The sequence below is a fragment of the Actinoplanes couchii genome (genome assembly GCF_016862075.1).
Classification (GTDB): domain Bacteria; phylum Actinomycetota; class Actinomycetes; order Mycobacteriales; family Micromonosporaceae; genus Actinoplanes; species Actinoplanes couchii.
In genome coordinates, this window is sequence record NZ_BOMG01000102.1 from 109,442 (window position 1) to 164,500 (window position 55,059).

Below are 55,059 nucleotides of genomic sequence, written 5' to 3' on the forward strand. Positions count from 1 at the left end.
CCGCCCGCTGACGCGATCGCCGACGGCGGCGACAGACTGGTCACCAGAACCGTCCAGAGCGGAAACAGCACACTGGCTACGAGCAGCGTCAATATGACGGCTTTGAGGGCCCGGCCGGGAACGGTGGGCGGCTCCTCCCAGACAGGTCTCATGATTTGCTGTAGATCCCTCGTTCGCCGAGTGCGTGGGCCATCCGGTTGGCGGCCAGGATCAGGACCAGCCCGATGGCGGCTTTGAACAGTCCGGCGGCGGCGCCGAAACCGAAGTTCCCGGTGGCGATGGAGAAGTAGTAGACGTAGGTGTCGAGCACTTCGGCGGCCTGCCGCCCGACCGCGTCGCGCTGCAGGATGAACTGTTCGAAGCCGACCGACAGCGCGTCGCCGAGCCGCAGAATGAGCAGCAGCACGATCACCGGCCGCAGCCCGGGAAGGGTGATGTGCCACAGCCGCCGCCAGCGTCCGGCGCCGTCGACGGCGGCCGCCTCGTACAGATGGGGGTCGACGGCGGCCAATGCGGCGAGGAACACGATGGTGCCCCAGCCGACGTCCTTCCAGACCGCTTCGGCGGTGACCAGGATCAGGAACGTGTCCGGGTTGGTCATGATGTTCCACGGTTCCAGCCCGGCGTCGCGCAACGTCTGCGCGAACAGTCCCGCGCCGCCGAGCATCTGCACGAAGAACGTGATGACCAGGACCCAGCTGAAGAAGTGCGGCAGGTACACCACGGTCTGGATGAATCCGCGCAGCCGGCGGGACAGCAGATGGTGCAGCATGACGGCGAGCGCGATCGGCAGCGGGAAGAAGAACACCAGCTGGAAGACCGTGATGGTCAGCGTGTTGCGCAGCGCGTCCCAGAACGCCGGGTCCTCGAAGAGCAGCTGGAACTGACCGAAGCCGATCCAGTCGCTGCTCAGGAAAGCGGTGAGCGGATTCGTACCGGCGTAGGGGTTGTAGTCCTGGAACGCGATGACGTTGCCGAGGATCGGGACGTAACTGAAGACCAGCAACAGCACGACGCCGGGTACGAGCATGACGAGCAGTTGCCAGTCGCGGCGCAGCCGGTCGCGCAGTCTCACAGGGATCGCGCCATCAGTGCCCGCGCCTCTTCACCGCCGTTGTCGCGCCATTCCTTGACGAGCCCGTCCACGTCGGAGAGGGGCCGCCGGCCGCGCAGCACGTCGGTGAACTTCTCCTCGGCGGGCACCCGGTTGGCGGCGAACCGGGCGGGCATCTCCAGTTTCAGCCCCTCCCACGGGTCCTTCTCCAGGTGTTTGACGGTTTCGTTGGAGTAGGTGAGGACGTCGCGCACGTAGTTCGGGGTGTTCGGGAACGGGCCGATCGCCGGGTTCCGGCCGCTGATGAAGAAGTACTGGTTGGCGATCTCCTTGAAGGCCAGATCGGTTTTCACCGGGCCGTCCGGGCCGGCGGTGTGGTGTTTCCCGGCGACCCCGAAATCGCGGAGCTGGGCCTCCTGGGTGCCGAGCGGGGCGGAGCACCAGTCGACGACGCGCAGCAGTTCCTCGACCCGATCCTTGGGCAGCCCGGCTTTGACGAACGTGTAGCTGATCGGCTCGCCGGCGCCCCAGACCAGAGGAGCACCGGAATCCGCGGCGAACACCGGCACCGGCTGGAGGTTCGATTTCGGGTTCTCGGCCTGCGCGGCCTGCCAGAATCCCATGCCGGCCTGGGCGAAGACGATCGCGCCGTCCCGGGCGAACAGCTGGTCCTGGTCGGCGCCTTTGCTGGCGACCAGATCGGGGTGCACCAGCCCGTCGGCATAGATCTTCGCCATCACTTCGAGGGCCTGCCGGTATTCGGCGGTCTCGTACTTGAATTCCGGGGTGCCGTCGGCGCGGACCCGCCAGCCGCCTTTCGCGCCGGGCACCCGGTGGTACATCTGCACCATCGGGAAGATCTCGCTGAAGGCCCACACCTTGCGGGCCGGATCGGTGACCTCTTTCGCCGCGGCGAGCAGTTGTTCGAGGCTGCCGGGAACGGCGATGCCGCGCTGGTCGAGCAGATCCTTGCGGGTGAACAGGGCGTAGGGGAACGGCGAGTCGGTCGGGTTGGGAATCGCCAGCAGCCGCTCGTTCCAGACCGCGTTGCGCCAGGCGGCGGCCGGGAAGGACCCGATCATCCGGTACGGCTGGACCAGGTCGCCGTGCAGATGGTCGGTGAGGTCGGTGAACAGGACCTTGGCCGCCTCGGCGAACCGCGGGATCTTGTCGATCTCCCAGCCGGGCACGCAGAGCAGGTCGGGCACGTCGCGGGCGCCGAACACGGCGTTGAGCTTGTCGGCGTAGGTGCCGCCGTCCTGCACGGTGAAGTCGACGGGCGTGCCGAGTTCGGCGTTGACGGCCCGCAGGTAGGCGGACTGTGCCGTGCCGGGCGGCGCCGGGCCCCAGACCGGGGTCATCGCGCTGATCGCCCGGCCGCTGGTGCCGGGCTTGGTGGTGATCGCGTCGGTGAGCGGGTTCGGGTACCGCAGGTAGCCGTCGGGGACCGGCCGGGTGCCGGTGATGTCCGGCTTGATGGTTCCGGTGCGGTCCCGCTGGGTGGGCAGCACGTCACCGAGGGCGCCGAGGTTCTGGGCGTTGCCGCTGCTGGTGGGCTTCTCACTGCATCCGGCCGCGGTGGCGATGACGCTCAGGCCGGCGATCTGCAGGAGGGACCGGCGCGTCGTACCTGTCATGGTCGTCTCCGACATCAGTTGGAAACTTTCGCTGGGTCGGCCGAAAGGTAGCATGGCCGGAGATCGAAAACCATCGTTGACGGAAGAGGCTCTCCCGATGACCTTCGCCAACCCGGTGATCCCGGGCATGCACCCCGACCCGAGCGTCTGCCGGGTGGGCGACGACTACTACCTCGCCTGCTCCAGCTTCGAGTACTTCCCCGGCGTGCCGATCCTGCACAGCCGCGACCTGATCCACTGGGAGCAGATCGGCAACGCGCTGGACCGGCCGGCCCAGCTCGCCCTGCCGCCGTCCACCCCCTCGTCCGGCGGCGTCTACGCACCCACGCTGCGTCACCACGACGGCCGGTTCTGGCTGATCACCACCAACGTCGCCCCCGACGGCGGCACCATGATCTACACCGCTGACCGGGCGGAAGGTCCCTGGTCCGACCCGGTGCGAGTGCCGATCCAGGGCATCGACCCCGACCTCGTCTGGGACGAAGACGGTCACTGCTGGTGCACGTACGCAGGCGTCTGGCAGGTCCGCATCGACCCCCGGGAGGGACACGTCCTCAGTGCGCCCCGCAGACTCTGGTCGGGGGCCCCGGGCGCCCAGGCGCCGGAGGCGCCGCACCTCTACCGCATCGGCGACCGGTGGTACCTGCTGATCGCCGAGGGCGGCACCGAACGGGGCCACGCCGTGTCCATCGCCCGTGGCCCCAGCCCCGAGGGCCCGTTCGAGCCGTGCCCGGCCAACCCGATCCTCACCCACCGGGGCAGCAACCACCCGATCCAGAACACCGGCCACGCCGACCTGGTCCAGGCCCCCGACGGGCAGTGGTGGATGGTGCTGCTCGGCGTCCGGCCCGGCGGCGGCACCCCCGGCTGGCACGTGCTCGGCCGCGAAACTTTCCTGGTCCCGGTTTCCTGGCACGACGGATGGCCGGTCGTCGGCGATCTCCAGCTCGGCACCCCGGCACCGGCGATCGGCGACCGCGACGACTTCGACGCGCCCACGCTGGACCCGCGCTGGCTGTCGATCCGGTCCCGGCCGGACGAGAGCTGGTCCACCACCGACCGGCCGGGCTGGCTCACCCTGCACGCCCGCGACCAATTGCTCGACGACCCCGGCGTCACCTTCCTCGGCCGCCGCCAGCAGCACCACAGCTGCACGATCCGGACACTCGTCGACGGCCGCGGGGGACTGGCCGTGCGTCTCGACGAAAGTCACCACTACGCGGTGGAGACGACCGATGCGGGTGTACGGGTGATCGCCCGGCTCGGTTCGGTGCGGCACGAGACCCCGGTCCTGCCGGTTCCGGACGGCCCCGTCCAGCTGCGCATCGACATCGTCGCGGCGAAGGACGGCGACGGTCACCCCCGGCAGGAACCCGACACCATCCGCCTGGGCACCGAGACCGAGGTGCTCGCCGAACTCGACGGACGCTATCTGTCCACCGAGGTCGCCGGCGGCTTCACCGGCCGGGTCCTGGGCATGTACGCGTCCACCGGCGCGGCCCGCTTCGATTGGTTCGACTATGCGCCCGCGTGATCCCTATCCTGTCCCGGTGAGCGCTGACGACCCGGTCAAGCCGGTGACCATCTCGTACATCGCCGAGACGGCAGGTGTCTCGGTCCCGACCGTCTCCAAGGTCATCAACGGGCGCTCCGGGGTGGCCGCCGACACCCGGGCCCGGGTCGAGGCGCTGATCACCAGATATGGATACCGCAAGTCCAGCCCGGCCCAGCGCACCAACCTGATGGAGCTGGTCGTCGGCGAGCTGGAGCACATGTGGGGTGTCGAGATCATCCGCGGCGTGCAGCAGGTGGTCCGCGCGCACCGGGTCGGCATGGTGCTGACCGAGTTCGGCCCGGACCACAGCACCATCCGCTACTGGATCGACGACACCATCGCCCGCCGTCCCGACTGCATCGTCACGGTCGCCCAGCTGTCGACCGCCGAGCAGGACCAGCTGCGGGCCCGCGGCATCCCGTTCGTGGTGCTCGACCCGAGCAGCGAGCTGCCCGACGACGTGCCGTACGTGGGGGCCACCAACTGGAACGGCGGCCGCACCGCCGCCCGGCACCTGATCGGTCTCGGACACCGGGACATCGCCGTGATCAGCGGCCCGGACCACCTCTACTGCCAGGCCCGCCTCGACGGCCAGCGTTCCGCGTTGCAGGCGGCCGGCCTGCCGGTCGGTGAGCATCGGGCCGCGCTGACCACGATGGGCGGCTTCGAGGTGGCCCTCGAGCTGCTGAAAGACGCGGACCGGCCGACCGCGATCATCGCCGGGAACGACCTGCAGGCGGTCGGTGTCTACCAGGCCGCCCGCGCGCTCGGCCTGCGTGTGCCGGACGACGTGAGCGTGGTCGGTTTCGACGACCTGCCGATCGCGACGATGGTCGATCCGCTGCTCACCACGGTCCGGCAGCCGCTGACCGAGATGGCGATGGCCGCCACCGAACTCGCCCTGGCCCTCGGCCGCGGCGAGACCGCCTCGCAGACCGGCATCGAGCTGGCCACCCGGCTGGTGATCCGGGAGAGTACCGCGCCACCTGTTTCACACCGGCCCTGACCGGGCATTTCATCAGGCATGTTCCCTGCTGAGAACCTCCGCGACTGGCGGGGTGAGAACGTCATCGATCCGGACGGCGACAAGATCGGCGATCTGGAGGCCGTCTACGTCGACACGATGACCGACGAACCCGCCTTCGTCACCGTCCGGGTCGGATTCATCGGCCGCCACCGGCTGATCTTCGTGCCCCTGGTGGGCGCGACGGTCAGCCCGAAGGCGGTGCGGGTGCGCTACGCCAAGAAACTGACCGGCAGCGCACCGGGCATCGACATGGACGGTGAGCTGGCGGCCGCCGACGAACCCGAGGTCTTCGCCCACTACGGCCTGCCGTACGAGATCGGCCCGTCCCGCCGTCTGGCCCGCCGCTGACATCGGCGGCCGTCCGGTAGATCGGGGCCTCGGTTAGGCCCTGCATCACGTTGCCTTGTGTCCCGGCGCGGTGGGGCGAGATCATCACTCATGATCGATTTCTCGCCCGAGGAGGACGAGACCTCGCCGGCCGTGGCCACGCCGCGTTTTGTCGGCCGGGACCGGGAGCTGGCCGTTCTGCGCGGCGCCCTGGCCCGGCCCCCGGCGATTGTGCTGGTGGAGGGCGAGGCCGGGATCGGCAAGAGCCGGCTGCTGCGCGAGTGGTCGGCCACGCCGGACCGGCACACCGCCCTGGTGTCGGTGTGCCCACCGCTGCGCGAGTCGCTGACACTGGGCCCGATCGTCGACGCGTTCCAGGACATCGAGCACCCGCTGCCGGGCGAGGGACTCACCGAACTCGCCGGCGCGTTACGCCCCCTGTTCCCGGAGTGGTCGTCGAGCCTGCCACCCGCGCTGCCGCCCCTGGACGACGCGAAGGCGGCCCGGCACCGCCTGTTCCGGGCCCTGAACGAGCTGCTGCGGGCGCTACGGGTCGACGTCCTCGTGCTGGAGGACGCGCACTGGGCCGACGAGGTGACGTGTGAATTCCTGCTGTTCGTGATCTCCCGCCAGCAGTCGGGCGGGCCCAGCCTGGTGATCTCGTACCGGCCGGAGGAGGTGGCCGACGGATCGCTGCTGCTGCGGCTTACGTCCCGCCTGCCGGCCGGGGTGACCCAGCTGCGGATCGCCCTGGCGCCGATGCGACCGGCCGACACGGCGGCGCTGGTGTCCTCGATGCTGGACGGTGAGCCGATCTCGCAGGAGTTCACCACGTTCATGCACGGCCGGACCGGCGGTGTCCCCCTCGCGGTGGAGGAGTCGGTGCGCCTGATGTGCGACCGGGCCGACATCGTCTTCCGCGACGGGCAGTGGGTCCGGCTGAAACTGCGTGAGCTGCGGGTGCCGCCGACGGTGCGGGACTCCACCCGGGAGCGGGTCAGCCGCCTGTCGCCGTCGGCCCAGCAGGTGCTGCGGGCCGCGGCCACCCTTGCCGGGCGCTCCTCGACGGCGACGATCGCGGCGACCGCCAACCTGTCCCCGGCCGTGTGCCGGGCCGCCATCGCGGAGGCGGCCGGCGCCGGTGTCCTGGACGGCGACGAGCACGGCTGGTGGCGGTTCCGGCACGTGCTGGCCGCCACCGCCGTCTACGAGGCGATCCCGCTGACCGACCGCCGGCACTTCCACCTGCTGGCCGGCCGGGCCCTGGAGCAACTGCGGCCCCCGCCGGTGGCGCGCCTGGCCCACCACTTCCGGGAGGCCCGCGAGACGAATTCCTGGTTGCGGTACGCCGAACAGGGCGCTGAGCTTGCCATCGCCTCCGGTGACCACACCAAGGCGGTGGATCTGCTGGTCGACCTGCTGTCCCGGGCGGTCCTGCCGCCGGTGGACCGGGCGCGGGTCGCGGGCATCGCCGGGGTCGCCGCGCTGGGCCGCCGGGAACAGGTCGACGAGGTCTACCACCGGGTGATCCGTACCCTGCGTTCGGTGCTGGGCACCCCCGGCCTCTCCGCCCGGCAGCAGGCCGAGATCCGCAACCCGCTGGGCCGGCTCCTGATCACCGTCGGCGAGGCGCAGGCCGCGCTCAGCGAACTGGAGCAGGCGGTGGACAACCTCGACCACGACCCGGTCGAGGCGGCCCGGGCGATGACCTACCTCGGTTGGGCGTACGCGGGACCATGGCCGGCCTCGACCCATCGGCGCTGGCTGGACCGGGCCGCGGCACTGACCGCCCGGATCGACTCCCCGGAGCAGCGGCTGAACCTGGCCGGCAACCGGGCCGCGGCGCTGCTGATGCTGGGCGAACAGGAGGCCTGGGACGTCGTCGCCGGCCTGCCCGCCGACGGCAGCACCGCGGCGGAACGTCTGGACGTGGCCCGCATCCACGTCAACGTCGGCACCGGGGCGCTGATCTGGGGCCGTTACACCGACGCCGAGCACCATCTCGCCGTCGCGCTGCGCCTGGCCGAGGCCGAGCAGGCGTCCCGGCTGCAGCACAACGTCCGCCTCGAACAGGCCAACCTGGCGTGGAACACCGGCCGCTGGGACGGTCTCGCGGAGACCAGCGCGGCTCTCGCCGACGCCGACCGGGACCGGCCGGCCCACTACCTCGGCAGCATGCGCCTGGCCGCCCGGCTGGCCGCGGCGACCGGTCGGCGGCGGGCCGCGGAGGAGCAGTTCCGGCTGGTGCTGGAGGAGTCCGCCCGTCTCGGCGCCGCCGACGACACGATGGAGGCGGCGGCCGCGCTGGCCAGGCTGTGGCTGACCGACGGAGACGGCCGCCGGGCGCTGCGGATCACGGACGAGCCGATGGACACCGTACGGCGAAAGGGGGTCTGGATCTGGGCGACGGACCTCGTCCCGGCCCGCGTCGAAGCGCTGCTCGCCACCGGCGACCCGGCAGCCGCGAAAATTTTGACCGACCGGTTCGCCCGGGGACTGCGCGGCCGGACCGCACCCGCGCCGCGTGCCGCGCTCGCCCTGTGCCGTGCCCTGCTGCTCGGCGCGTCCGGCGACCACGCCCGGGCGGCGACCGCCTTCGACCGGACGGCGCGTGCCTGGAACGTGCTGCCGCGCCCGTACGACGCCCTGCGCGCCCGCGAACGCCAGGCCGAGGCGCTGGTGGCGCAGGGCCGGATCGAGGCGGGCCGCGAGCTGCTGGCCGTGCAGTACGAGCAGCTGTTCCGGCTCGGCGCCCGCGGTGACGCGGACCGTCTCGCCCAACTTTTGCGCGAGCACGGCGCCGAGGTCCCGCGACTGTGGCGCGGCGGCCGGCGCGGGTACGGCGACCAGCTGTCCCCTCGCGAACTCGACGTGGTCCAGCTGGTCGTGGCGGGCAAGACGAACCGGCAGATCAGCCGGATCCTGGCCAAGTCACCGGCCACCGTGGACCAGCAGCTGCGCGCGGCGATGCGCAAGCTGAAGGTGAGTTCCCGGACCGCGCTGGCGGTCAAGGCGGTGGAGGCCGGCGTGTTCGCCGATGAAGTTTGACGTATCCACCTGATAGCTAAGGGTCCTCGCCCGGCCCGAGCATGACTCCATGATTCATAGTCCACGGCCGATGCATGCCTGAGCAGCCCGCCGACGAGCCTCCGCCACCTCTCGAACCGCCGCGGGATCCGCACGAGGACGTCGACGAAGACGCCGTGCCCCCGCGCCACGACCCCTACCAACCCCTGTAGGCGGAAGAGACCCATGAGACTCACAGCCCTCGCGGCGACGATGGCCGCTGCCCTTGTCATTCTTCAACCACTACCGGCGTACGCGGCGGAGCCGGATCCCGGCAAGATCGCCCCCGCTCTGGCCGACCGTTTCCGGACGCAGCCGTCCGCCGACTTCTGGATCACCTTCCAGACCGGTGCCGACCTCACTCCGGCGCGGAAGATCACCGACTGGTCCGCTCGCGGCCGGTTCGTCCACGACGCGCTGACCGCGGCGGCGAAGACCTCGCTGGCCGCCGTCTCCCCGGAACTGGACCGGGCCGGCGTCAAGTACACCTCCTACCCGATCGCCAACGCCGTGCTCGTCAAGGGCGGCACCGAGAAGCTCGCCCTCGACGTGGCGTCGCGGTCCCAGGTCGCCGAGATCCACGCGACGCCGCAGGCCGCCCTGGTCGAGCCGGTGGACGAGAAGATCGCCGACTCCACCCGGGCCGCCAAGGCCGCCGACGCCGTCACCTGGGGCCTGGAGGCGATCCACGCCCCGCAGGCCTGGGCGATGGGCGCCACCGGCGCCGGCATCACCGTGTCCAACCTCGACTCGGGTGTGCAGTTCGACCACCCGGCGCTGGTGCGGCAGTACCGCGGCACGAAGGCCGACGGCACCGTCGACCACAACTACAACTGGATGGCCACCCGCGGCTCGTGCGCGACCGCCCCGTGCGACGACGACGGCCACGGCACGCACACGATGGGCACCATGGTCGGCGCGGACGTCGCCGACCACGTCGGTGTCGCACCGGACGCCCGGTGGATCGCCACCGACGGCTGCTGCTCGGACTCCGGCGTCGAGTCGCTGCTGCGGTCCGGCTGGTGGCTGCTCGCCCCGACCGACGTCCAGGGCAACAACCCCGACCCGGCCAAGCGCCCGCACGTCATCAACAACTCGTGGGGCCAGAACGCCGAGCACAACTTCAACGACTTCTTCCGGGCCATCGACGAGGCCTGGACCGCCGCGGGCATCTTCAGCACCTGATCGTCCGGCAATTCCTCGCCGTTCGCCGCCTGCGACACGGTCTCCTCGCCCGGCTCCGCCGAGAGCGCCTACTCGGTCGGCGCCTACGCCTCGGACGGCACCCTGGCGTCGTTCTCCCGCAAGGGCGAGGGCGAAAGCGGCAAGATCAAACCGGAGATCTCCGCCCCCGGTGTCGCCGTCCGCTCGTCCTATCCGAACAACGGCTACGCCGAACTGTCCGGTACGTCGATGGCCGCACCGCACGTGGCAGGCGCCGTCGCGGCGTTGTGGAGCTACGACCCGACCCTGATCGGGCAGATCGAGGAGACCCGCCGCCTGCTCGGCGAGTCGGCCACCGACGTCGACGACACCGAGTGCGGCGGCACCGCCGAGGTCAACAACATGTACGGCGAGGGCCGCCTCGACCTGGTCCGTCTGCTGGAACTCGCGCCCCGCAAGGGCGGCACCCTCACCGGTGCCGTCACCGCCGGCGGCGCCCCGGTCGCCGCCGCGGACGTGACGATCAGCGGGCCGTTCAGCCGCTCGATCGGCACCGACGAGAAGGGCCGGTTCACCACGAACCTGCCGGCCGGTGACTACCAGCTCAGCACCAAAGCGTTCGGCTACCTGACCGCGACCGCCGACGTCACGATCAGCATCGGTCAGGACACCGCCGTCGAACTGCCGCTCACCGCCGCCACCAGGCACGACGTCAGCGGCCGGGTGGTCGACGACAAGAAGCAGCCGGTCGCGAACGCCGACGTCACGGTCAAGGACACCCCGCTCAAGCCGGTACGCACCGGCGCCGACGGCACGTTCACCTTCACCGCGGTTCCCGAGGGTGCGTACAGCCTGGCTGTCGATCCGAATGCCTGTTTCTCGCCCACTACGGCCCCGCTGACCGTCGGGCCGGGCACCGGATCGCCGGAGATCGGAGTCGGGCTCGTCGTCGACAAGGGCGGCTACAGCTGCGCCGTCACCGAGGGCGAGCACCTGCGCGGCACCGAGCAGGTCTCCTTCCCCAGCGGGGTGTGGACCACGGTGAAGCTGCCGTTCCCGATCGCGCTCTACAACGGCAGCCACGACACCCTCGGCATCGGCCTGCGCGGTGTCATCGCCCCGGACGGCAGCACCGGACCCGGTTACGGCGGTGCGGGGGTGTTCCCGTTCTACACCCAGAGCCCGGTCCAGTTCGCCCCCGGCGGTGGTGTCTTCACGGCGGCCACCAAGGTCAACGGTGAGGACGCGTTCGTCGTCGAGTACCGCAGCGCCCGACTCTGGGCCTATCCGAGCCGGTCGGAGTACACCGCACCGGTCAACTACTCGGCCACGTTCACCCGGTCCGGCACGATCATCTTCGGGTACGGCGACGGCATCGGGACCGACGACAAGGTGACCGGCGGCGCGCACGGCATCACCGGCATCCAGGGCTGGGCCGGTGTCGACGGCATCCGGTTCTCCGACAGTGTCCCGGTGCTGCGGGACGGCATGGTCGTCACGTACGACATGCCGGACTTCGGCTACCTCGACACGACAGTGGTCGACCGGAACGACGGCCTGCCGGTCGTCGGCGCGAAAGTTTCCTTCAGCACCGCGAACGGGCTCGTCGAAGCCGTCACCACCGGCGGGACCGGCGTCGTGCACCGCCAGCTGCCGGTCGGTGACTACACCATGACGGTCGAGGCGCCGAACTACACGACCGGGACCTTCCCGTTCCAGCTGAAGCAGCTCTACGCGAAGGCCGCGATCGACGTACGCCTGACCACCGGCGCCGCCGGGCTGAAAGCCGACGGCCTCGATGCGCTGCTGGGCACCGGCCAGAACGGCACCGGCTCGCTCACGTTGACCAACACCGGATCGGCCCCGGTCACGTACCACCTGGGTGAGGCCGCCCGGCACCCCGAGTTCGACGCCACCGACGCCACCGCACGTACCGGCACGGGTGCGAAGAGCACGATCGACCTCGCCGCGTGGAAAGTTGGCGCGAGCGGCATGAAACAGTCGAACGTCGACGGCAAGACCAGCACGACCGCCGCCGCGGAAGCGCAGGCGCTCGCCAAGGTCGGCCCGACCGCCGGTGGTGACGTCATCACCCGGATCCCGATCCCCGGCACGATCGCGGAGAAGGAGCCGTCCGGCATCGGGTACGACGGCGACGTCTGGGTCCACGACTACGTCAAGCGCACCAACACCGCCTGGACGGTGACCGGCAAGAACACCGGGAAGACCTTCGACGCGTCGTGGAACCCCGACTACCGGGCGTTCGACATGGCCCTGGACACCAGGACCGGTGACATGTGCCAGATGGAGGACAGCCCGGCCAGCTACATCCACTGTTTCGACCGGACGACAGGCAAGGAGACCAGGCAGGTCAAGGGTGACTGGTCCACGCTGCAGCTGACCGGTCTCGCCTACAACCCGGCCCGGGACGTCTTCTACGTCGGCGGCCGCCGCAACGGCATGATCGGCACCGTCGCCGGCACCTCCCACGACAAGCCCGGCGCGTTGCTGTCGTTCTGCGCGCCGCCGCTGCCCGAGGTGATGGGCCTGGCCTACAACCAGGCGTCGGACACCATCTGGTACACCGACCTCACCTCGAACCGGCCGACCCGTCTGCTGCAGGTCGACCCGGTCGACTGTTCGCTGGTGAACGCCTGGTGGTTCCCGGGCCAGAAGGCCGGCCAGGGCGGCGGCCTGGAGACCGACGCCACCGGGGCGCTGTGGGCGGCCGACCAGATCGCCGACGACGTGGTGCTCGTCGACGTCGAGGACGACCTGCTCACCGACCTGCCGTGGCTGTCGCTCTCCTCGTCCGGCGGCACCCTCGCCCCCGGAAAGTCGACGACGGTCCAGGTCAAGATCTCGTCGCAGGGCGCGAAGCCCGGCGTCCAGGGCGCGAACATCGTGGTCCGGTCCGACTCCGGCCGCCAGTCCAAGAGCTACGTCCCGGTGACGCTCACGACCACGAAGTACCAGGTCGGCGTCAACGCCGGCGGCGCGAAACTCACCGACGGCTCCGGCTTCACCTGGTCCGCTGACCAGTTGGCCGGCAAGAAGACGTGGGGATTCGAGGGCAGAACCAAGGTCAACACCACCAGGAGCCCGATTTCCGGTACGACGGACGACGCGCTGTTCCAGTCCCAGCGCACCACCGACGACAAGCAGCTGTTCTACCGCTTCCCGGACGCGCCGGCCGGCACCTACGCGATCGACCTCGGTTTCGCCGAGATCGACCGGGCGACCAGGGGCAAGCGGGTGTTCGACGTGCTCGTGGACGGAACGCTCACTGATTACGCGTACGACCCGGCCGCCGTTGTGGGTTTGCATGCCGCCGACTGGCGCAAGACCGTCGTGCAGCACAAGGGTGGTCCGTTGACCGTCGAGTTGCGGGGTTCGAAAGGCTTGAAGGCCCCGAGCATCGCCGCGCTGCGGGTGACGCTCGACCCGCGTGCCGACGTGGCGGAGCCGGAACCGCAGCCCGAACAGCCGGATCCGGGTCCGGTGCCGGTGGCGCCCGCCGGTCGCTCGTACACGGCGAAGGTGACCGACGGTCTCTACCGCCAGGGCACTGTCGAGTCCGGCTGGCACGGCGACGACCTGTGCGGCGTGCTGTGGTTCGACGCCGGCTACCTGCAGCCGTTCTACGACGGCTCCTGGGACGGCGTGTGCGTGACCACGAACGGGACGCTGACCTTCGACCGCGCCAACACGCAGGGCAGTAACACGGCGCTGCCGTCGGCGTACCCGATCGACGCGATCTACCCGTTCTGGGACGACCTGATCGTCGACGACGAGGCCGGGATCTACTTCAGGACCACGCAGGTGGACAACGTGGCGGCGCAGGTAGTCGAGTGGCGGAACGTCGCCTTCTACAGTGACCGGACGGCGCGGGTCAGTTTCTCGGTCACGCTGATCGCCGACGGCCGGATCCAGATCGGATACGGCGACGGTGTCGGCGGCGCGAACCCCCTCACGCGGGGTTCGTCGGCGACGGTCGGGGTGGAGAGCCTGAACCGCAATGCCGCGGTCCAGCACTCCGTCGACCAGCCCGTACTCAAAGCCGGTCTGGGTCTGGAATTCCAGCTCCCGGCAGCGGGCACGATCGAGGGCACGGTCACCGACGTCAACGACGGCACACCGATCGAGGGCGCCGTCGTCACGCTGGGGGAGCGGGTCATCTCGACCGACGTGAAGGGCCGGTGGAAGGCCCAGGCGCTGGTGGGGGAGAACACCGTGCGGGTGGAGGCGCCGAACTATGTCGCCGCCGTTCTGCCGGTGCCGATCACGAAGAAGGACCAGGCCGAGGTACGGAACACCGCGCTGACCACGGGCATCGCCACCGTCAGCACGGGGAACCTCGACTGGCTCCTCGACCAAGGCCTTTTCGGCCAGGGCAAGAAGGCGACGGCCGAGGTGACCGTCACCAACAGTGGTTCCGCCCCCATGGACGTGCGGGTTAGCGAGGCCACCGACCTGCCGTGGCTGTCCCTGACGGGTGCGGCCGCGACCGGCACGGTCAAGCTGGCGGCCGGCACGTCCACCAAGGTCACGGTGACGGCTTCCAACGCCGGTATCAAGCCGGGTGTGCTGACCGGTGACCTGGTCGTGACGTCGACCGCGGGCAACGGCCAGACCCAGGTCAAGCCGGTCCGTCTGGCGACGTCGGCGTACTGGAAGGGGGTCGACGCCGGCGGCTCGGGCCACGTAGGCGCCGACTTCACCTGGTCGGCAGATCAGGTGCTGACCGGCTCACGGACCTGGGGTCATGTGGGCGGCACGGCACGCTCCACCAGGTCCGACATCGCCGGCACCACGGACGACGCCCTGTTCCGCACCCAGCGGACCGGAGAGACGTTCAAGTACGTGTTCAAGAAGGCCCCGGCAGGGACGTACCGGATCGGCCTGGACTTCGCAGAGTTCGACAAGGTCAAGCCCGGCAACCGAGCCTTCGACGTGCTGGCCAACGGCAAGGTCCTGCTCCACGACCACGACGTGCAGGCCAAGGCAGGCACCCTGACGGCAGACACGAACACGGCCACCGTCACCCACACCGGCGGCGACCTGACGATCGTCTTCACCCGGGAAAAGGGCGAGTCCGACCCGATCCTCAACGCCCTGAGGATCCAGGAGGACCCCCGCCTCTGACCACCGCGGAGACCCTGCCCCGGATCAGTCTGATCCGGGGCAGGCCCCGTTCTGGGAATCACTGAAAGCGGGTTTGCAATCCGACATAGGTCGGCCCCGGGACCATGTCGATCCACACGGTTTTGTACTGGCCCTCGATGCGCGCATAACACTGCTGGGGCAGTTTCTTGCCGATTTCCACCAGGGCGGCCTCGGGCAGTTCGTCACAGCGAGGCTCCTTGTCGGCCGAATAGCTACTCGCGACGGTTGCCAGAATGCCCGCGCGGGTGACCACGGTCTGCGTCGATTCGGCGGTCCACGAGAAGATGAGCCCACCCTTCGGTTCGGTGGTCACCTGATAGGGGACCGCCAGTTTCCCGTAGGTCACGGTGCAGGAAAACTGCGCGGCCTTCCCACCGGAGAACCCGGCGGGAAACTCACAGCGGCTGGTCGTCGGCGCGGCCACACCCGCCGCCTTCAGCACCCGCTCTTCGAGCTCATGCCGGATCTCCAGATCAGGCTGAGGATCGATGTACATGTTGGGCGGCTCCCACGTCGGCTCGGGCGCCTCAGGCGTAGCGGTCATCGCGGGAACCGGCTGCCCCAGCCCAGCCAGCGGATCCTGGCTGACGTGCTCGACGATCATCCACCCACCGCCACAGAGGACAACAACCCCGACGAGGACCCCCAAAAGCTTCCGATTCGTACGCTTCCGGCTGCCCGGCTGAGGTTCGGGTGCCACTCCATCGGGGGTCTCCAAGATCACCAGAACACAGTAACGACACCCTCGACAAACACGAATACGAGGCGCTGAACCTCACAATCACGCATACCCACGGGGGATAGTCGATCTTCTTAGATCACCGGGTCAGGCGGTGTACCGCCCAGTGGCCGTTCCAATCCGCAAGATCAGATACCCAAGGGGCAGGGTTCTTCCAGGCCTTCGCTGCCCACTTGTCAGCATTCCGAGCTGCGAAGTCGTCCAACACCTTGGGGTCGGTCGTGCCCCAGGCTCGGAACTGGGCGAGCCACTCCTCGGCCTGGGCTGGCGTGTTACCGGCGCTGATCAGCCATGGGACGAGCATTGCCAACTCCACCCAGGGCGCCGCCTTGACCGCCATCGCCCAGTCGACGATTCGCAGACCATCCGATCTCACGATGAGGTTGGCCGGGCCGAGGTCGGAGTGAACCAGCGCGTCGCCGACCATCGCCGGGTGCTCGAAGCCTAGCCGGCCTTGCGGGGTGAACAACGGCGCGTCGGGCGCCGGGGTATCACCAAGGGCGACCAGGGCTTCGCCGAGCAGGTCGAGGTCAGAGCTTCCTTGTGACAGGTCGGCGTGTGGGCCGGCGCAGTGTTCGAAGCCGACCACCAGCCACCCGGCCACCTCGAAGTGCCACTCGACCGCGGGTGAGTGAGACCCGCTGACAGCCTCACTCACCCCCAGCTCGAAGCGCAGAGACTGGACCCCGAAATCAGTGCTGGCCGCCTTGATGAACAACTTCCCGTTCGCTCCGGTGACGGTTGCGGCTATCTCCGCGTGATCGCCAGCGGCGGCCGGGATGGCGTGAGATCCATCGGTCCGGTCGGCTACCTCTTTCATGACGGCCTCGGGTAACGCGGTCCAGTCAGTGCGCATCGGTCAGGTTGGCCTTTCAGATTCCCGAGTTCGGCGGGCAGCAGGACTCCGCCTCGCGGCCCAGAATTCGGGGTCGACGTAGTAGCCGGTCGCCTTCAGCGCCTGACGGGTGTACTCGATCGAGGAACCGTTCGCCATCCCGTCCGTCAGGACCGGCACGTGGTGTACGAAGCATCCCGCGACCTGCTCGCCGGCGGCAGCATAGGGCTCGGTGTGTTGCAGTGAGGTATGCCAGGCGGCGTCGACCGGGCGGGTCGGGACGACGCGGTAGGGCCGGCCGTCCGGCAGGACCCGACCGTGGTCGGGGTCGTGCAGCGAGTCGGCATGCGCCTTCAGCATGAGCAGCATCTGCCCGAGGGCCCTCCGGGCGTAGTCCGTGGTGACCTCCTGTCGGGGGGGCGCTGGCACACCGACCGCGAGGATTACGGACCAGGACTGCACCAGCGCCGGCTGCCGATCACCGGGATTCCCCAGGTCGAGTACAACGGCCTCGAGATCACCGATGCCGAGACGTGGGTCGTGACGTACGAGATCGCCGGGATCGAGTTAGGTACGTCCGCCGGGAAGATCATTATGAGCGCCAGCGGCCCGGCGAAGCAGCGCGAGAAGCGTGCACGAAACGTAGCCGAAGACAGCGAGATCACGCTGACGGTGACTGAATCTTGGCGTGTGCGACTTGTAGGTCGTGGGCAGCGTTCGACTTGGTGCCGAGGTTTACGCGAAACCCGAGGATACGCTGCGTGATCGGGGTCAGGACTCCTGGATCAGCAGTCGGTTGATTTCTTCGGGGCTCAGTGCGGCGACCTCCACCATGACCGCAGTCGGGGCTCGGAGGCCGTCGAGCATGAAGGTGATCTGGCGGCGCCAGGCGTCGGAACCGGTGGCTGCCGTTGCTCGGGCCAGCGGGGCATGGGACGCCAGGAAGAACAGCAGGTCGGACGCCGTGAAATCGGGGCGCAGAGAACCGTCCTGGTGTGCGCGGGCGATGATGGCCTCGGTTGCCGCGTAGGAGTTGTCGCACACCGCCATCAAGCGGCTCGCGTCCGGGAAACGTCTGGTCAGGACGTCACCCAGAGCGGGATCCGTGGCCTGCAGCTCGCACACCTCGGTCAGGTAACCCGCGAACCCCGCCCACGCGTCTTCGCTGGCCAGGGCCCGAGCGGCCGCGGCGCTCAGGCGCGTTGCGGCCAGGTCCGCTATCACCTCGTCGATCAGGGCCTCGCGGGAACCGAACAGGTTGTACAGGGTTCCGTGGCTCACACCTGCCCGGCGGGCGATCTCCTTCAACGAGACCTGCAGACCGCGCTCCTGGAACAGGTCGGCGGCCGCCTCCCGTAGCTTGACGGCGTTGCGTTGGGCGTCCGCGCGCATGCCCCTCCATAACGTCGATCGGTAACTTGACCGGGCGGTCAACATGTCTGCTACCGTTGCCGGGTAACTTGACCGCCAGGTCAGAATAGCCGGAGGAGCGACCATGCCGGAAACCGCCGAGGAAGTGCCGCGCGCCGAGGAGCAGGAGATCCAGGAGATCCCGAGCCCGGTGATGATCATCCTCGAAGGGGCCGAGGACGCACCGGTCTGCGAGAACGGAGTGTGCTTGTGACCATCAGCATCGATGTGTGGTCGGACGTGGTCTGCCCGTGGTGCTACATCGGCAAGCGCCGCCTGGAGACCGCCCTCGACCGGTTCGACGGTGACGTCACCGTCGCGTGGCACAGCTACCAGCTGGACCCGAGCATCCCGCAGGGCCAGCGTGAGCCGGTCGGCGAGATGCTGGCGAAGAAGATCGGCGCGCCGGCCTCGCAGGTCCGGGCGATGACCCACCAGGTCACGCAGCTGGCCGAGGCGGAGGGTCTGACGTACGACCTGGGAAGTGCAATTTCGGTCAACACCCGTGACGCGCACCGGGTCGCGCACCTGGCCGGTCAGCACGGTCTCGGCACCGAGATGCACGAGGCGCTGCTCAAGGCCCACCTGTGCGACGCCGCCGTCGTCGACGACCCGGAGGTGCTGGTCAAGCTCGCCGCCGGGGTCGGTGTGCCGGAGACCGAAGCCGCCGAGGCGCTGGCCGGCGACAAGTTCGCCGCCGAGGTCGACACCGACATCCGCACCGCCCGCCAGCTGGGCATCTCCGGAGTGCCGTTCTTCCTGATCAACCAGAAGTACGGGATCTCCGGCGCTCAGTCCGCCGACGCGTTCCTGGGCGCGCTGCGCAAGGTCCAGGCAGAAGGCTGAAAATCCGCTTGCTGGTACGCGTACCAGCAAGCGGATTTTGCCTGTTCCTAGATCGTGAAGTTGGCGCAGGAGCTGCGGTACTGGTCCACGGTCAGGCTCGCCGACGGGCCCGGGCAGACGAACTGCTGGTACCGGGTGTCGTTGTCGACGAACAGTTTCAGCCACGCGATGCTGTACTTGGCGATCGTCGTGTTCGAGCTGTTCGGCGCGAAGTGGGTCGCGTTGTTCAGCTCCAGGTATGCCTTGCCGGGGCTGTTCGGCAGGCTGTTGTAGAACGGCAGCGCGTGTGACGCGACGGGTGCGACCGTGTCGCCGTCGGCACCGATGACCAGCGTCGGGACGGTGTTGCCGCTCCACGACTTGGTTACGTTCCACGGGGTCAGCGGGATCGCCGCCTGCAGCGACGGGCGGCTGCGCGCCGCTTCCAGGGTGCCGCCGCCACCCATCGAGTGGCCGACGACCGCGACGCGCGTGGCGTCGATGCGGGTCCGGACACTGCTGGACCTGGTCAGGTAATCGGCGGCCGCGAGCAGCTGCCGGCCCCGCGAGTCCGGCTGGTCCGACGTGGTGTTCGTGTCGATGTTGAACACCACGAAGCCGTGCGACGCGATCCGCGGCGCGAGCCAGGCCATGCTGGACTTGTACGCGGTGAAGCCGGGCGCGATCACCACGGCGCCGAACGTGCCGGCCGAGGTGTCGGTCGGATAGTAGATGTCGCCACCGCCGAAACCACTGGCCGCGAGCCGGGACACGCTGGTCTGGGCGGTGGCGAACGAGCCGCGCGTCGCTTCGATGCTGCTGTTCGTCGGCGCCGGGCCCTTCGGGAACGCGGTGGTGGCCGCGTTCGCAGACGGAACGAGCGTGATTCCCGCAACGGTCAGGGCCGTCGCGACGACGACGCCGAAAATGGTGCGGCGCATGTCTCTCCCTTGCAGAGCGGATGTGGACACCAGAATCCTGTGCCGCCGCAATGCGACTCTCAACAGTTGTGCGCTGTTATGAGACGGGGGTCCGGACATTCTTTCCGATATTGCCCCACTGGAGCGCTCCCATTTAATTCCGAAGAGCCTTAACCAATTTTCCGACCGATTCCGGCGGCCCTTCCGGCAGGAACAGCGACGGCTCGATCAGTTCCACCTCGAGGACACACGGCTTTCCGTCGTCGTCGCGGACCAGGTCGACACGGGCGTAGACGGGCGTCCCGAACCGCTCGGTCACCAGATCGACGACCTGACGCGCGACCGCGATCTGCTCCGGATCGGCGGTGTACGCGACGTTCGTCTCCTCGGCGAACAGGTATTCGACGGTGCCCGCTCGGGGCAGCGCCACCCGTTTGCTCGCGGCGTGACTGTAGACGCCGCCGAAGAACAGCAGCGGCCATTCCCCGTCCGCGACCACCGATTTCAGCAACGGCTGCACCAAGACACTCGCGCCCGCGCCGTGCAGCCGGGTGACGTGTTCCCGGGCCGATTCCCGATCCTCCGGGCCGTACGACGAAGCGTTACGGCTGCCCGCGCCGACCGCCGGTTTCACCACGAACTCGCCGTCCGGGAAGACCGGGATGTCGCCGGGTTCCAGAAATGTGGTCGGCGGGATCGGGATGCCGGCCTCGTCGAGTTCGGCAAGATAATGCTTGTCCAGATTCCAGCGGACCATCGGCGCCGGATTGCACAGATCGGTCACCGCGGCGACCCGGTCCAGCCACGGCACGAACCGGTCCAGATGCTCCGGATAATCCCAGGCCGAACGCAGAACCACCCGGTCGTACGATTCCCAGCGCACGTCCGGGTCGTCCCAGATCACCACATCCACGTCGACACCAGCGTCCCGCAGCGCGGGGAGTGCGAACGGCTCGTCGACGTCATACCCCTGCACACCTGTCGCGGTGACCCAGCCCAGCTTCATTCTTTCCGGCATGACACGAGCATGCCGGTCCTACGTACGAGACGTCTTGTCAGATGTTGACGTTGTTCTGAAAGGCGCCCGGGGTCATCGCGTACGCCGCCCGGAAATGTTTGTGGAAGTGGGCCTGATCCGCGAACCCCACCGCGGCCGCGGTGGCCGCGATCGGCTCACCCCGAACCAGCAGCCGGCGGCCGTGCGCGAGCCGGGCCTGCAACTGCCAGGCGTACGGCGAGCAGCCGACCTGCCTGGTGAACGACCTGATCAGCTGCTCCCGGGAGAGCCCGGCCTCGGTGGCGACGGCGGTCAGGTCGGCGGCCCGGGACAGGTCGCCGCGCAGCCGCTCCATGACCCGGGTGATCCGTGGGTCGCCGGGTTCGGGTCCGGATCCGGTGGGTCGTTTCGTGCCCGCGGCAAGACCGAGCATGGCGACCACGATGCTGTCGAGGTCGTCGGGCCGGCTCAGGATGTGCCGCCGCAGCGCGGGCGCAACAACGAACGGCCGACCGAATTCGATCGCTTCCCCGCCGGTCAGGGCGACCATTGCGGCAACCGGAACATAGAGGCTGACACAACGACCACGGCCGCCCATCGGTCTCGGTAACCGAAGACTGAACCTGCCCCGGGTTGTAAACGGTGACCTCGTCGACGCCAACTTCGAACGACGCCCGATCGAGGCGGATCTTCTCCCGCCCGGTGACGTTCGCACTGATCACATACTCGTCGTGACTGTGCGGCGGAAACCTGTTGGACCAAGGAGCAACGACCATCAGGCGCATCACCCCAGCCTATGTCGCGGCACCCATCCCGGCCCTGGTGCGGACCGAGAACCCGCAGCACAACTGCCTGATGGCAATGATCGGGGACTCATAATCCTCGGTCGCGGGTTCGAGTCCCGCCCGCCCGACGGGTGGAGGTTTCGTTTAGTCGAAGCGGCTGGTTGCGTGGCCTTGACATCCCCGCCCCGCGGGGGAGCCTGTGTCCGTCTGTCGTGACACCATGAACTTGTGGACAAGCAGGATGCGGGTGTGGTGATTTGGGATGTCGACGGCACGCTGATTCCGGCGGATCTTCGCTGGCTGCGGCGTGCTGTGGCCCAGACCTACGACATCGATGAACAGGCCGTCAGGTTTCCGGACAAGAAGGTTCACGGGTATACCGATGAGTCGATCGTCGTCGACACCGCGGTGGCTTCCGGGATTGCTGCGGCGGATGCGGAGGCTGGAGTGACCCGATTCGGTGGAGTCCTGGCCGAGGTCATGGATGCCGGCCGTGACGAGTTGGCCCGGGTGCAGCCCGCGTATCCAGGTGTGGCCGAAAGCATCGCTGCTTTGCAGCAGCGCGGCTACGTGCAGACGGTGTTGACCGGCAACCTCCGTTACGCGGCCGAGGTAAAGATCGCTTCACTTGGTGTGGGCGATGTGCTGGATCTGGGGGTCGGGGCGTACGGATCCGATGATCGGGATCGCTTCCAGTTGACGGCTGTCGTCGCGCAGCGTTACCGCGAGAAGTACGGCCGAGATCTTGTGCCGGGTCGGGCGGTGGTGGTCGGGGATGCTCCGAACGATATTGCCTGTGCGCGGAACGCTGGATTCCGGGCCGTGGTGATTGCACACCGAGTCGCTCGTGAGGAACTGGCCTCCCACGAACCGGACGCGGTCCTCGATCGGCTCGACCCCGGGTTGCTCGTGTCGACGATTGCCGGCCTCACCTCGGAGAGTTGAGAGCGGGTCGGAGCCGTGCCTCGGTGGTTGCGATGCGCTGGTCCAGTTCCCGAACCGCCGGCTCGCTGTTCCACTGGTTGAGGCCTTCACGGGCTCGTCGGGCGCGTGAGATTCCGCGGAGATTGCCGATGCGGTGCAGTTGATCGCAACCCACGACCGACCAGGGCAAACCTCGATCGCTCTTGGCGGGACACAGTCTGAAGCGCGAACGAAGCCACCTCGCCGAGTAACGATCAGCACAAAGTGCAGCCTTTGCTTCAGGCTGTGATACTGACGTGTATCGCCGTTTCGGCAACGTCGTGGTTTGCGGCGGTGCTGGGCTAAGCGCTCCTGACTGACTGGAGTTGCAGCAGCGTCACGACGAAGGGGTCTGTATGCCGTCCGTGGTTGCCGCGAAGTTCGCTTCTCTCGATGGGATCAACCTGGTGGGGGACCTCGTACTTCCTGATCAGGAAGCGCGGTTAGGTGTGGTCCAAGTTCACGGCGGCGGGGTGACCCGTCACGAGGCGGGCTTCTTCGACCGGATGGGAGACGGCCTGGCTGCTGCCGGCGTCGCCGCACTGCGGTTTGATCTTCGTGGTCACGGTGAGTCTGGCGGGCGGCAAGAGGACCTCACCATCTCCGGCGTCCTGAACGACATCCGTAGTGCGTTGGACCATCTACGTCAGGTGACCGGCGTAGAGCGGGTCGCGTTGGTGGGTCAGAGCTTCGGCGGCGGGATCTGCGCGTACTACACGGCTAAGCGGCCTGCGGAAGTACAGCGGCTGGTGTTGTTGTGCCCTCGGATTGACTACAAGAAGCGAACGATCGACGACCGGCCCTACTGGGTCGACGATCACCTGAGCTCCGAGAAGACAGACGAACTCGCCAGCCAGGGCTTCATTCAGTATTCGCCGACGTTCCGGCACGGACGTGCGTTCCTCAATGAGGTTTTCTGGGTTCAGCCGCACACGGTTCTCGGTGAGATCCAGGCCCCGACGCTGGTTGTGCATGGCACCGCTGACACGCTGGTGCCGATTGATACGACCCTGGCAGCTATGCCGAAGCTCAACGATGCGTCGACGCTGTTGAAGATCGAGGGCGCTCAGCACGGTTTCGCCGTTGATGGGGATCCGACCTACCAGGATCCGCAGAGCCAGGCATGGCAGGCCCAGGTCATCGCGGCAGTTGCTGACTGGGTAACGCAACCGAGTTGAGCGCCTCGCCAAGGGCTACCACAGTGTCGCGTGCGTGCCAGGGCGCAAGAACCCGGTGAGCGTTTCGTACGGCGCCGTAGGTTCGTATCGAACCGGTGTGAACCGAGGTGGAAAGCGCTTCGAGTGCACGCGCGGCGGCGAGATCCGGCTGTTCGGATTGCGCGAGAGCGACGGCCTGCCGGGCGCGGAAGTAGCCGGTGTCTCGGGTTGAGAGCCCGCTGGTGCCGAGGCGTTCGCCATAGATCTGCGCGGCGCGTTCGGGCTGCTTGGCTTCGATCCAGCATGAGGCCTCGCGCAGTGTCACGTCTTCGCCATCAGCGACGTCTCGGGCCTGCCGCGTTGCGGTGTCCATGTCGACGCATTGGCCGATCATCGCGTCACCGCGGGCAATCTGGAGCAGCGCTTCGGCCATCAGCGCCGAAGAGAGCTTCCAGGGGCCTTCGATCGCGGCGCCGGCCAGCATCCGGACTCGGTATCCGTCGCCAGACTCGTACGCCAGCTGAGACTTACGCAGCAGGACGAATCCCTGCATCGGTAGGTGGCCACAGACCTGTGCGTACTCCATGGCGCGGTCGTACCAGAGGTTTGCCAGCGCCGCATCGGCGAGGTCACGGTAGAGCCATCCGACGAACTCTGCGGCTTCGGCGCCGAGCATGGACAGTTCGCGTCGTACGACTTCGGGGACCGAGGGGATCATCGACGCGACCACGTCGACGACTCCGCGCGCGGTCGACAGCGCAGCGGCTGCCCCGAAGTGGCCGTCTACGGCCTTGGCCGTGTCGAGCTGTAGCCGGAACACTTCGACCACCGCGACGTCGGCGTTCCGTGCCGGGTCAGCGACTCCGTTCCGGACTCGTTGTGCCCACTCAAGGGCGTACGGCGAGATGCCCTGGGTATCAGAGCTGAACGAGTCGGCGGCACCGCTCCCGGAATCCGCAGTCCAAGACGACGTGGGTTCCGGCGCCAGCCGGTGCTGCTCCGATTCGCTCCCTGTGGTCGGAGCTGACCGCGGCCGTCGGTTGCGGTAGAAGCCCAGCTCAGCGTCTGTCTGTACATCGAGAACCGCACGCAGACCGTCGCGGCGCCGTTGGCGTGGCCACCGATAGTCACCGCGTTCGTAGCTGCCGATGTCATTCTCGTCGAGGTAGTCCCTAACCTTTTCGTGCTGCCACTGCCAGGAGTTGACCGCCTCGGCGAGTTCTTGGCGCGACATGGGCTGGCCCGAACCTGAAGGCGACAGCTGACGTAGGCGGGCTGCTACCAGTTTTGCATTCGGCGGCTCTTGAAGCCCTCTTTGAGTGGCCATCAGGCTCGTCCTGAAGTCATCTGCTCTGAGCGGCGAACGTCCGAGAGTTGTCGAGCGTCGGCAGTCCGTCCGGCGGCGCTTCCGCCAGAGGTCGGGCGGCCGTATAAGGCCACAAGCCTGCCGATCTCGCTGCTCGTGGAGGCGCAGATCAGCAGCTGCATCACATTGATCAACGTTCCCCCTTAACGCTGTCGACTCGACCGTGAGCCGTGACTTTAGTCCACAGTATCTACGGGCACTGCGCGTGAATGGTCCTACTCGTCACCCGTTGAGGTGGGAGCGAACTCGCCCGCTCTGACACCCGCGACAAAGGCGCTCCACTCGCCGGGAGTGAACGCCAGGACTGGCCCTACCGGGTTCTTGCTGTCGCGGACGCCGACGGTTCCGTCGTCCGCGAACGATGCCTCGACGCAGTTGCTGGCGCCGTCGCTCTTGCTGGACTTGAACCAGGTGGTGAACTTGCCACGGGTCATGTGCGGTTCCTTACCGGTCGGGTCGTTGCTGCATCAGGGTGGTGAGGACGTCGATACTGGCGGACGGGGAAAGCGCCGCCTGTTGTATGCGCTGGTAGAGGTCCAGGTGATGGCGGGTGGCTTCGGGAGCGGTCAGGACCAGGTCGTCGTGGTCGGTGTCGACGGCGACCACCGTCGGGTCGTGCGGGTCGGGGAAGCGGTAAGTGAAGAACGACGACTTGGGAATCACGTAGCCGGGTAGCGGGGTGGTCAGCGGCAGGATCCGGATGGTGATCCGATTACGGTCGCGTCCGACCTGGACCAGGTGCTCCAGCTGGTCGCGCAGGATGTCGGGCGGAGCTGCGGGGCGGAGGAGGGCCTGCTCGTCGATGATCACTTCGTAGGTGGGGCCGCCGGCGCGGTCGAGCACACGTTGGCGGAATGCGCGAGCCTCCAGGGCGCGGGCCGGGTCGAAGTGTTCGGGGCGGGTGCCACGGTTGGCGCGTACCCGGACCTCGGTGAAGGCGGGGATCTGTAGTAGGCCGGGGATCATGAGCTGGTACTCGGTGATGGTGCGGGCACCGGCTTCCAAGTCGGCGTAGAGGGCCTGCTGAGGTCCGATCTGGTCGCGGTACTTCTCCCACCAGCCGCGTTCGCGGCAGTCGCGGGTGATGGTCATGATCTCGTCCCAGCGGCGTTGGCCGACCTTGAGAACGTTGAGGATGCGCATCATCTCGGCGTCGCTGGGGCCGACGTGTCCGTTCTGGATCTGGCTGATGCGCTGTCGGGGGATACGGGTTGCGGAGGCCAGCCGAATTGCGGAGTAGCCGTGCTCCTGCATGAGTTGTTTGAGCTCAGCGGCCAGACGACGGCGCCGCACGTAGGGGCTGATCATCTACAGGCCTCCAGCAGAGTGCGAAGGTGAGAGGGGCCGTGACTGTCCGGCTATCGGTGACTGTCTGGTGTGGGCCAGAGCGTAACCCCGGTTTTGGCGATGCACGCCGTCCGGTTACCCGACTGCGTGACGCAACCGCAGGTCAGGGGCTGTTCTCCCGCTAACTCTCCTACTAACTCTCCTGCTAATTCAGGGTTCTGCGGATCCCGACGTTCGGTGATTGTAGGGACACGACACGCGACATATCGATGTTGTGGAGTCGCCAGTCACCGGCTCCGACAGCCTCATCGCTGACGAGCCGGGCACCCGAATACTGCCGTGGAGGACGTGATGACAGAAGCCGCCCCTTCGTCGAACACGGTGCTGTCACGCGGCAGTGACGGGTGGTTCGCCCGGTCGCGGTTTTCCCCCGAGCGCCCTGGCCGGGCACAGATGAGCGGCCGGTCGGTCGCTGGGCAGGATACCGACCGGCCGCTCAGCTTAGAAGCCTCTGCGCTCCGCCTTGCTCCGGCGGTTGTCGAAGTCGCCAGGAACGTCTGCGCGTCTCGTCCGTCCGAACGACATCCGCTGTACGGGGTCTTGTTCTGCTGCTGCGGTGCACGATTCCACCGATCGGAGTCGCCCGACGCTCGGCGCGAGTACATGACCGTGTGCGGCTGCCGGTTGCAGCCGATCGACGCGGCCACTATCGAGAAACGGGTGCACGCCGCCGGGATCTCGTTCGATAAGGCACAGGGCCCGCTGCGAACGCGTGTAGCTCCTGATGGGTACGGCCGCATCGAGGTCGGCGGGACGCTCGACGACATCAGGTTCGTCCACCGTCCGTGAAACCACCACCGGCCCTTCTGGATCCGGTGCCCGCTCTTTCCATGACGTCTTGCCGGGCTCGTCGGGGCCGGCAGCACGCCCCCCATTCCAGCGAAGGGAAACTCTCCGGTGTCATACCCGGTCGAAGAGTTACAGCGGTTCGGTTATCAGCAGGAGTTGCGGCGGGCGCTGCGGTTCCGTGATCTGCTCGCCTACGGCCTGATCTTCATGGTGCCGATCGCGCCGATGGCGATCTTCGGCGCGGTGTTCTCCGCGTCCGGCGGCATGGTGGTCGGCGCGTACGCGATCGGCGTGGTCGCGCTGGTGTTCACCGCGTTCTCGTACGCGCAGATGGTGAAGGCGTTCCCGCTGTCCGGGTCGGTCTACAACTACGTCGGCCGAGGCATCGGAGCACCCGTCGGTTTCGTCGCCGGGTGGGCGATCATGCTCGACTACATTCTGGTGCCCTCACTGCTGTACCTGGTCGCCGCAGTCGCCATGAACGCCACCCTGCCCTCGATCCCGGTATGGCTGTGGCTGATCGGCTTCGTCGCGGCGAACACGATCGTGAACTCGATGGGGATCCGGATGACCGCCCGGTTCACCTGGATCATGCTCGTCGGCGAGCTGATCGTCCTGTTCATCTTCCTCGGATTCGGTGTGTGGGCGATCCTCACCGGTGCCGGCCAGTGGACCTGGGAACCGCTCTACAACCCGAACACGTTCGGATGGGCGCTTCTACTCGGGGCGACCTCGGTAGCGGTGCTCTCGTTCCTGGGCTTCGACGGCATCGCGATGCTTGCCGAGGAAGCCAAAGGCGGATCCAAAGCGATCGGCCGGGCGATGGCGGGGGCCTTGTTCGTCACCGGCCTGCTGTTCATCGCCCAAACGTGGGTGGCAGCGATCCTGACCCCGGACCCGCAAGCCCTGATCACCAACGGCGACCCGGCGGGTACGGCCTTCTACACCGCCGCCGAGGTCGCGTCCGGACCATGGCTGGCCACCCTCTGCGCGGTCGCGACCGCCATCGCCTGGGGCCTGCCGGACTCGATGGTCGCGCAGGTCGCGATCTCCCGGCTGCTGTACGCCATGGCCCGCGACAAACAGCTACCGGCGTTCCTGGCGAAGGTGTCGCGCAAACGCAACGTGCCGCGCAACGCGATCTGGCTCGTCGCCGCCGTCTCGCTCGCCCTCGGCCTGTTCATGAACCAGCGCGGTGACGGTATCGCAGTGCTTGCGAGCCTGATCAACTTCGGGGCTTTGACCGCGTTCCTGCTTATGCATCTGTCGGTAGTCGTTTACTACGTCCTCCGGCAGCGCAGTCGCAACCTCGTAGCTCATCTGCTGATGCCGCTGACCGGCGCGACGATCCTCGCCTTCGTGGTCTGGAACGCGAACGTCGCCGCCCAGCGGCTGGGGTTCGTGTGGATCGGTGTCGGCGTCCTGGTGCTCATCGGTCTCTACCTGACCGGTCGTCGGCCCGAGTTGTCGGGCCTCGCACCGGCCCACCAGCGTGTGACCCCGGCACGTCAGGCGGTGTGACGCTCATGGGAGAACACCACACCTATATCCCGACAGCGAAGGACCTGGCGTACACATTCGGTGGCATGGAACCGGTGGCGAGCCTGCGCTCCGGCGACACACTGACCGTGTTCACCGAGGACTGCTTCGGCGGTGCCATCACCATCGTCGACGACCTTCCCAGCCGGGTCTGCACGTTCCCGTACTTGAATCCGGTCACCGGACCGTTCTTCATCGAGGACGCCGAGCCCGGAGATACCCTCGCCGTCCATTTCCTGTCCATCGTTCCTGCTCGCTCGACCGGTGTTTCGAGCACCTTCCCGCACTTCGGGGCACTTACGTCGACTTTCCACACAGCCACCCTGCAACCCCCGCTGGAAGAGCGGGTGTGGCTCTACGACATCGACACTGATGCCGGAATGGTCCGCTTCCATGCCCGTGCCAGCGACTACATGGCGGATCTGCCATTGGCAGCGATGCACGGAACGATCGGGGTCGCTCCGGCCGGGGCAGAGGCTCGCAGCAGCATCACCTGCGACTCCCATGGCGGGAATATGGACACACCGGAACTACGAGTCGGGACCACCCTGTACCTCGGGGTCAACGTTCGCGGGGCATTGCTCAGCCTCGGAGATGGGCACGCCCGCCAGGGTCAGGGTGAGGTCTGCGGGGTCGCCGTCGAGGTCGCTATGACCACCACGATCGCCGTCGAGGTGATCAAAGGCGTGTCGACGCCGTGGCCCCGGATCGAGTCCGATACCGGGATCATGAGTGTCGGGTGCGCCCGGCCCCTCGAAGACGCGTTCCGGATCAGCCAACACGACCTGGTCGGCTGGACCGCCCGGCTGACCGGCCTCGACGTTCTCGACGCCTATCAGCTCGTCTCCCAGGCCGGTACCGCACCAGTCGGCAACGTCGTGGATCCGAACTACACCATGCTTGCCAGCCTGCCCAAACACCTCCTGCGCGGCGCTGATGTCTATAACGGCGCCCATCATCGGCTTCACAACCTTGCGGGCGGCGCTCGATGAGTATCTACGCCACCATCACCGGTAAGGCCGACCCGACGACCCCGCCCGGCCCGGGTAGCGGGTTGCCGTTGCACGCCGAGTTGTACCTGCTTGCTCACGACGACGACACCGGCGCTCTGCTCATCAACCAGCAAGCCCTCGAACTCGGTCTGGCCGGCGCCCTGATGCTCGAACTGGCCTTCGCCGAACATGTCGCGGTCGGCTACCGCTACGACGAATTTCGCAGTGAGTGGCAGCCCCGACCCGGCCACCTGACCCGCTGCCGGACCGAGGCGACTGGCAACACCCTGCTCGACGCAGCCCTGGCCGCCATCGAGCAGACTCGCCGCCGCCACAGCGACGATGAACACCTGCGCGCCTGGCTGTGCTCGTTCGCCGCCGCCGACCTTTACGAGAGGGCCCGCGCCGCTCTGGTCGCCGTCGGCCTGCTGCAACGTGTACAGCGCAGACGCCTGGCTGGTCTGGTCAGATCCGAGGTCTACCTTCCTGTGCACTACGGATTCGCGGTACGAGCCCGAGCCCGTATCCGTAACGCGGTCGCCCACCACACGCAGACCGCCCGCCACCGGCCCTCCTCGCCCAGCGATCAGACCGCCGCCCTGTGTGGCCTGGTCAACGCGTTGGAGTTGGCGGAGTTCCTGTACGACGCGATGCCCCTCAGTGATCTGAGCAGGTGGCTCGGGCAGGTCGCTGAACACCAGAACCATGTTGCCGTCACCGCCGTTGTACAGGCTGTCGATGCCGGACGTGGCGACCTTGCGGTGGTGGCGTTCCGATGATCTCGCCACTGGGGCAGGATCCCGACACCAGCGGCAGCCCAATTCAGCTGAACACGCATGTTCCGCATGCAGCGCGGATCTACGACTACTGGCTCGGTGGGAAGGACAACTTCGCCCCGGACCGGGCGGTCGCGGCGAAGATCATCCAGACCGTCCCCACAGTCACGATGATGGTCCGTGCGAACCGGCAGTGGATGTGCCGTGCTGTCACCGCAATGGCCCGAGAAGCGGGAATCCGCCAGTTCCTCGACATCGGCACGGGCATCCCCACCAAACCGAACCTGCACCAATGTGTCCAACGGATCGCCCCGGATAGCCGGATCGTGTACGTCGACAATGACCCGCTGGTGCTCGTACATGCGCGGGCTCTGTTGACCAGTAATCCCGAAGGTCGATGCGCCTACCTCGACGCCGATGTCCGTGATGTCGACGCCATGCTGGCCAATGCCGAAGTCACTGATCTCCTCGATTTGTCCCAACCGGTTGGAATTGTCTGTGCCTCCGTATTGATGCTGTTGGCCGACCGCGAGGACCCGTGGAAGGTCACCGCCCGCCTTCGAGACTGGGCTCCTGCGGGAAGCCACCTGGCGATCAGTCATCCGTCCGCTGACCACGACCCGGCAGCCATGGCCGCGGTCATGAAGACCACCGGCGATGTCGGGCTCACGTTCGTGCCCCGAACCCACGAGCAGGTGACCGCCATGTTCGGTGACTGGCAGATGCTCGACCCCGGTCTTGTGCCCGTATCGGCCTGGCGCCCTGATGAGCCGCTGATGGGCATGCCAGATGCCTACTACTGGGCCGGAGTCGCCCGCAAGCCGACCGCGTCGGCCGCTCGACTCCACGACACGTTGTCGCCCACCCGTTGCCGGGCACCGTAGTCCGGCGCGAGGCGCTAGACCTTGGAGTCATGGCCTGCTGGCGAGCTGGCTGGGCGAGATCCGCAGAACGTAAAGAGGGCTGGCCGGAGGTAGATCCGGCAGGTTCACAACCGGAAGGAGACCGATGACGGTGCAGCTCGATGAGGCTGCGACCTTGCGTCAGGCCATGGTGGCCGCGCTACGCAAGGAAGGGCTCATCACCAGCGAGAGGGTCGCGGCGGCGATGAACGCGGTTCCCCGGCACGCTTTCGCGCCGGACGAGCCGTTGGAGAAGGTCTATCGGACCGACACGACGCTGGTGCCGAAGCTCGATGCCGACGGGCGGCAGACCAGCGTGGTATCGGCCTCGCACATCCAGGCCGCAGAACTCGAACAGGCTGGTGTCTGGCCGGGAATGAGCGTGCTGGAGATCGGGTCCGGGGGATACAACGCCGCTCTGATCGCGGAGGTCGTCGGCGAGTCCGGCTCGGTGACGACCGTGGACATCGACCCCGACATCGTCGAACGAGCCCGGACGGGGTTGGCCAGAGCCGGATACGGGCAGGTCAACGTGGTACTCGCTGATGCGGAGCACGGTGTTCCAGAGAACGCGCCGTACGACCGGATCATCGTGACCGTTGGTGCCTGGGACATCCCGCCCGCCTGGCTCGACCAGCTCACCCCGGGCGGCCGGATCGTCGTGCCGCTGAGGTTCTCCGCGGTCACCCGGATGATCGCCTTCGACCGCTACGTGGACGTCCCGGAGCTGAGGGCCAGCTCCTACCGGCTCGGCTCGTTCGTGCCGATGCAGGGCGACGGCGCCGCCCACGAGTCGTTGATCGCGATCACTCCCGATGTCGGGCTGCGCGTCGACCAGAACAGCGCGCTCATCTTTGACGTGTCGGCGCTGCGGAAAGCGCTGAACGCGAGCCCGGTGGAGAGCTGGTCGGGCACGCCGTTCGACATGCCCGACGAGCTGGAGCTTTTCCTGCTGACCAGCGGCGCCGAGTTGCCGATGTTGCACGCGTCGCATGAAGCGGTCGACCAGGAGGTGGTCAACCGCACGGTGCGCAATGGAACCCCGGCGCTCGTGCGTGGCGGCACCATCGCCTACCGCATCAAGCGGGAGAACCCGGAGACCGAGAGCGGCTACGAGACGGGCGTGGTCGCGCACGGTCCGGAAGCCGAGCAGGTCGGCAGTGAGTTGTTGGCCATGATCCGGACGTGGGCGGGCAGTTACTACCGCCGCAACGCGGCCACCATCACCTATCACCCGGGCACCGCCGATCCCGCCAGTCCGGCCGGGTGGCACACCACCAAGCGACACGGCGTACTCGCCGTCGCCTGGTCCTGAAGCTTCGGCGTTCCCGGGCCCAGGAACGCCGGGGAAATCCCTCATCACCCACTATCCAGGGAGGTTGTCATGCTCCAGCTCACGGCCGCACCCGAACCCGAGGGCGGCACCGTCGACGACTTCGACCTCGATATCACGTTCATCGAGGCCGGCGGCACCGTCGAGCACATCATCAAGATGACCGAGGACAACTGCGGCAGCACCTGCGCGTCCGCCTGCACCAGTTGCTGACAGGTCACATCCGTCGGTAGCGCACTCCACCGAGCGGGAGTAGCGGCCGGCGCAAATGGAAGGGCCTCGGCTCTGCGAGCCCTCTCGCGGGGCCGGGGCGTTCCTTACCCGACGTTCGAAGATCGTGCTCTGGGGAGGTCGCGATGTACCGGAGCGTTGACGACGCCCTGATGCTTCGAGCAGCACTGCTTTGCCCGGATCAGGTCCCTGCGTGGCCCGATCTAGCCGGCAACCATGCGGAGTGGCTCCGGCAAGTGACGGAGACGATGCCCGGCTTCACAGCAGCGGTGACGCATGCTTCGGCTGATCTCGCCGCGCGGATTGCCGATCTCGTTCGTTACGGCGGGAAATCGATCGACGTGCGAGCGGTCACGTTGGCGGTCATGCGGTACCTGCTGCGCGCCACCACTCGTGCCACGCCATTCGGCCTTTTCGCGGGCGTCGCCCCCGCCACCGCGAGCCGCGGTGGGCACCTCCGCTGGGGAGGCGCGCATCGGCCGATCGCCCGAATCCAAGCACCGTGGCTAGCCGCGGTTCTCGACCGTCTCGAATCCGATGAACGCCTTCTCCCTCACCTCATGGTGCGCACGAACAACCTGCTGGTCGAGCGGGCCGACGACGTAATCCTGGAGTACCGTGCCGCCATCCAAGACCCACAGGGCGCGCCGACCCACCTACGGATCAAGTCGAACAAGGTCATTCGCGCGGTTCTGACGCTGGCAGACGAGCCGATCCGGCTGGCCGACCTGATCGGCAAGCTCACAGCAAACGGCACGACGCCGCAGGAAGGCGCAGAGCGGCTGATCAACCAGATGATCTCGCAACGCCTGCTGCTGACCAATCTGCGCCCGCCGTCGACCGCGACTGACCCGCTGGCGTACGTCCTCGGCCAGACGGAGCAGGCCAGCGACATCCCGCTCCTGGATCACCTGAAGGCCGCTCAAAGCCTCAAGTCCCAATACGACGGCGCACCGGACTTGGCCGTCGCGGAAGCTCTGCTTGGGGATCTTCGTGAATCTCTCGCCGCGATTGTTCCCGACCCGGCGGTCGGACTTGACCTCCGGCTGGACTGCGACCTCGTGGTCCCGACGACGGTTACGGCCGAAGCATGCCGTGCGGCCTCAGCGCTGACTCGTCTCGCCCGCCAGCCGTCGGCCAGTTGGCGGGAGTGGCACAAACGCTTTCTCGATAGGTACGGCCTGCACGCCCTCGTCCCGGTCCTTGACGTCGTTGACGATCGGATCGGTGTTGGATACCCAGACGGCTTCTCCGGCGAGCCAGCCGAGGCCGTACCTGTGGTGACAGACCGGGACCAGCGGTTGATCGTCTTGGCCCAGGCCGCTGCGCTCCGCGGCCAGCACGAGATCGTCCTTGACGACGCGGCCTTGGAGAAGCTGGCCGGCCCGGTACCGACGGAGATCTCGCCGACGGCCGAACTCACCGTGCGAGTCCACGCGGGCTCTCTCCAAGACATCGGAAACGGCAACTTCCAACTTTCGGTCGTACGGGCATCCAGTCCAGCCTTCTCCACTGCCGGCAGATTCCTCGACCTGTTCGACGAGGCCACAAGGCAACAGGTGACCGACCGGATCGCCGAGAGCCCGCCATCCAGCACCGGAGCGCTGCTGGCCCAACTGTCCGCCGTCACCCGCTACACCGTCAGCCTGGATGTCAACCGCGTCGCCCAAACTCTCCCGCACCTGATACCCGTCGGTGAGCATCACCCGAAGTCACAAGCAGTCTTGGGCTTGGACGACATTGCCGTCACCGCCGACAGGCACCGCCTCTACCTGGTCTCGATCTCCCGTCAGCAGGCCATTCGGCCCGTCGCGGTCAACACGGTCGAACCAGTGCGGCACGCACACCCGCTAGCCCGCTTCCTATCTGAGGCGCCGGTGGCCTTCTCGGCTCCCTGTTCACCGGTGGAGTGGGGGCCAGCCGCCCGAGGCTTGCCGTTCCTACCAGGACTCCGGTACGGCCGTACCCTCCTCAGCCCTGCCCGATGGATCTTGAACGCTACCGAACTACCTGATCGGAACAGCACGCGGGAGCGGTGGGAAGAAGCGCTCTCCGTATGGCTGAAGTACACCGGATGCCCTTCGGCCGTCTCCCTTGGCACCGGTGACCAGGCCCTCGGACTCGATCTGAACGAACTCGCACACCGTGCTCTGCTCCGCGACCATCTCACCCGCAACACCACCGCGTTGCTGCGCCTCGTCCCCGCCGCCGGCGCCTGGTTGGAAGGCCGCAGCCACGAGATCGTCATCCCGCTGACCTCCACCACACCGAGACCAGCAGCACCCCGTATCGCCAGCCCGCCGATCCGCGACCACGGCCGTCCGCCCAACAGCCAACACCTCTACTTGAAGATTTACGCCCGGCCGACGGAACAGAGCACCATCCTCGATACCCACATACCGCGGCTGCTCACCGAGGTTCCGGCCACGGGAACGTGGTGGTTCCTCCGGCACGCCGACCCCGAGCCGCACCTGCGCCTACGCATCATCGGACTGCCCACCGATGCCGTCAGCGACTGGACACAGACGCTGATCGAGGCCGACCTGACCCGCCGAATCCAATGGGACACCGACTTCGGCGAGCCCGGCCGTTTCGGCAGCCTGGACGCCTACCGCGCGACAACCAACGTCTTCATGGCCGACTCCGTCGCCGTGCTCGCTCAACAGGCCATCGCCGGGCATCGAACCTCGTCGAGCGGGCAAGCGTTGGCCGCCGCAAGCATGGTCGACATCGTCACAGCGGTCGTCGGCGACCCGGCCGACGCGTTGCGATGGCTGATCACCCACACACGGACACACCGCCCGGCACCCCCACGGCACATCTATGACCAGGCGGTTCTCTTAGCCAACCCGTACGACCAATCTGCCTTGGCCTTGCTGCCCGGAGGCATGACCTTGATCGACCGGTGGACCGAACGCCGACGCGCCCTGGCCGCCTGGCGCAACGACATGCCTGGCCTCAGCTCGGTACCACCGGTCGAGTTGCTGCCCGATCTGCTCCATCTCCACCACGTCCGCGTTGCTGGACTCGACCTCGACAACGAACGGATCTGCCTCCACCTCGCTCGTGCCGCCGCACTGAGCTGGACGACAAGGAGTGCCCCGTGACCACCGCAACCATCAACCCGGCCGACCTGCTCACCGAGGTCTGCAACAAGCTCGCCGCCCCTGCCGTCATTGGCGCGTCGCTCGACGGACGCACCCGGCCGCAATCCCTCGCAGGAGGCGCTGCCGGCATCGCCCTGCTGCACGTCGAGCGAGCAGTGTCCGGGCAAGGCGACGAAGCCCTCGCCCACCGCTGGATCCGTGCCGCGATCAGCGAACCGATCAGCATCGGCCGCAACGCCGACCCCTTCAACGGGGCACCCACACTGGCGTTCATGCTGCACACCGCCCGAGAACTTGGCGGATACCGCCGCGCTCACGCCGAACTCGTGGACGCCACGATCAGGCTCACCCGCCAGCGGCTCGCCTCCGCACATGACCGCATGGACAGACGCGAACCACTGCCCATGTACGAGTTCGACCTGGTCCACGGCCTGACCGGGTTCGGGCTCTATCTCCTGCACGCGCACCCCGACCACTGGCTCAGCGGCGAGGTGATCGACTACCTCACACGGATCACCGAACCGCTTGGCGACGACCGTGGAACACCACCGTGGTGGCTATCCTCCGGTCTGGCCGGTACCCCCGACCCGAGATTTCCCGAAGGTCACGGCAACCTCGGCACCGCCCACGGCATCAGCGCAGTTATCTTCCTGCTCGCCTACGCCATCCTCCACGGCCACGACACACCCGCAGCGAACGATGCCCTGGCTACGCTCACCCGCTGGACGGACTCGCATCGCCACGGCAACGGCTCGGGAGCCTGGTGGCCCGGACATGTCAGTCCGGGCGTCGACCCGACTCGGCACCGACCGTCATGGTGCTACGGCACGGCGGGTATCGCCCGAGCCCAACAACTCGCGGGCATCGCCCAGAACGACGCCACCCGCCGACAGCACGCGGAGAACGCAATGCTCGCCGTACTCCACGACAAGACGCAGCGGGACCGACTCGACGGAATCGGCCTCTGCCACGGCAAAGCCGGTCTACTTCAATCCGCCTGCCGCATGGCGACCACCAACACCGTCCTGTACGCATCCATCCCCAGCCTCGCTGCCGAACTCGCCAGTCTGCTCTCCGCAGACGAAGGCGACATCCCCGAGTTGCTGGACGGTACGGCCGGCGCCGCGCTGGCACTTCACACCGCCACCAGAGGCACCCCGGCCACCGACTGGGACACCTTCCTCGCCCTCAGCTGAGCAGGACACCACCGATGACGACACCCGAGTGGCGACAGGCCACGATCACCTTTCCCGACCCGAGCAACGCCGAGCAGACAGCCAGGAATCATCTCGCGCCGATCATGGCCGAAGCCGAACGCTGCCAGATCATCACCACATGGTTCTACGTACGGAAAGACGCCTGGCACCTGCGGTACGCACCTTCAGCAGCCGCCGCAGACCAATACGTGACAAACGAGCTGGAACGACTCGTACGTAACCAGTACGTGCTCCGCATGGTCCCGGGCATCTACGAACCGGAAAGCCACGCCTTCGGTGGCGCCGAGGCCATGCAGGTAGCCCACCGGCTCTGGCACCACGACAGCCGCCACCTCCTCCTGGGCGAAGGCACCGTCCCCACTCGTCATCGGGAGACGTCGATCATGCTCCTCGCGGTGATGATGCGAGCCGCAGTCCTCGACTGGTACGAACAAGGCGACGTTTGGGCACGAGTCGCGGACCGCCGTGATCAGCCGCCTCGCGGTTTGGCCTCGTCGCACCTGGCCGCGGTAGAGCGGCTCCTCACCGTCGACTCGGCCACCCTCACGTTCGCCAGCTACCCAACCCTGATCGAGGCGTACGCGTCGGCGGGACGAATCCTTCATCACCTCAAACAAGCCGGTCGGCTACACCGCGGACTTCGAGACATCCTCGCCCACCACGTGATCTTCGCGTGGAACCGGCGCAGCATCCCGGGCCTACACCAAGCAGCCCTTGCCGAAGCCGCCAAGACCGTCGTCTTCGGCCCCGACCCCACGCCCGCCGTTCCTATACCGTGCAGCGCGTCATGACCCCGGAAGTCGCCCGCCGGTTTCCACTCATCGCCCGGACCCGGCCGCCGTGCACACCCTTGGACCAACGCGTAGCCGATCTTGACGACCGTGCGGAGCATGCTCGAGAACTCTGCGACGTGGCAGCAGCGACCGCCGTGTTCAACCTCGCCGCCCTCCTGGCATCCGATTGCGGTATACCCGACCTGGCGCGAACCTGGTGCCACCGGTTGGCCGCCAGCGCGCTCGATCACGACAGTGAGCCGAAGCACGCGCTCGAACCCATAGTCAACCTCGCCCGCCTCCACATCCGGGCAGGCGACGGCCTCTCCGCCTGGAAGCTGCTGGAAGACCTATTCCGAGCCGTCGATTCGCGCACCGACATCACGATCGACGGCATCACCATCCCCATAGCCCGGCTGACCGAGACGCCCACGGCGTACACCGAGACACGTCAGTGGCTCTGGACGGTCCTGCTGGGCACCGGAGCTCACGCTCTGGCCGCTGCCGGCCGATGGGACGAAGCCAGCGAGCGCCTCCGCCAGTACAGGGGGATCGGCGTTCGAATGCTGGACGGCAGACAAGTCGCGGTCATCGCCCACGTCCTGGCAGGCCGCAGCCACAAGGCCCGCGCCATGCTCGCCGCGACCCAACCCGGCGAACCGTGGGAAAACGCCGTCACCGCCTGTCTGGCCCTCCACGTGCCCGCCGCCGGACCGGTGAACGTGACAGCCACCGCGCTGAACACATTCCAGAAACTCGGTTACGCCGAAGCAGGGCTCACCGTACTGCACACCAGGCTCGGGCTCAGCATCATCGATGCTCTCGATCGCCGGGATGCCGCCCGGAATCGGATCGTGGTGCGCCTGATCCACCGGGCAGCCCGCGACGGCTACGCAGCCCGGGAACTCCTGGCCCACCCTCACTGCCTCGACGACGCTCCTGCCGGACAGATACGCCAACTATCCGACCTGATGTCCGCCTGCGGGCTCGCACGCGGAAGCATCTCCACAACCCATATGACGTCGCTCGACAAGGCACTAGCCATCGCAGAACGGGTCATCGCGGCTCACGGACGACGGTTGCCACCGGTCCCGGTGTAGTCCGTCAACCCACTCGACAACGCAAACGCGACTCGACCGTATCGGTCCCGGCGACTCCCGAGGAGAAACAATGGTGCTCGAAATGCTGCTGGACTCGCGTACCGCTGAGGAGTTCATGCACGCCTGGCCGGACAAACCCCAAGTGCTTCCTCTCCCGGCTGGCGGGCAGACACTGACCCACAGCATCAACGCCAACACAATCCTCCGGATCCTCGACACCGGTTGCTATCCGCCAGTCGAGGTGAACGTCATCAAGAACGACCAGACCCGTCACCCACGCATGTTCACCACTAACGACCGGCTCGACCCCGTGAAGCTGAGAAGGTGGCGCGACCGCGGCGACACTGTTCAACTGCGGCACCTCGAACGCTGGATTCCGGCGATGGCCGCCCTGACCCGATCGATCCAGACCCAGACCGGCTGCACCAACTATGTATCCGCCTTCGTCACGCCAGCCGGCCAGCAAGGGCTCCAACATCACTGGGATCCGTATCTCAGCATCGTCATCCAACTCGCGGGCACCAAGACGTGGGACATCTGGAAGCCGAAGGTCATCGACCCCACCCGAGCCCACCTCACCGCCGTCCAGACCTGGCAGGACCACTGGATCGAGGAGTGGACCGCCAATGGACCCGATTTGTCCTTCGATCTCGTCTCACACGAGGTCCTTGTCCTGCCGAGAGGCTGGGTCCATAACCCGTACAACTCGGGAGCAGACGAGAGTGTCCACATTACAGTTGTCATCAAAGAGCGAACACCATTCTGGATCACCGAAAAACTGACAGCCACTGTCATCAACGATCAGGCGTTCCGTCGGTCGATATCCGCAGCTGACCTGGCGTCAAGGACTCTGGCTGACTGCGTTGACCGCACGCGCGAGAGGCTTGTCCAGCATCTGAACGACCTCGACTCCAACGACTTCGCCCACCTCCTAAGGACCTTCGCCGTGACGGAAGTTGACCAAGACATCGTTTAGGCCACCGTGGGAGCGTTACGTCGAGAAGTATCTCCTGGCCCGGACGTGGCGGCGTCCGCTGAAGCTGGATGATGGCCGGAAATCGGAAGAATGTTGTCGGACCCTTCTGCCAGGCTGATCAGGTGGACCTTGGAGATCGTCAGTGGCCCGGTGCGAGCTGGGCACAGCCCGCCGTGCTTGTCCCTGCTCAAGGGGTCCGGGAGGTCCCTTTGTCATGGCGCTCCGGCCTGACCTGATGCGCGTAACTGGGGAGCCACAGCTCGTTGCGGTATTCGACACGAATGCCATCGCAACGGCTTGCTGCATGGAGGCAGCCTCGGGTCATCAGTCGCTGGCTACCCGGCTTGTACGCACGGGCCGGGTGCCCTACTTCATCGCGGAGCACGTGCCCGGCGAGATGGATGAGCACCTGGACCGGGGCGTCAGCAGGACTGTCTCCGCCGGTGCGGCCCGCGAGCCTTCCACGTGTGCCAGACACGGGCTTCGAGGGCGCCGGCATTGACGACACAGGGGAGGCCGGATGCCAGTGCGGTCTCGATGGCATCGTCCTGGACCGGGTCGTCTTCGACGCCCGAGCCGAGTAACCAGGCCTGCACCCGGCCGATACCCGGGACCGCCTCCGGGGCGGGCAGTAAGCACCTGCGTCGTCACCTTCTCGGCACCGATATATCGGACGACACCGACGCCAGCCCAGATCGCGCCCGCGACGGCGAGAACCGCTGCGCCGGGGTACGTGGCCGAGCCCGCGACGACCCCGAGGACACCGCGGAGGTATTTGTGGGCAACCTGTGGCAGTACCGGCCAACGGAGAGCGGCGCCCTGATCGGTGAGCCGAAGTACTTCAGGTTCACCGTCAACCGCGGCCTGAGTGCCGACGTCGGCGAGGACGACCCGGCCGACGGCATGCGTTGCGGGTGGCAGGAGGAGGCAGGGGTGGACCATGCCGAAAGCAACCGTCACATCCGCCGTTAAGTGAGGCCCGGATGTCTCGCCTGTCCGAGGATCGACTCCGGTCGGAAAATCTGCCGCAACGACGATCGTTTCCGGCGGTATCGCCTCGACCATACGCAGCGCGTAGTTCTGCAGTCCGGGTTGCCCACTCAGTCCGGCGATTCCGTCGATCAGCAGGTCAGCGGCCTCGAGAATGCCGGCGACTAGGCGGTGAGCCCAGTGACCCATCCCGTAGGGGACGTTCAGGCCAGAGTTGGAAGCCCCGATGGGATGCTGCTGGAGTCGTGTGACAGTCTTCCCCAACCCACGGCGTGGACACGATGCACGACTGTGTGCGGGGACTACGTTGGGCCGGACGTAGGATTCATCTACCATCACGCGCAGATTGCGCGAAGGAGAAAAGCATGGCCCCCACTACGAAGGAAGCGCAGCGCGCTGAGCTACATAGGGCGATCTGGCGTATTGCGACCGACCTGCGCGGTTCCGTCGATGGCTGGGACTTCAAGAGCTATGTTCTCGGAATCCTGTTCTATCGTTTCATATCTGAAAATTTGACTGCCTACATCGACGAAGGCGAACATCGAGCGGGAAACCCGAAATTCGACTACTCCGCTCTTGGTGATGAGGAAGCCGAACTCGGCCGCAAAGAGACAGTTGCCGAAAAAGGGTTCTACATTCTTCCCAGCGAGCTATTCGTCAATGTCCGAAAGAGTGCAGCTAGCGACAAAGATCTCAACGAAACGCTCGAAAACGTCTTTCGTGACATCGAGGGCTCAGCGCTGGGCACCGACTCCGAAGACGCCCTAAAAGATCTGTTCGCCGACCTCGATGTTAACTCGCCGAAGCTTGGCCCCACGGTCGCAAAGCGAAATGACAAGCTCGTCAAGCTGCTGTACGCAATCGGCGATCTTAACCTGGGAAGCTTCTCCAACCATACGATCGATGCTTTCGGCGACGCTTACGAATACCTGATGACGATGTATGCGTCAAGTGCGGGGAAGTCGGGTGGCGAGTTCTTCACGCCACAGGAAGTAAGCGAGCTACTGGCGCGGATTACTGTAGTAGGAAAAAAATCAGTAAATAAAGTTTATGATCCTGCTTGTGGTTCAGGCTCTCTCCTCCTGAAGTTCGCGAAGGTACTAGGCAAAGAAAATGTGCGACAGGGCTTCTACGGGCAGGAAATCAACCTGACCACGTATAACCTAGCCCGAATCAATATGTTCCTTCATGACATCAACTACGAGAAATTCAGTATTGCGCATGGGGACACCCTGGTGGATCCAGCCCATTGGGACGAAGAGCCGTTCGAGGCGATTGTCTCTAATCCCCCGTACTCAATCAGATGGGAAGGCGACAGTAACGCGCTCCTTATCAACGATCCACGATTTGCTCCGGCGGGTGTCCTAGCACCTAAGAGCAAGGCTGATCTAGCATTTACAATGCATATGCTTAGCTGGTTGGCGGCTGACGGCACCGCTGCCATCGTCGAGTTCCCCGGCGTGCTGTACCGCGGGGGCGCAGAGCAAAAAATCCGAAGCTACTTGGTGGACAACAATTACATCGACGCAGTAATTCAGCTGCCGCCAGATTTATTCTTCGGCGTTACAATCGCAACCTGCGTAATTGTTCTGAAAAAATCAAAGCGTGATAACTCAATTCTATTCGTCGATGCCTCCGCTGAATTCGCGCGGGCCGGCAATAAAAACAAACTCCTGCCCCAGCACCTAGAAAAGATCCTCGGTGCCTACGTCGCACGCGAGGACATCGACCACTTCGCTCGGTTGGTGCCGAACAAGGAGGTTGCTGAAAACAGCTACATAATCTCTGTTACTTCTTTCGTCGAGCCCGAAAACACCCGAGTGACCGTCGAAATCGACACACTGAACTCGGATGTCCAAGACATCGTGGAACAGCAGCTACAGCTGCGTGCCAAAATCGACGAGATCATTACCGACCTGGAAGCGGAAGACGCTCTGTTTTCAGGGGCTCAACAGCTGCCAATGGGAACTATCGGCAGCTTCATTCGTGGCCGTCGGTTCACCAAGAATGACGTAGTCGAAGACGGAATCCCAAGTATCCACTACGGCGAAATCTACACCCATTATGGAATCGCTGCGGCCGAGACGCTCTCCCACGTACGCAATGAGCTTGCTCCGCAATTGCGCTATGCGAAGCCCGGCGACGTGGTGATCGCTGCGGTAGGGGAGACAGTCGAGGACGTTGGAAAGGCGGTAGCCTGGTTAGGTGCAACGGACGTGGCCATTCACGACGATTGTTTCGTTTTTAGGTCCAACAGACTGAACCCAAAGTTTGTTGCTTACTACTTCCGAACTGAAGCGTTCAACGCTGAAAAAGCTAAGCACGTCGCCCGCGCGAAGGTGAAGCGTCTCTCTAGCGCTGGGCTCGCTAAGATCTCCATCCCTGTGCCGTCACCAGCGGAGCAGGACCGGATTGTGGACAGGCTCGATAGGCTTGAAATGCTGACGAGTGAACTTTCGGCTGCCTTGCAAACCGAACAAATCGCCCGTCGCAATCAGTACCAACATTACCGCGATCGTATGCTGACCTTCAGGGAGTAGCCAAGTGACTGGCCTGCCGGTGTCCAACTACGAGACCATCACAGTGAGCGCGGAGAGTACGGTCATCGCCGAATTTGTCCCAGAAATTTCAGCGGCCACGGCCTACCAATCCGAAGCAGCACTTGAACAGGACTTCATCAAGCTTCTGCGATCTCAAAACTACGAATATCTCCCAGTAAAGGCCGAGGCCGATCTGATTGCAAATCTGCGAGGGCAGATCGAAGCCCTAAATGGCATTGCATTCAATGACGGTGAGTGGAGCCGGTTCTTTAATGAGAACATCGCCGGCGCCAATGAGGGAATCGTCGAGAAGACTGTACGAATCCAGGATAATTACGTGCAGTCTTTTCGACGCGATGACGGTAGGACCAAGAACATCGCGCTAATCGACAAGCAGAATGTTCACAACAATCGTCTACAGATTGTCAATCAGTACGAAATCGACAAGGGCGAAGGCGGAGCGAGGCGTGCAAATCGGTACGATGTGACAATCCTGGTCAACGGTTTGCCGATGGTCCACGTCGAACTCAAGCGTCGCGGTGTCGACATCCGTGAGGCGTTCAATCAGATAGATCGTTACCAGCGGGACAGCTTCTGGGCCGCGTCTGGCCTCTTTGAGTATGTTCAGCTGTTCGTAATCAGTAACGGAACGCTTACCAAGTATTACAGCAATACAACGCGCAATCAGCACTTAACAGATGCCGCTGGGCGTAGGCGAGCCAAAAAAACATCCAACTCTTATGAATTTACGTCTTGGTGGGCGGATGCAGCCAACAAGCCGATCCAAGACCTTGCCTCGTTCACGCAGACGTTCTTTGCTCGACACACCATACTCAATATTCTTACGAAGTATTGTGTGCTAACAGCTGACCAGATGTTACTAGTCTTGCGTCCGTATCAGATTGTTGCGGCGGAAAGGATCTTGAGTCGTATCGAGATTTCGACTAACTACAGGCAACTGGGAGGAACGACTTCTGGCGGCTATATCTGGCATACTACAGGATCCGGAAAGACACTCACGAGCTTCAAGGCTGCCCAGCTTGCAAGCCGCTTGTCGAGCGTAGAGAAGGTCCTTTTCGTAGTCGACCGCAAAGACCTCGACTATCAGACAATGCGCGAGTATGACCGATTCGAGCGTGGTGCCGCTAACTCGAATACCTCTACGGCGGTACTAAAACGCCAGCTAGAGGATCCAGACGCGCGAATCATCATCACCACTATTCAAAAACTCTCAAAATTCATCGCCGCAAACAGAGGCCATGCCATCTACGGTGGCCATGTCGTCGTCATCTTTGATGAGTGCCACCGGTCGCAATTCGGTGAGATGCATACCGCAATTACGAAGTCATTCAAACGATACAATTTGTTTGGATTCACTGGCACGCCGATTTTCTCTGACAATGCCGCCCGCGGCGGCAATCCAAGACTTAAGACTACTGAGCAGGCCTTCGGGGAAAAGCTGCATGCCTATACGATTATCGATGCAATCAATGACAAAAATGTGCTGCCCTTCCGCGTAGACTACGTTAATACGATGAAGGTGGCGCCGGCGATAGCTGACAAACCGGTAGCAGCGATTGACACTGAGCGAGCGTTGCTCGCGCCGGAACGCCTTCGTCAAATCGCGAGTTACGTACTTGAGCACTTCGATCAGAAGACTAAGCGAAGCGCGTACTATGCGCTGGGCGAACGTCGAGTGCGCGGCTTTAACGCACTATTTGCTACCGCCTCCATTGAGGCTGCTAAACTGTACTACACAATCTTTAAGAGTCAGCAAGAACTTCTCCCTGCTGAGCGCCGAATCAAGATTGGCGTAATATTTTCCTACGCTGCCAACGAAGCTGTCGTCGAAGACCTATTCGACGACGAGGATTTTGAGGCTAGTAGCCTTGACCGGTCTTCGCGTGACTTTCTTGAAGCCGCCATCCGTGACTACAATGCCATGTTCGAGACGAATTTTGATACTTCAGCTGACAACTTCCAGAATTACTACAAGGATCTTTCTCTGCGTATCAAGAAGCGTGAAATTGACCTCGTCATTGTCGTGAATATGTTCCTGACCGGCTTTGATGCGACCACTCTCAACACGCTCTTCGTCGACAAGAATCTGCGTAGTCACGGACTGCTTCAGGCATACTCGCGAACCAATCGAATTCTTAACTCAATCAAAGTCTACGGCAACATCGTTAGCTTCCGCGATCTTAAGAATGAAACCGACGACGCGATCGCGCTTTTCGGAAACAGAGAGGCTCGAGGGAGGGTCCTGCTAAAGCCTTACAGTGATTATCGCGATGTATACGCCGAGAAGGTTTCTGAGTTACTCACTCGGTATCCGCTGGGTAGGCCGATCGTGGGGGAGTCTGCGCAAAAACAGTTTATCGTCCTGCTCGGCCAGATCCTCCGTCTTCTAAATATTTTAACCGCCTTCGACGAATTCGTCGGGCACGAGATCCTTACCGAACGTCAGCGCCAAGATTACCTGAGCATTTACTTGGACCTCTACGCTGAATATCGCCGGGAAAGGAATTCGGAGAAGGAGCAAATTGTTGAAGATGTAGTTTTTGAGATCGAGTTGATCAGGCAAGTGGAGATAAATATCGACTACATCCTGATGCTTGTTCAAAAGCGTCGCGAGGCACGGGGCGATGGAGAGGACCTGGAGATTCGAGCCAACATTTCACGTTCCATCGATGCCAGTCCGAGCCTGCGCAACAAAAAAGACCTGATTGTGGCTTTCGTCGAATCCGTATCTGCATCTGGGGATGTCGATGAGGAGTGGCGGGACTATGTGAGTGCTCGACGCGAGGCTGAGCTTGAAGAAATCATCCAGTCTGAAGGCCTTCGGCAAGAGCAAACTCGCGTGTTTATGGCAGCTGCGTTCCGCGCTGGCCGCATCCCAACCGCTGGCACCGCAATCACGACAGTGCTTCCGGCTGTGTCCCGTTTTTCGCCAGACGGCGGCCATGGAGATAAGAAGCAGCGCGTTCTAGCTAAGCTCAGTACATTCTTCGAGCGCTTCGCTCAGCTAACGGTCCCAGAGGTGGAAGAATAGCGCGCGGTTGTGGTGATGGCGTTGGCGGATATCGGATGGTAGTTTGCGAAAAGCTGAGAGGTTCACTGACGGGCTGGCGGCGTTCAGGGGGTCAGGGCCGCCGAATTCTGAGGCGGGCCTAGCGGGATTCTGCCAATGAAGAGCCCGAAAATACTCTCGCCTTTCAGGAAAGATCGCCCAGCAATCGTCTCCGGATCGTCCTCATGGTGGCGGGCCCGGCTGGGTCATGCAGGCTTGTGGGCAGGAGCGTCGGGTTCTTCTGAGCGCGCTCCTCGGCGGGTGTTCTCTTAAGCACCTTTCTGCATAGGATGGAGGCCTGGTTGGAGGTTCAGGCCGGCGGTTATAGGTGAAGGGGATCTTCTATGAGTTCAGCTAGACGTAGACCCGGCTACGGCGACACGGCTCTTCAGGTGCGGCAGGTGGAATCCGCGCTTCGGGCCGTCTATGTTGAGTCGGGCCTGCTGGATCTCGCTGACCTAGAGGATAAACCGCAGGACGAAAGAGCGCCGCGAGAGATTTCGCGTGCTCTTGCGGCGCAAGCGGTGCGAATGGTTACCGGGTGGGGGGCACGGGATGCCGCTAGCGTCGTGATCGACGGCGACGGCGATCAAGGGATTGACGCGATCGCAGTCGTTGAAGGACCCCACCCTCACGTCTATCTAGTTCAAGCTAAGTGGAGTAAGAACGGAAGGGCCAGTTCCGATCGGTCGGCTGTGATGGAGCTGCTCGCCGGGCTTCGATTAATTGACGATGAGGATTTCGTTCCGTTCAACTTGCGTGGCCGACCCCTTGCTGAGCTTGCAAAGACGGTGATGTCCAGCGGGCCAGTTCCTGTGACGCAGGTTATCGTCCTGATGCGCGCGGAACCAGTGACCGCCGGCTTTCTGGCTGCGATCGAGGGTGGCGAGAACGAATTCAACCGTCATGGCGCAGTGCTGGACAACCGCATCCTTCTTTCTCAAGACGTATGGGCTTCAGTGCGTGAGGACATGGCGCCACAGCCAGTTGATCTGGAAGCAGAAATCTTTCCTTGGTTTCCTGTCTCTGTTCCATATGAGTCGTACCAGGGGGTAGTGCAGGCGGATCAGGTGGCCGATTGGGTAGAGCAAGGATCCAATCTTTTCCATTTGAATATCCGTAATCCTCTCGGTCGTACACCTATCAATAATGAGATGATAGAAACCTTAACTGAGGAGCCAGCAAACTTCTGGTACTTTAATAACGGCGTTACGATCCTCTGTGAGTCGGCTGAGCGGGTGCAGCAGTCGATGCGTTCGCCGCAGTCTCGGCCGCTTCGACTAACCTTGAAGAATGCAAGCGTTGTGAACGGTGCGCAGACCGTAAGGTCTGTGGCTCAAGCTGTCGCGGAAGATGAAGAGGCCGCGTCAGCCCAGGTTGGCGTGCGCATCATTGTGACTGGAAAAGCAACCGATTTCGCCAAGCAGACTACGCAGGCCACTAACCGGCAGAACCGGGTGGAGTCGCGAGACTTCATAGCTTTGGATCCTGTGCAAGCCGCAATTCTAGAGGAGATGCGCGCCGAACTCGGGCTCGACTACAGTGTTCGCCGCGGAGAGTTGGAACCGGAGCCCGACACCGGATGCTCCGTCGTCGAGGCCGCTTGCGCTCTGGCTTGCGCTCACCCTGATAGTCAATATGCTGCGCGTCTCGCGACAACGCTGGATGTGTTGTGGGAACGAGGGACGCAAGGGATTTACGATATCCTTTTCCGGCCGCAGCCGGGAGTATATCTCCTCTGGAACGCTGTGCAGGTTCTTCGAGAGGTGCGGCGAACCCTTCATGACCTCCGTCCTCGTTTCGAGGGCCGTGGAGCCGCACTGATAGACCATGGGGTCTATCTACTTGCGCACCTGACATTCCAGCGACTCGACACAGAGGCTATTGACGAGCCCGACCCTACGCTCGAATGGATTGCTCGGGCAAGAGATCAGGTCGGCGCATTGCTGGAAGACCTGTTGCCTCTGGTTGCTTCGGTCATTGATAACCTCTACTCGGACCGTTCGCAGATTCGGTCAGTTTGCGCGGATGTTGACCGCTGCCGCGAGATCACCCAGAGCATTCTATCCGGAAGCGTTCCGAGTGATGGCGGTGCGCGGAGCAAGTATCGCCGCGTTCCTCCCACTAGGAGAAAGCGCCGACCCAATGCCGTGTCAGTTATTATTGACCGAGGGCTGTTGGAAGAAGGGGCGGCATTGGGATTGGTAATTCTCAATGCGACTGAAGTGTCGGCTATGCAACCCTGGCTGTTGCAGGATTCTCGACGGTCGAAGGCCACATGGGTTCCTCACCGTTCTAGGCCGATCCTGTGGGCGGTCGATGGCCAACAATATTCCCCGTCCGGTCTCATCATAGAGATGTGGGAGCAAGCCGGTTGGGGGAAGCATCCGGTGGCAGTTCAGGGAACGGCACGCTGGGCAGTCGAGTCCGGAGAAACGCTTGCAGAACTAGCGTGGCGTGACTTGCAGGACGAGTGAATAGCCTGGCTTGCTTAAGCCTCGAACTCGAACACCCTGGTTCGGGATGCTTGCGTACCTGTGGCTATGACGGTGTCGTTGGCCCCACCAGGGGCGACTTGAAGTGGCTCCACCTGAGCCCAAGATCCCCACTATGACGGTTTCGTCTGGCCCCAGTTCTCACCAGGCATTACTCGCCGTGAAGATCGGGAAGTGGGGCCGATTCAAGCCGTCTCTGTTGGCTTCAGGTGGGGCCACCGCAAGCCGTCATGGGTGGGGCCAGCGACACCGTCATAGCCATACCTGACGCTCTCTGATCAGGGTGCCAGCCACTGGTGCCTATTCCGGCCGTTGCAGCATTCCTATGCCGAGCTCCATGTCGATAGCGACCGCTACGGTTAGCACTTGGTCGCGCATCTGGCGCGCCTGTGGGTGCCCAGCGCGGATGAGTTCGAGGCATCGGGTGATAGCGGTGTGGGCTGAGCGATGTTCGTTCGCGCCGAAATGAGCCTGGGCTAGCTGGAATTCGATGAGAATCAGATCGCTACTGTCTGGCCCATAGACTTCGATCTCGAGAGCGCGGGCCTTGCTCAGGCAGTCGACAGCTTCGACGAAGCGGTGCTGGGTCTGGTGGAGCAGGCCGAGGTTGAAGTATGCACTGTCGAGGTTGACGCGGTAGGGGTCACCGCCCGTGCGAAGTATCGCGATGGCCGCTTCCAGGTCGACTTGAGCCCGATCAGGATCTCCAGCCTCTAGCGCCATCCGGCCACGCACCTGTAGGAAACCGCCTCGTGCCAATGAGTTGTCGCCTCGTGGTGAAGCCAGCAGCAAGCCCTGGTCGACGAGTACGCGTGCCTCGTCCGAGTGTCCGAGATCAAGAAGCGCATTCACCAGGGCGAGGATGATTTCTGTAGTGTAAACGCCCGGCAGGTTCTCGACGGCGGTGTAGGCGGCTCGCAGATGAGGTAGCGCTTCCTCGAGCCGACCCGATTCACGCAAAATGATCCCGGCTTGCTTATGTAGCGCGGCGAGATGATCACGTTGCTGGCCCTCGTCGACGACATCCGGAGTGAGTGACAGCGCAGCCGTAACCCCGGCAAGAGCCTCCTTGCTGAATCCGAGTCCGCGGTTGATGTCGGCCAGCAGCGACAACCTGAAGATCCGTTCGCGGATATCAAGAACTTGGTCACCATCTGCGAGCGTCACCGCGGCAAAGGCGTCTCGGGCTTCGGGATAGCGCGCCGCATATGCATAGGTTTGCGCTCGGGCAAGCAGGGCCTCGCGGGTCTCAGAACTGCCGGCGGGGTACAACCTGCTCCACGCATCGACCGTGACCAAGGCTTCATCCACCAAGCCGGCCGCACGCTGAGCATTCGCCAGCTGCCGCAGCGCGCCGCTGGATTCGTCGACGGCCAGCGGAATATTTCGGCCGACTTGGACGCAGCGGGTCAGGTAGGCGATGGCGATGCTCAGCTCGCCGTATCGCATCTGCCAGAGGCCGAGCCAGCCGAGCGCCGCGAAGATGATGTATGGGTCAGACTCCGTGTCGACGGCATATTCAACGGCTACGGCGATGTGGGATCCGAAGATGGCTGCTCGATTGGCAGCCAATGCCTCATCTTCGCCGTCGTCTTCGTCTTGGTCCTTGATGGCGCGGGCGCCGTGCAGCAGGAGCACTAGACAAGCCCGCGCCCACGCGGGACGGTCCTGGACGGGAATCTCGTCTCTGACGACTGTCTGAACGAGCGTATGGGCGTGAAGCATCTCGGCGTTGCGGATCACCAGGCTGAACTGGTGTAAGGCTGCGATGGCTTGATCCCGGACCAGGACGTCAGACAAACTCAGGAGAGCAGTTTCCGCGGGGGACGGTCCGTCATCATCAGACCTGACGATCACCTGGTGCTCGAAGATGCTTTCGGGCAAAGGCTCGGGGGCGACGCAGGCCATGACAGTCGCGAGCGGGAACACCCCGGGCTCGCCCTCAACGGCAATCCGGAAGAACTCACGAATTGCGACGGCCGTGGTTATGGGGTGATCCGGTGCCCGCCCGCGCTCCAGCAGTGGCGCAGGTGCCGCCGCCATCCTTTTCAGAAATCCAGAGGCAGAGATGTGCTGAGCGCGGCAGTAGCTTGCTGCCTGCACCAGACCGAGGGGGTGTCCGTCCAGCACTTCGGCAACCTGTCCCAGCGCTTCGAAGCTTTCATCGGCTAGGATTGACCGCAGGTAGTTGACGCTTTCCTCCTGGCCCAGCGGGTCGACTTGTAGGTGGGAGAACGCGTCATCGAGATGGGTTGGCGTCGCGGTGATGATGAAACGTGTGCGTGACCGCCGGGGAATCATTCCTTCCGTCACGGCGGGATCGGTGACGCCATCGATGATCAACAGCAGATGTGGGTCCTCAGGCAGGACAAGTGCCTGTCCCGTCGAAGGACTCCCCGCGATCGCCGCGGAGTCGAGACGTCGAGGAATGCTGGGCAGCAGCTCGCGCAGTCCCTGCGCCAAGGCTGCGCGGGAGTCAGCCGGCACCACTCGAGCGAAGACCACCTCACCGCGCTCCGTCGCGTACTGGCGGGCGAGAGCAGATTTTCCGATTCCCGGCATCCCCGTCAGTACGACTGGCGTCACCTCCTGATCGGAACCGAGAGACAGAAAGCGGTCAAGCAGGTCCATCTCTGGCGCCCGGCCCACGAACAGCGGGTCGGGTTTCGGTGCGAGAGCGAGTGAAACGGCTGTTCCGATCTCCGTGACCAGTCGTCGCAGATCCTTGATCGCCACGTAATGCCGATCGAGGCTTGGCCCGGTGCGGGATGCGACGTCGTGCATGAGACCCGCCAGCCGCTGGATTCGAGCTGCGGCGGCATCGGGGCGCTGCGTCGACGCAGCGGCCATCCTGCGGACAATCGCCTGGTACGCGTCTTCCGCGCGCATCGGATCCAGGCCGAGTTCGGCCATCACCGTCTGCAGATCCCTGATCGCGACTGCATCGATGGTGGTCCGATCAGGCAGCGGTTCCCTGCGAAGCCGCAAGTCATCAAGGAAGCGACCGGCCTCGTCTACGTCGATAGCGAGATCGTGGGCTAGCTTTTCCGAAGCCTCGCGGCTGGCCCGCGGATTGATCTCGTCGATGACATATGGCTTTGCGGTACGGCTGAACCCGTGGTTCGACTCGAACACGTACGTGCCCGACTCGCCCATCGCCTTCCACACGTCGTGCAGGTCGCGGAACACGTTTTCGTTCTTGAGGGCCGCGTAACTCCAGTCGTCCTGGCCCGGCTCACGGTGCTTTACCGAGACCAGTTCCTTGCGACCGTCACCGGTCAGCAGGACGTAATCCGTGGCCCACTCCAGCACGACACCGATGACCGGGGACGAGCCTGTGAGGTTCTGAATACATCGCAGAGCGACACATTTGTCCTGGTACTCGAATCGGGCGCGGGTCGGTGGCGCGGTGTTACGAGCATCGCGGAATAGATCGGCGCCTGGCGCGGATATCTCCCTCACAGAGGCATGATAGGTAACCTGGCGGCAGTCGGATCCCGCAGACAGGCCGAGGTGGACAGTTCGCGTGCCCAAGAGCAGGAAACGCCCCGTAAAGCGGCGACGATCCTCGTCATCACCAACGGTCCGGACGTCTGCCGAGCAAAGCCATGCCGGGCCGGCACCGAGAATGACCGAGGGGATGGATACGGGGGACCATGTCCGGCGGGCACTCGCAGACACCGCTGCGCACGGCAGCCTCCTATTGGCGCGCGATCCAACGATGGCGACCCTTACCCACACTCGCTCGGTGACTCGCGACACGGGCGAGTCCGAAGCCGGCGGCGGCCTGCCGGTGGTTTTGGTCGAGGTGGTCAACTTCAGGGCCCTACAGTCCGAGGGCCAGCTCTATCCGCTCACTATGGCGCTCGCTGGCAAGCTGGGCCTTGCCCAGGCACAGGCGGGCATGACTCCGTCCAGCGCCGTCAACTGGACGTTCCGCGACGGACCACGCTGCGAACTCCGGGATCCAACTGGGGCCGTACTGGCCCGCTTCCGGCATGCGATCGACCCACGTTGGCAGGCCGCAGCGCGAGTATCTGGAACGGTCCTTGTGTTGTACGGCGGTGCGCTCGGGGTGCGGCCCCCCGATGGATTAGCGGCCGCCTCGTATGACGATCGAACGCGTAACCAAGAGCTACACGCCTCGCTCGCGGCTGGAGAGGTGCTGGCCGGAGTCGTCACCTACCTCCAAGAATAGCTAGCAGCTGGTAGTAGACGGGTGAGTCCGGTAGCTGCAACGCGAAATCGCTCTGATCTCAGCGCCGCAGCGAACAACACGTTGGCGCGATGATCTCTGCCCGAACCCAGGACGGGGACGTACTCGCCGAGGTGCGGGTGCCATAACCGAAGGCGTGCGCTCCGGCCGCGGTTGCCCAATGGGTACCGCGCGTACGGGTTCGACGCGTGCCGGGATCTGCTCGACGCGCTGACCGTGATCCCGGCACTGCTACTGCGGTCTCCTCTGCGGGCATGGCGGCCGGGCGGGGACGCGGGTCCTTGCGTTGCCCGTCCCGGCAGGATCAGTATCCAATGCAGCGCTGGGCGCAGAGCCCGGCGACGTAATCCTCGACCTCGGGCCGCCATTCGAACCATTCATGGCCCAGGTCGAGGTGCCTGAAGCGGTTCTGCTCGGTGGTTTCGAGGGCGCGCCGGGCTGCTGCGTCCGGCTGGTAGATGACGTGCCGCACGACCATGTAGGCGGGGTTCCCGTTCCGGAAGGCCGGCAGCCGGGTGTTCGGATCCCCACTCTGACCGATCTTGAAGTGTTCGGGGTCGCCGTTCGGTGGCCGCCGTGGCGGATAGGCGTAGACAAAGTAGACCCCGGGAATGTTGTGTGGGTCGTACGGTGGGTAGTCGGGGTCGGTCATCACCTCTTTGGGGTTGCCCCGATGCCAGTCGATGAGCCGTGCGATCTGCTCCTGGTCCTTTCCGACCGACCTCATCCCCGCGGCCCGCGCAGCATGTGGATGCGGGCCTGGTGGTGATCGCTGTCAGAGCCGGCGTGCGGGCCGACCGCGGAGGTGGTCCAGGAGCACGGTCCGGCAGTGCCGGGGGCCGCGGATGCGGAGGAGGACGTCATGACTGATTGTTGTAGCGCACGGGCGCATCTTCGTATGTCCCCGGTGTGCGGGTGACCGGAACTCCTCAACTTGACGGAGCTTCTGACCCACAGTGCCACGGGCACCATTCGTGGTTGGCGCATATCGGTACTGACGCGGACGCCCGCGCCACACGTCGCCATCGGCAACCACATGGGCGGCCCCGGGGGCGGCGACGGCCCCGGGCCCACAGCCGTGAACACCGCGATCTGACGGGAACCTTGCGAGCCTGTATGCGGCACCGGGCCGAATCAGCCCGGTGCCGCATACGCGAGAACTGACGACATCACAAGCAATACGTAGGGGGCGTGGAAACCGTGCGTCACTACATCCCGGTTCGCGAACGTCCGTTTGGCTGTCAGCCGCCGTTCTGGAGAACGATCCGCTGACCCTGGCTGATCGCCGTCGCCCACTGCGTGAGGTGAGGTTCCGGGATCGGATTACCCCCGTCGGCCGTCCAGTGGCGGGTGAGGAGCGGCCTCACCTCATCGACCGGACGGCCGGAGCATTCCTCGAAGACCTTGTCCATAACTGGCTGCATCCGGGTGTTGAACCGATCCACAGCCTGACGGCCGATCTTTTCCAGCGAGCCCGGCTTAAAAGTGATCTTGGCTCGCGCCGTAGCGCCTCCCCGTGAGTAGCATTCGTGCTGTTAGATCAGCGTATGCGCGGTCTTCCGGACCGCCATTACGCGATCGAGTGATCGGCGTTGCCCGCCGGTCCGTAAGGTGCCGTAAGATCCACTAGGAGCACGAGAGCGACCCGGCCCCAGGTGTGGGCGTCCGGGCCT

General features: G+C 65.1%; 43 protein-coding genes and 3 pseudogenes (1 of these 46 running past the window's edge). 28 read left to right on the forward strand and 18 right to left on the reverse strand.

The features are described from left to right. The 3 genes in view from Aco03nite_RS41065 to Aco03nite_RS41075 are tightly spaced (at most 41 nt apart) and all read right to left on the reverse strand, a layout consistent with a single transcriptional unit that may run on beyond the window. Positions 1–152 carry the beginning of a carbohydrate ABC transporter permease gene (locus Aco03nite_RS41065; RefSeq protein ID WP_203806362.1) on the reverse strand. It extends 724 nt beyond the left edge of the window, so only the first 152 of its 876 coding nucleotides appear in the window; its start codon is at positions 150–152; the stop codon falls past the left edge of the window. Further along, the gene (locus tag Aco03nite_RS41070; protein ID WP_203806454.1) at positions 149–1,030 is read right to left on the reverse strand and encodes an ABC transporter permease; all 882 of its coding nucleotides are present in this window, start codon (positions 1,028–1,030) and stop codon (positions 149–151) included. Before Aco03nite_RS41070 ends, Aco03nite_RS41065 begins: the two co-directional genes overlap by 4 nt. A 41-nt stretch (positions 1,031–1,071) precedes the next feature. Then, entirely contained in the window at positions 1,072–2,691 is a 1,620-nt protein-coding gene (locus tag Aco03nite_RS41075) for an extracellular solute-binding protein (protein WP_239145868.1), read from the reverse strand. Positions 2,692–2,788: 97 nt separating this feature from the next. Between Aco03nite_RS41075 and Aco03nite_RS41080 the strand changes: the two genes are divergently transcribed. From Aco03nite_RS41080 to Aco03nite_RS54885, 6 genes and pseudogenes are all read left to right on the forward strand, one after another. Then, positions 2,789–4,225, forward strand: coding sequence for a glycoside hydrolase family 43 protein (locus Aco03nite_RS41080; protein WP_239145869.1), 1,437 nt, complete (start codon positions 2,789–2,791; stop codon positions 4,223–4,225). Between the two features lie 16 nt (positions 4,226–4,241). Next, the gene (locus tag Aco03nite_RS41085; RefSeq protein WP_203806368.1) at positions 4,242–5,252 is read left to right on the forward strand and encodes a LacI family DNA-binding transcriptional regulator; all 1,011 of its coding nucleotides are present in this window, start codon (positions 4,242–4,244) and stop codon (positions 5,250–5,252) included. Between the two features lie 18 nt (positions 5,253–5,270). After that, entirely contained in the window at positions 5,271–5,621 is a 351-nt protein-coding gene (locus tag Aco03nite_RS41090; protein ID WP_203806370.1) for a PRC-barrel domain-containing protein, read from the forward strand. A 90-nt stretch (positions 5,622–5,711) separates the two neighbouring features. Next, complete coding sequence (locus Aco03nite_RS41095; RefSeq protein ID WP_203806372.1) at positions 5,712–8,648, forward strand: ATP-binding protein; 2,937 nt, start codon at positions 5,712–5,714, stop codon at positions 8,646–8,648. Between the two features lie 231 nt (positions 8,649–8,879). Next, positions 8,880–11,546 (forward strand): annotated as a pseudogene (locus Aco03nite_RS54880) (S8 family serine peptidase); the annotation flags it as partial. Positions 11,547–11,822: 276 nt separating this feature from the next. Continuing rightward, the gene (locus tag Aco03nite_RS54885; RefSeq protein WP_344315749.1) at positions 11,823–14,975 is read left to right on the forward strand and encodes a malectin domain-containing carbohydrate-binding protein; all 3,153 of its coding nucleotides are present in this window, start codon (positions 11,823–11,825) and stop codon (positions 14,973–14,975) included. 58 nt (positions 14,976–15,033) lie between these two features. Here the strand turns inward: Aco03nite_RS54885 and Aco03nite_RS41105 are convergent, their stop codons facing one another. From Aco03nite_RS41105 to Aco03nite_RS53630, 3 genes are all read right to left on the reverse strand, one after another. Continuing rightward, positions 15,034–15,600, reverse strand: coding sequence for a hypothetical protein (locus Aco03nite_RS41105; protein WP_203806374.1), 567 nt, complete (start codon positions 15,598–15,600; stop codon positions 15,034–15,036). A 214-nt stretch (positions 15,601–15,814) separates the two neighbouring features. Then, entirely contained in the window at positions 15,815–16,591 is a 777-nt protein-coding gene (locus Aco03nite_RS41110) for a phosphotransferase family protein (RefSeq protein WP_203806375.1), read from the reverse strand. A gap of 3 nt (positions 16,592–16,594) precedes the next feature. Continuing rightward, positions 16,595–16,939, reverse strand: a complete 345-nt coding sequence (locus Aco03nite_RS53630; protein WP_239145870.1) for a glycine-rich domain-containing protein — start codon at positions 16,937–16,939, stop codon at positions 16,595–16,597. Here Aco03nite_RS53630 and Aco03nite_RS41120 point away from each other — a divergent pair. Continuing rightward, complete coding sequence (locus tag Aco03nite_RS41120) at positions 16,916–17,335, forward strand: hypothetical protein (RefSeq protein WP_203806377.1); 420 nt, start codon at positions 16,916–16,918, stop codon at positions 17,333–17,335. The genes Aco03nite_RS53630 and Aco03nite_RS41120 overlap by 24 nt on opposite strands. Before the next feature lie 6 nt (positions 17,336–17,341). On the opposite strand, the gene Aco03nite_RS41125 is transcribed toward Aco03nite_RS41120, so the two are convergent. Next, positions 17,342–17,962: a TetR/AcrR family transcriptional regulator gene (locus Aco03nite_RS41125; RefSeq protein ID WP_203806379.1), complete on the reverse strand. Its 621-nt coding sequence runs from the start codon at positions 17,960–17,962 to the stop codon at positions 17,342–17,344. 103 nt (positions 17,963–18,065) lie between these two features. Between Aco03nite_RS41125 and Aco03nite_RS54380 the strand changes: the two genes are divergently transcribed. Then, on the forward strand, positions 18,066–18,194 hold the full coding sequence (locus Aco03nite_RS54380; protein ID WP_275415956.1) for a hypothetical protein: 129 nt from the start codon (positions 18,066–18,068) through the stop codon (positions 18,192–18,194). Further along, positions 18,191–18,826, forward strand: coding sequence for a DsbA family oxidoreductase (locus Aco03nite_RS41130; RefSeq protein WP_239145871.1), 636 nt, complete (start codon positions 18,191–18,193; stop codon positions 18,824–18,826). The genes Aco03nite_RS54380 and Aco03nite_RS41130 overlap by 4 nt, the downstream gene beginning before the upstream one ends. 47 nt (positions 18,827–18,873) lie before the next feature. Here the strand turns inward: Aco03nite_RS41130 and Aco03nite_RS41135 are convergent, their stop codons facing one another. The 4 genes and pseudogenes from Aco03nite_RS41135 to Aco03nite_RS54890 all read right to left on the reverse strand — a co-directional run. Then, positions 18,874–19,746 carry an alpha/beta hydrolase family protein gene (locus tag Aco03nite_RS41135; protein ID WP_203806381.1) on the reverse strand — a complete coding sequence of 291 codons (873 nt, stop codon included), beginning with the start codon at positions 19,744–19,746 and terminating at the stop codon, positions 18,874–18,876. Positions 19,747–19,879: 133 nt separating this feature from the next. Further along, positions 19,880–20,743 (reverse strand): ATP-grasp domain-containing protein, encoded by an 864-nt coding sequence (locus Aco03nite_RS41140; protein WP_203806383.1) that lies wholly within the window; start codon positions 20,741–20,743, stop codon positions 19,880–19,882. Between the two features lie 37 nt (positions 20,744–20,780). Then, positions 20,781–21,272: a helix-turn-helix domain-containing protein gene (locus tag Aco03nite_RS41145; RefSeq protein ID WP_203806385.1), complete on the reverse strand. Its 492-nt coding sequence runs from the start codon at positions 21,270–21,272 to the stop codon at positions 20,781–20,783. Positions 21,273–21,312: 40 nt separating this feature from the next. Beyond that, a pseudogene (locus tag Aco03nite_RS54890) lies at positions 21,313–21,507 on the reverse strand (AraC family ligand binding domain-containing protein); the annotation flags it as partial. A 228-nt stretch (positions 21,508–21,735) separates the two neighbouring features. On the opposite strand from Aco03nite_RS54890, the gene Aco03nite_RS41155 reads away from it, so the two are divergent. Then, positions 21,736–22,452 carry an HAD family hydrolase gene (locus tag Aco03nite_RS41155; protein ID WP_203806387.1) on the forward strand — a complete coding sequence of 239 codons (717 nt, stop codon included), beginning with the start codon at positions 21,736–21,738 and terminating at the stop codon, positions 22,450–22,452. Positions 22,453–22,826: 374 nt separating this feature from the next. Continuing rightward, positions 22,827–23,648: an alpha/beta hydrolase gene (locus Aco03nite_RS41160; RefSeq protein ID WP_203806389.1), complete on the forward strand. Its 822-nt coding sequence runs from the start codon at positions 22,827–22,829 to the stop codon at positions 23,646–23,648. Here Aco03nite_RS41160 and Aco03nite_RS41165 read toward each other — a convergent pair. The 3 genes from Aco03nite_RS41165 to Aco03nite_RS41175 form a co-directional block, all read right to left on the reverse strand. Next, positions 23,608–24,861, reverse strand: a complete 1,254-nt coding sequence (locus Aco03nite_RS41165; RefSeq protein ID WP_203806391.1) for an NsdA family TPR-like regulatory protein — start codon at positions 24,859–24,861, stop codon at positions 23,608–23,610. The two genes, Aco03nite_RS41160 and Aco03nite_RS41165, sit on opposite strands and share 41 nt — an antisense overlap. Before the next feature lie 347 nt (positions 24,862–25,208). Then, the gene (locus tag Aco03nite_RS41170) at positions 25,209–25,427 is read right to left on the reverse strand and encodes a DUF397 domain-containing protein (RefSeq protein ID WP_203806393.1); all 219 of its coding nucleotides are present in this window, start codon (positions 25,425–25,427) and stop codon (positions 25,209–25,211) included. 10 nt (positions 25,428–25,437) lie between these two features. Beyond that, positions 25,438–26,301, reverse strand: coding sequence for a helix-turn-helix domain-containing protein (locus Aco03nite_RS41175; RefSeq protein WP_203806395.1), 864 nt, complete (start codon positions 26,299–26,301; stop codon positions 25,438–25,440). Between the two features lie 318 nt (positions 26,302–26,619). On the opposite strand from Aco03nite_RS41175, the gene Aco03nite_RS41180 reads away from it, so the two are divergent. The 13 genes from Aco03nite_RS41180 to Aco03nite_RS53635 all read left to right on the forward strand — a co-directional run bounded on the left by Aco03nite_RS41180 (position 26,620) and on the right by Aco03nite_RS53635 (position 41,047). After that, complete coding sequence (locus tag Aco03nite_RS41180) at positions 26,620–27,129, forward strand: hypothetical protein (protein WP_203806397.1); 510 nt, start codon at positions 26,620–26,622, stop codon at positions 27,127–27,129. A gap of 108 nt (positions 27,130–27,237) precedes the next feature. Beyond that, entirely contained in the window at positions 27,238–28,650 is a 1,413-nt protein-coding gene (locus tag Aco03nite_RS41185) for an APC family permease (protein WP_203806399.1), read from the forward strand. Between the two features lie 5 nt (positions 28,651–28,655). Next, entirely contained in the window at positions 28,656–29,660 is a 1,005-nt protein-coding gene (locus Aco03nite_RS41190; protein ID WP_203806458.1) for an acetamidase/formamidase family protein, read from the forward strand. After that, positions 29,657–30,439, forward strand: a complete 783-nt coding sequence (locus Aco03nite_RS41195) for a GOLPH3/VPS74 family protein (RefSeq protein WP_203806401.1) — start codon at positions 29,657–29,659, stop codon at positions 30,437–30,439. The genes Aco03nite_RS41190 and Aco03nite_RS41195 overlap by 4 nt, the downstream gene beginning before the upstream one ends. After that, entirely contained in the window at positions 30,436–31,320 is an 885-nt protein-coding gene (locus Aco03nite_RS41200) for an SAM-dependent methyltransferase (RefSeq protein WP_203806403.1), read from the forward strand. The genes Aco03nite_RS41195 and Aco03nite_RS41200 overlap by 4 nt, the downstream gene beginning before the upstream one ends. Positions 31,321–31,444: 124 nt before the next feature. Further along, positions 31,445–32,653, forward strand: a complete 1,209-nt coding sequence (gene fxlM, locus Aco03nite_RS41205; protein ID WP_203806405.1) for a methyltransferase, FxLD system — start codon at positions 31,445–31,447, stop codon at positions 32,651–32,653. Positions 32,654–32,722: 69 nt separating this feature from the next. Beyond that, complete coding sequence (locus tag Aco03nite_RS41210; protein ID WP_203806407.1) at positions 32,723–32,884, forward strand: FxLD family lanthipeptide; 162 nt, start codon at positions 32,723–32,725, stop codon at positions 32,882–32,884. Positions 32,885–33,027: 143 nt separating this feature from the next. Continuing rightward, positions 33,028–36,009: a lantibiotic dehydratase gene (locus tag Aco03nite_RS41215; RefSeq protein ID WP_203806409.1), complete on the forward strand. Its 2,982-nt coding sequence runs from the start codon at positions 33,028–33,030 to the stop codon at positions 36,007–36,009. Beyond that, positions 36,006–37,205: a lanthionine synthetase C family protein gene (locus Aco03nite_RS41220; RefSeq protein ID WP_203806412.1), complete on the forward strand. Its 1,200-nt coding sequence runs from the start codon at positions 36,006–36,008 to the stop codon at positions 37,203–37,205. Before Aco03nite_RS41215 ends, Aco03nite_RS41220 begins: the two co-directional genes overlap by 4 nt. A 14-nt stretch (positions 37,206–37,219) precedes the next feature. Beyond that, on the forward strand, positions 37,220–38,017 hold the full coding sequence (locus Aco03nite_RS41225; RefSeq protein WP_203806414.1) for a thiopeptide-type bacteriocin biosynthesis protein: 798 nt from the start codon (positions 37,220–37,222) through the stop codon (positions 38,015–38,017). 119 nt (positions 38,018–38,136) lie between these two features. Continuing rightward, the gene (locus tag Aco03nite_RS41230) at positions 38,137–39,099 is read left to right on the forward strand and encodes a hypothetical protein (RefSeq protein WP_203806416.1); all 963 of its coding nucleotides are present in this window, start codon (positions 38,137–38,139) and stop codon (positions 39,097–39,099) included. A gap of 70 nt (positions 39,100–39,169) precedes the next feature. Continuing rightward, positions 39,170–40,075, forward strand: a complete 906-nt coding sequence (locus tag Aco03nite_RS41235) for a JmjC domain-containing protein (RefSeq protein WP_203806418.1) — start codon at positions 39,170–39,172, stop codon at positions 40,073–40,075. Positions 40,076–40,612: 537 nt separating this feature from the next. After that, entirely contained in the window at positions 40,613–41,047 is a 435-nt protein-coding gene (locus Aco03nite_RS53635; protein WP_239145872.1) for a hypothetical protein, read from the forward strand. 15 nt (positions 41,048–41,062) lie between these two features. On the opposite strand, the pseudogene Aco03nite_RS54895 reads toward Aco03nite_RS53635, so the two are convergent. Further along, a pseudogene (locus tag Aco03nite_RS54895) lies at positions 41,063–41,401 on the reverse strand (NAD(P)H-hydrate epimerase); the annotation flags it as partial. A 29-nt stretch (positions 41,402–41,430) separates the two neighbouring features. Between Aco03nite_RS54895 and Aco03nite_RS41255 the strand changes: the two are divergent. The 3 genes from Aco03nite_RS41255 (at position 41,431) to Aco03nite_RS41270 (ending at position 49,152) form a co-directional block, all read left to right on the forward strand. Next, entirely contained in the window at positions 41,431–43,605 is a 2,175-nt protein-coding gene (locus tag Aco03nite_RS41255; RefSeq protein ID WP_239145873.1) for a type I restriction-modification system subunit M, read from the forward strand. 4 nt (positions 43,606–43,609) lie between these two features. After that, complete coding sequence (locus Aco03nite_RS41265; RefSeq protein ID WP_203806422.1) at positions 43,610–46,657, forward strand: type I restriction endonuclease subunit R; 3,048 nt, start codon at positions 43,610–43,612, stop codon at positions 46,655–46,657. Positions 46,658–47,244: 587 nt separating this feature from the next. Continuing rightward, positions 47,245–49,152, forward strand: coding sequence for an AIPR family protein (locus Aco03nite_RS41270; RefSeq protein WP_203806424.1), 1,908 nt, complete (start codon positions 47,245–47,247; stop codon positions 49,150–49,152). Positions 49,153–49,470: 318 nt separating this feature from the next. On the opposite strand, the gene Aco03nite_RS41275 is transcribed toward Aco03nite_RS41270, so the two are convergent. Further along, complete coding sequence (locus Aco03nite_RS41275; protein WP_203806426.1) at positions 49,471–52,632, reverse strand: tetratricopeptide repeat protein; 3,162 nt, start codon at positions 52,630–52,632, stop codon at positions 49,471–49,473. Between the two features lie 286 nt (positions 52,633–52,918). Between Aco03nite_RS41275 and Aco03nite_RS41280 the strand changes: the two genes are divergently transcribed. Beyond that, positions 52,919–53,368: a hypothetical protein gene (locus Aco03nite_RS41280; RefSeq protein ID WP_203806428.1), complete on the forward strand. Its 450-nt coding sequence runs from the start codon at positions 52,919–52,921 to the stop codon at positions 53,366–53,368. A gap of 322 nt (positions 53,369–53,690) precedes the next feature. Here Aco03nite_RS41280 and Aco03nite_RS41285 read toward each other — a convergent pair whose 3' ends face one another. Beyond that, on the reverse strand, positions 53,691–54,038 hold the full coding sequence (locus Aco03nite_RS41285) for a GIY-YIG nuclease family protein (protein WP_203806430.1): 348 nt from the start codon (positions 54,036–54,038) through the stop codon (positions 53,691–53,693). A gap of 589 nt (positions 54,039–54,627) precedes the next feature. Next, positions 54,628–54,798 carry a hypothetical protein gene (locus tag Aco03nite_RS41290; RefSeq protein WP_203806432.1) on the reverse strand — a complete coding sequence of 57 codons (171 nt, stop codon included), beginning with the start codon at positions 54,796–54,798 and terminating at the stop codon, positions 54,628–54,630. Positions 54,799–55,059 lie beyond the last annotated feature (261 nt).

Excerpts from the sequence above, each read along its gene's own strand:
- Aco03nite_RS41070 (WP_203806454.1), bottom strand. The coding sequence starts at position 1,030 with ATGCTCGTACCCGGCGTCGTGCTGTTGCTGGTCTTCAGTTACGTCCCG.
- Aco03nite_RS41075 (WP_239145868.1), bottom strand. The coding sequence starts at position 2,691 with ATGACAGGTACGACGCGCCGGTCCCTCCTGCAGATCGCCGGCCTGAGC.
- Aco03nite_RS41080 (WP_239145869.1), top strand. The coding sequence starts at position 2,789 with ATGACCTTCGCCAACCCGGTGATCCCGGGCATGCACCCCGACCCGAGC.
- Aco03nite_RS41090 (WP_203806370.1), top strand. The coding sequence starts at position 5,271 with ATGTTCCCTGCTGAGAACCTCCGCGACTGGCGGGGTGAGAACGTCATC.
- Aco03nite_RS41095 (WP_203806372.1), top strand. The coding sequence starts at position 5,712 with ATGATCGATTTCTCGCCCGAGGAGGACGAGACCTCGCCGGCCGTGGCC.
- Aco03nite_RS54885 (WP_344315749.1), top strand. The coding sequence starts at position 11,823 with ATGAAACAGTCGAACGTCGACGGCAAGACCAGCACGACCGCCGCCGCG.
- Aco03nite_RS41105 (WP_203806374.1), bottom strand. The coding sequence starts at position 15,600 with ATGATCGTCGAGCACGTCAGCCAGGATCCGCTGGCTGGGCTGGGGCAG.
- Aco03nite_RS41110 (WP_203806375.1), bottom strand. The coding sequence starts at position 16,591 with ATGCGCACTGACTGGACCGCGTTACCCGAGGCCGTCATGAAAGAGGTA.
- Aco03nite_RS41120 (WP_203806377.1), top strand. The coding sequence starts at position 16,916 with ATGCGCCTTCAGCATGAGCAGCATCTGCCCGAGGGCCCTCCGGGCGTA.
- Aco03nite_RS53630 (WP_239145870.1), bottom strand. The coding sequence starts at position 16,939 with ATGCTGCTCATGCTGAAGGCGCATGCCGACTCGCTGCACGACCCCGAC.
- Aco03nite_RS41125 (WP_203806379.1), bottom strand. The coding sequence starts at position 17,962 with ATGCGCGCGGACGCCCAACGCAACGCCGTCAAGCTACGGGAGGCGGCC.
- Aco03nite_RS54380 (WP_275415956.1), top strand. The coding sequence starts at position 18,066 with ATGCCGGAAACCGCCGAGGAAGTGCCGCGCGCCGAGGAGCAGGAGATC.
- Aco03nite_RS41135 (WP_203806381.1), bottom strand. The coding sequence starts at position 19,746 with ATGCGCCGCACCATTTTCGGCGTCGTCGTCGCGACGGCCCTGACCGTT.
- Aco03nite_RS41140 (WP_203806383.1), bottom strand. The coding sequence starts at position 20,743 with ATGCCGGAAAGAATGAAGCTGGGCTGGGTCACCGCGACAGGTGTGCAG.
- Aco03nite_RS41145 (WP_203806385.1), bottom strand. The coding sequence starts at position 21,272 with ATGGTCGCCCTGACCGGCGGGGAAGCGATCGAATTCGGTCGGCCGTTC.
- Aco03nite_RS41160 (WP_203806389.1), top strand. The coding sequence starts at position 22,827 with ATGCCGTCCGTGGTTGCCGCGAAGTTCGCTTCTCTCGATGGGATCAAC.
- Aco03nite_RS41165 (WP_203806391.1), bottom strand. The coding sequence starts at position 24,861 with ATGTCGCGCCAAGAACTCGCCGAGGCGGTCAACTCCTGGCAGTGGCAG.
- Aco03nite_RS41170 (WP_203806393.1), bottom strand. The coding sequence starts at position 25,427 with ATGACCCGTGGCAAGTTCACCACCTGGTTCAAGTCCAGCAAGAGCGAC.
- Aco03nite_RS41175 (WP_203806395.1), bottom strand. The coding sequence starts at position 26,301 with ATGATCAGCCCCTACGTGCGGCGCCGTCGTCTGGCCGCTGAGCTCAAA.
- Aco03nite_RS41190 (WP_203806458.1), top strand. The coding sequence starts at position 28,656 with ATGGGAGAACACCACACCTATATCCCGACAGCGAAGGACCTGGCGTAC.
- Aco03nite_RS41195 (WP_203806401.1), top strand. The coding sequence starts at position 29,657 with ATGAGTATCTACGCCACCATCACCGGTAAGGCCGACCCGACGACCCCG.
- Aco03nite_RS41200 (WP_203806403.1), top strand. The coding sequence starts at position 30,436 with ATGATCTCGCCACTGGGGCAGGATCCCGACACCAGCGGCAGCCCAATT.
- fxlM (WP_203806405.1), top strand. The coding sequence starts at position 31,445 with ATGACGGTGCAGCTCGATGAGGCTGCGACCTTGCGTCAGGCCATGGTG.
- Aco03nite_RS41210 (WP_203806407.1), top strand. The coding sequence starts at position 32,723 with ATGCTCCAGCTCACGGCCGCACCCGAACCCGAGGGCGGCACCGTCGAC.
- Aco03nite_RS41215 (WP_203806409.1), top strand. The coding sequence starts at position 33,028 with ATGTACCGGAGCGTTGACGACGCCCTGATGCTTCGAGCAGCACTGCTT.
- Aco03nite_RS41225 (WP_203806414.1), top strand. The coding sequence starts at position 37,220 with ATGACGACACCCGAGTGGCGACAGGCCACGATCACCTTTCCCGACCCG.
- Aco03nite_RS41235 (WP_203806418.1), top strand. The coding sequence starts at position 39,170 with ATGGTGCTCGAAATGCTGCTGGACTCGCGTACCGCTGAGGAGTTCATG.
- Aco03nite_RS53635 (WP_239145872.1), top strand. The coding sequence starts at position 40,613 with ATGGCATCGTCCTGGACCGGGTCGTCTTCGACGCCCGAGCCGAGTAAC.
- Aco03nite_RS41255 (WP_239145873.1), top strand. The coding sequence starts at position 41,431 with ATGGCCCCCACTACGAAGGAAGCGCAGCGCGCTGAGCTACATAGGGCG.
- Aco03nite_RS41285 (WP_203806430.1), bottom strand. The coding sequence starts at position 54,038 with ATGACCGACCCCGACTACCCACCGTACGACCCACACAACATTCCCGGG.
- Aco03nite_RS41290 (WP_203806432.1), bottom strand. The coding sequence starts at position 54,798 with ATGGACAAGGTCTTCGAGGAATGCTCCGGCCGTCCGGTCGATGAGGTG.